Annotated in this window: 48 protein-coding genes and 2 pseudogenes (2 of these 50 cut by a window edge); 17 read left to right on the top strand and 33 right to left on the bottom strand. The window is 49.9% G+C overall.

The annotated features are described in order from the left end of the window. The 5 genes from CBR65_RS07190 to CBR65_RS07170 form a co-directional block, all read left to right on the top strand. Positions 1–1,583, top strand: the 3' portion of a protein-coding gene (locus CBR65_RS07190) for a TonB-dependent receptor (RefSeq protein WP_087466228.1). 1,552 nt of this gene lie to the left of the window's left edge; only the last 1,583 of its 3,135 coding nucleotides appear in the window; its start codon lies off the left edge, out of view; the stop codon is at positions 1,581–1,583. A 101-nt stretch (positions 1,584–1,684) separates the two neighbouring features. Beyond that, positions 1,685–2,398 (top strand): SapC family protein, encoded by a 714-nt coding sequence (locus tag CBR65_RS07185; protein ID WP_157672004.1) that lies wholly within the window; start codon positions 1,685–1,687, stop codon positions 2,396–2,398. Positions 2,399–2,626: 228 nt separating this feature from the next. Beyond that, on the top strand, positions 2,627–4,123 hold the full coding sequence (locus tag CBR65_RS07180; RefSeq protein ID WP_087466226.1) for a tryptophan halogenase family protein: 1,497 nt from the start codon (positions 2,627–2,629) through the stop codon (positions 4,121–4,123). Between the two features lie 30 nt (positions 4,124–4,153). Then, positions 4,154–5,716 carry a tryptophan halogenase family protein gene (locus CBR65_RS07175; protein ID WP_198300899.1) on the top strand — a complete coding sequence of 521 codons (1,563 nt, stop codon included), beginning with the start codon at positions 4,154–4,156 and terminating at the stop codon, positions 5,714–5,716. Positions 5,717–6,336: 620 nt separating this feature from the next. Continuing rightward, the gene (locus CBR65_RS07170) at positions 6,337–9,564 is read left to right on the top strand and encodes a TonB-dependent receptor domain-containing protein (protein WP_087466224.1); all 3,228 of its coding nucleotides are present in this window, start codon (positions 6,337–6,339) and stop codon (positions 9,562–9,564) included. A 97-nt stretch (positions 9,565–9,661) separates the two neighbouring features. Here CBR65_RS07170 and CBR65_RS07165 read toward each other — a convergent pair whose 3' ends face one another. The 3 genes from CBR65_RS07165 to CBR65_RS07155 all read right to left on the bottom strand — a co-directional run bounded on the left by CBR65_RS07165 (position 9,662) and on the right by CBR65_RS07155 (position 11,809). After that, the gene (locus CBR65_RS07165) at positions 9,662–10,423 is read right to left on the bottom strand and encodes an ABC transporter permease (protein ID WP_087466223.1); all 762 of its coding nucleotides are present in this window, start codon (positions 10,421–10,423) and stop codon (positions 9,662–9,664) included. Further along, entirely contained in the window at positions 10,420–11,343 is a 924-nt protein-coding gene (locus tag CBR65_RS07160; protein ID WP_087466222.1) for an ABC transporter ATP-binding protein, read from the bottom strand. The genes CBR65_RS07165 and CBR65_RS07160 overlap by 4 nt, the downstream gene beginning before the upstream one ends. A gap of 70 nt (positions 11,344–11,413) precedes the next feature. Further along, positions 11,414–11,809, bottom strand: a complete 396-nt coding sequence (locus CBR65_RS07155) for a hypothetical protein (RefSeq protein ID WP_087466221.1) — start codon at positions 11,807–11,809, stop codon at positions 11,414–11,416. A 77-nt stretch (positions 11,810–11,886) separates the two neighbouring features. Here CBR65_RS07155 and soxR point away from each other — a divergent pair, with 77 nt between their 5' ends. Then, the gene (gene soxR / locus CBR65_RS07150) at positions 11,887–12,348 is read left to right on the top strand and encodes a redox-sensitive transcriptional activator SoxR (protein WP_087466220.1); all 462 of its coding nucleotides are present in this window, start codon (positions 11,887–11,889) and stop codon (positions 12,346–12,348) included. A 169-nt stretch (positions 12,349–12,517) separates the two neighbouring features. On the opposite strand, the gene CBR65_RS07145 is transcribed toward soxR, so the two are convergent. The 8 genes from CBR65_RS07145 to CBR65_RS07110 all read right to left on the bottom strand — a co-directional run bounded on the left by CBR65_RS07145 (position 12,518) and on the right by CBR65_RS07110 (position 19,980). After that, on the bottom strand, positions 12,518–13,648 hold the full coding sequence (locus tag CBR65_RS07145; protein WP_232461378.1) for a lipid A deacylase LpxR family protein: 1,131 nt from the start codon (positions 13,646–13,648) through the stop codon (positions 12,518–12,520). A 223-nt stretch (positions 13,649–13,871) separates the two neighbouring features. Continuing rightward, a complete protein-coding gene (locus tag CBR65_RS07140) occupies positions 13,872–14,459 on the bottom strand; it encodes a TetR/AcrR family transcriptional regulator (RefSeq protein ID WP_087466218.1) in 588 nt (195 codons plus the stop codon). 95 nt (positions 14,460–14,554) lie between these two features. Further along, the gene (locus tag CBR65_RS07135; RefSeq protein ID WP_087466217.1) at positions 14,555–15,634 is read right to left on the bottom strand and encodes an aspartyl protease family protein; all 1,080 of its coding nucleotides are present in this window, start codon (positions 15,632–15,634) and stop codon (positions 14,555–14,557) included. Positions 15,635–15,808: 174 nt separating this feature from the next. Continuing rightward, the gene (locus CBR65_RS07130) at positions 15,809–16,249 is read right to left on the bottom strand and encodes a DUF2383 domain-containing protein (protein WP_087466216.1); all 441 of its coding nucleotides are present in this window, start codon (positions 16,247–16,249) and stop codon (positions 15,809–15,811) included. Positions 16,250–16,253: 4 nt separating this feature from the next. Continuing rightward, entirely contained in the window at positions 16,254–17,195 is a 942-nt protein-coding gene (locus CBR65_RS07125; RefSeq protein ID WP_087466215.1) for a lipid kinase, read from the bottom strand. Positions 17,196–17,235: 40 nt separating this feature from the next. Further along, positions 17,236–18,000, bottom strand: a complete 765-nt coding sequence (locus CBR65_RS07120) for a phosphatase PAP2 family protein (protein ID WP_087466214.1) — start codon at positions 17,998–18,000, stop codon at positions 17,236–17,238. Positions 18,001–18,164: 164 nt separating this feature from the next. After that, on the bottom strand, positions 18,165–19,103 hold the full coding sequence (locus tag CBR65_RS07115; protein WP_087466213.1) for a hypothetical protein: 939 nt from the start codon (positions 19,101–19,103) through the stop codon (positions 18,165–18,167). Between the two features lies 1 nt (position 19,104). Further along, positions 19,105–19,980, bottom strand: coding sequence for a PhnD/SsuA/transferrin family substrate-binding protein (locus tag CBR65_RS07110; protein WP_087466212.1), 876 nt, complete (start codon positions 19,978–19,980; stop codon positions 19,105–19,107). A gap of 274 nt (positions 19,981–20,254) precedes the next feature. Between CBR65_RS07110 and CBR65_RS22035 the strand changes: the two genes are divergently transcribed. From CBR65_RS22035 to CBR65_RS07100, 3 genes are all read left to right on the top strand, one after another. Further along, positions 20,255–20,422 (top strand): hypothetical protein, encoded by a 168-nt coding sequence (locus tag CBR65_RS22035; protein ID WP_157672003.1) that lies wholly within the window; start codon positions 20,255–20,257, stop codon positions 20,420–20,422. A gap of 195 nt (positions 20,423–20,617) precedes the next feature. After that, the gene (locus CBR65_RS07105) at positions 20,618–21,481 is read left to right on the top strand and encodes a S1/P1 nuclease (protein ID WP_087468963.1); all 864 of its coding nucleotides are present in this window, start codon (positions 20,618–20,620) and stop codon (positions 21,479–21,481) included. 116 nt (positions 21,482–21,597) lie between these two features. After that, the gene (locus tag CBR65_RS07100) at positions 21,598–24,705 is read left to right on the top strand and encodes a TonB-dependent receptor (RefSeq protein WP_232461377.1); all 3,108 of its coding nucleotides are present in this window, start codon (positions 21,598–21,600) and stop codon (positions 24,703–24,705) included. A gap of 152 nt (positions 24,706–24,857) precedes the next feature. Here CBR65_RS07100 and CBR65_RS07095 read toward each other — a convergent pair whose 3' ends face one another. Genes CBR65_RS07095 through CBR65_RS07085 form a run of 3 tightly spaced genes read right to left on the bottom strand, consistent with a single transcriptional unit; the run spans position 24,858 to position 26,639 of the window. After that, a complete protein-coding gene (locus tag CBR65_RS07095) occupies positions 24,858–25,205 on the bottom strand; it encodes a hypothetical protein (protein WP_087466210.1) in 348 nt (115 codons plus the stop codon). A 46-nt stretch (positions 25,206–25,251) separates the two neighbouring features. After that, on the bottom strand, positions 25,252–26,079 hold the full coding sequence (locus tag CBR65_RS07090) for a TIGR02587 family membrane protein (protein WP_087466209.1): 828 nt from the start codon (positions 26,077–26,079) through the stop codon (positions 25,252–25,254). Between the two features lie 47 nt (positions 26,080–26,126). Beyond that, positions 26,127–26,639, bottom strand: coding sequence for a ferritin-like domain-containing protein (locus CBR65_RS07085; protein WP_087466208.1), 513 nt, complete (start codon positions 26,637–26,639; stop codon positions 26,127–26,129). A gap of 319 nt (positions 26,640–26,958) precedes the next feature. Here CBR65_RS07085 and CBR65_RS22030 point away from each other — a divergent pair, with 319 nt between their 5' ends. Continuing rightward, entirely contained in the window at positions 26,959–27,195 is a 237-nt protein-coding gene (locus CBR65_RS22030) for a hypothetical protein (RefSeq protein ID WP_157672002.1), read from the top strand. Here CBR65_RS22030 and CBR65_RS22690 read toward each other — a convergent pair. The 4 genes and pseudogenes from CBR65_RS22690 to CBR65_RS07055 form a co-directional block, all read right to left on the bottom strand. After that, positions 27,173–27,985 (bottom strand): annotated as a pseudogene (locus CBR65_RS22690) (cytochrome c oxidase assembly protein). The gene CBR65_RS22030 and the pseudogene CBR65_RS22690 sit on opposite strands and share 23 nt — an antisense overlap. A gap of 12 nt (positions 27,986–27,997) precedes the next feature. Further along, positions 27,998–28,386: pseudogene (locus CBR65_RS22685) on the bottom strand (DUF2243 domain-containing protein). Between the two features lie 84 nt (positions 28,387–28,470). Further along, positions 28,471–29,217 (bottom strand): ferritin-like domain-containing protein, encoded by a 747-nt coding sequence (locus CBR65_RS07060; protein WP_087466204.1) that lies wholly within the window; start codon positions 29,215–29,217, stop codon positions 28,471–28,473. 42 nt (positions 29,218–29,259) lie between these two features. Further along, the gene (locus CBR65_RS07055) at positions 29,260–30,423 is read right to left on the bottom strand and encodes a hypothetical protein (RefSeq protein WP_087466203.1); all 1,164 of its coding nucleotides are present in this window, start codon (positions 30,421–30,423) and stop codon (positions 29,260–29,262) included. A 388-nt stretch (positions 30,424–30,811) separates the two neighbouring features. Between CBR65_RS07055 and CBR65_RS07050 the strand changes: the two genes are divergently transcribed. From CBR65_RS07050 to CBR65_RS07030, 5 genes are all read left to right on the top strand, one after another. Next, positions 30,812–31,315, top strand: coding sequence for a hypothetical protein (locus CBR65_RS07050; RefSeq protein ID WP_198300896.1), 504 nt, complete (start codon positions 30,812–30,814; stop codon positions 31,313–31,315). Positions 31,316–31,482: 167 nt separating this feature from the next. After that, entirely contained in the window at positions 31,483–33,303 is a 1,821-nt protein-coding gene (locus CBR65_RS07045; RefSeq protein ID WP_087466202.1) for a YbhB/YbcL family Raf kinase inhibitor-like protein, read from the top strand. Between the two features lie 42 nt (positions 33,304–33,345). Then, positions 33,346–34,287: a co-chaperone DjlA gene (gene djlA / locus CBR65_RS07040; protein ID WP_087466201.1), complete on the top strand. Its 942-nt coding sequence runs from the start codon at positions 33,346–33,348 to the stop codon at positions 34,285–34,287. Positions 34,288–34,434: 147 nt separating this feature from the next. Next, positions 34,435–34,968 (top strand): hypothetical protein, encoded by a 534-nt coding sequence (locus tag CBR65_RS07035; protein ID WP_087466200.1) that lies wholly within the window; start codon positions 34,435–34,437, stop codon positions 34,966–34,968. Positions 34,969–35,179: 211 nt separating this feature from the next. Further along, positions 35,180–35,353 carry a YqaE/Pmp3 family membrane protein gene (locus CBR65_RS07030; RefSeq protein ID WP_087466199.1) on the top strand — a complete coding sequence of 58 codons (174 nt, stop codon included), beginning with the start codon at positions 35,180–35,182 and terminating at the stop codon, positions 35,351–35,353. A 15-nt stretch (positions 35,354–35,368) separates the two neighbouring features. On the opposite strand, the gene CBR65_RS07025 is transcribed toward CBR65_RS07030, so the two are convergent. The 9 genes from CBR65_RS07025 to CBR65_RS06985 all read right to left on the bottom strand — a co-directional run bounded on the left by CBR65_RS07025 (position 35,369) and on the right by CBR65_RS06985 (position 43,362). Then, positions 35,369–35,653, bottom strand: coding sequence for a hypothetical protein (locus CBR65_RS07025; RefSeq protein WP_087466198.1), 285 nt, complete (start codon positions 35,651–35,653; stop codon positions 35,369–35,371). A gap of 112 nt (positions 35,654–35,765) precedes the next feature. Further along, positions 35,766–36,296, bottom strand: a complete 531-nt coding sequence (locus CBR65_RS07020; RefSeq protein ID WP_087466197.1) for an SRPBCC family protein — start codon at positions 36,294–36,296, stop codon at positions 35,766–35,768. Between the two features lie 23 nt (positions 36,297–36,319). After that, positions 36,320–36,685, bottom strand: a complete 366-nt coding sequence (locus CBR65_RS07015) for a helix-turn-helix transcriptional regulator (RefSeq protein ID WP_087466196.1) — start codon at positions 36,683–36,685, stop codon at positions 36,320–36,322. A 98-nt stretch (positions 36,686–36,783) separates the two neighbouring features. Continuing rightward, complete coding sequence (locus tag CBR65_RS07010) at positions 36,784–37,953, bottom strand: AAA family ATPase (RefSeq protein WP_087466195.1); 1,170 nt, start codon at positions 37,951–37,953, stop codon at positions 36,784–36,786. 70 nt (positions 37,954–38,023) lie between these two features. Then, entirely contained in the window at positions 38,024–39,757 is a 1,734-nt protein-coding gene (locus tag CBR65_RS07005; protein ID WP_232461375.1) for an alpha-amylase family glycosyl hydrolase, read from the bottom strand. Between the two features lie 9 nt (positions 39,758–39,766). Further along, complete coding sequence (locus tag CBR65_RS07000; protein ID WP_087466194.1) at positions 39,767–40,990, bottom strand: glycosyl transferase; 1,224 nt, start codon at positions 40,988–40,990, stop codon at positions 39,767–39,769. A gap of 15 nt (positions 40,991–41,005) precedes the next feature. Continuing rightward, on the bottom strand, positions 41,006–41,806 hold the full coding sequence (locus tag CBR65_RS06995) for a mannosyl-3-phosphoglycerate phosphatase (RefSeq protein WP_087466193.1): 801 nt from the start codon (positions 41,804–41,806) through the stop codon (positions 41,006–41,008). After that, a complete protein-coding gene (locus tag CBR65_RS06990) occupies positions 41,803–42,723 on the bottom strand; it encodes a phosphoribulokinase (protein ID WP_198300895.1) in 921 nt (306 codons plus the stop codon). Before CBR65_RS06990 ends, CBR65_RS06995 begins: the two co-directional genes overlap by 4 nt. Before the next feature lie 75 nt (positions 42,724–42,798). Next, entirely contained in the window at positions 42,799–43,362 is a 564-nt protein-coding gene (locus CBR65_RS06985) for an outer membrane beta-barrel protein (RefSeq protein ID WP_087466192.1), read from the bottom strand. A gap of 434 nt (positions 43,363–43,796) precedes the next feature. Between CBR65_RS06985 and CBR65_RS06980 the strand changes: the two genes are divergently transcribed. Next, a complete protein-coding gene (locus CBR65_RS06980; RefSeq protein WP_198300894.1) occupies positions 43,797–46,451 on the top strand; it encodes a TonB-dependent siderophore receptor in 2,655 nt (884 codons plus the stop codon). Positions 46,452–46,708: 257 nt separating this feature from the next. Here CBR65_RS06980 and CBR65_RS06975 read toward each other — a convergent pair whose 3' ends face one another. Next, positions 46,709–47,500 carry a TIGR01458 family HAD-type hydrolase gene (locus CBR65_RS06975; protein WP_087466190.1) on the bottom strand — a complete coding sequence of 264 codons (792 nt, stop codon included), beginning with the start codon at positions 47,498–47,500 and terminating at the stop codon, positions 46,709–46,711. Positions 47,501–47,692: 192 nt separating this feature from the next. Next, complete coding sequence (locus CBR65_RS06970; protein WP_087466189.1) at positions 47,693–48,961, bottom strand: hypothetical protein; 1,269 nt, start codon at positions 48,959–48,961, stop codon at positions 47,693–47,695. A 162-nt stretch (positions 48,962–49,123) separates the two neighbouring features. Here CBR65_RS06970 and CBR65_RS06965 point away from each other — a divergent pair, with 162 nt between their 5' ends. Beyond that, the gene (locus CBR65_RS06965; protein ID WP_087466188.1) at positions 49,124–50,092 is read left to right on the top strand and encodes a hypothetical protein; all 969 of its coding nucleotides are present in this window, start codon (positions 49,124–49,126) and stop codon (positions 50,090–50,092) included. A 3-nt stretch (positions 50,093–50,095) separates the two neighbouring features. On the opposite strand, the gene CBR65_RS06960 is transcribed toward CBR65_RS06965, so the two are convergent. The 4 genes from CBR65_RS06960 to CBR65_RS06945 all read right to left on the bottom strand — a co-directional run. Beyond that, a complete protein-coding gene (locus CBR65_RS06960) occupies positions 50,096–51,007 on the bottom strand; it encodes a Gfo/Idh/MocA family protein (RefSeq protein WP_157671999.1) in 912 nt (303 codons plus the stop codon). 44 nt (positions 51,008–51,051) lie between these two features. Beyond that, positions 51,052–54,150, bottom strand: a complete 3,099-nt coding sequence (locus CBR65_RS06955) for an efflux RND transporter permease subunit (RefSeq protein ID WP_087466186.1) — start codon at positions 54,148–54,150, stop codon at positions 51,052–51,054. Positions 54,151–54,157: 7 nt separating this feature from the next. Then, complete coding sequence (locus CBR65_RS06950) at positions 54,158–57,244, bottom strand: multidrug efflux RND transporter permease subunit (protein ID WP_087466185.1); 3,087 nt, start codon at positions 57,242–57,244, stop codon at positions 54,158–54,160. Between the two features lie 194 nt (positions 57,245–57,438). Then, positions 57,439–57,671, bottom strand: the final stretch of a protein-coding gene (locus tag CBR65_RS06945) for an MdtA/MuxA family multidrug efflux RND transporter periplasmic adaptor subunit (RefSeq protein WP_087466184.1). The gene runs 925 nt beyond the window's last position; 233 of the gene's 1,158 nt are visible here — the last part of the coding sequence; its start codon lies beyond the right edge, outside the window — the gene reads right to left on this strand; the stop codon is at positions 57,439–57,441.

Here is a 57,671-nt window from a genome sequence, read left to right as displayed (position 1 = left end):
AGAATGTGTCCAAGAGTTCATTTGACCAAACCTTGCTAGAGGGTGGTTGGGGTGTTGCCAATCCTGGTGATATTCCCGGAGACATGGTTGAAGAACTGGATTTCGGCTCTCTGTTCGATGGTTACGCTACTTCGTTGGACTCTGATGCACAAGCCTTCTTCGATGCTGCATCTGGTGGTACCGCAGAAGTTATGTTGAATGGTTATATTGGCGATGCGGATAAGTTGGGTGAATATTTATCTGAGGCCAACGGCCTTGCCTGGGCTCCAAACCCAGACGACAACGTAAACCGCACCATCAAAGAAGACATCTTCGCAATTTATAGCCAGGTTGATGTTCAAGGTGAGCTGGGTAATATGCCTGTCGATGTGTTGGCGGGCATTCGTTACGAAAGAACTGAAATTGAATCCAATAGCCAGGTTGCCAGTGCTGCAGTGGTTTGGCAGGGTGATAACGACTTCACTGTAGAAACGGGCAATGTTGCTACGGCCCCGGTTGTTGTAGGTGAGGCGGATTACAGCCATGTACTGCCAAGCCTGGATATTGCTGTTCACGTTACCGATGATGTGATTACCCGTTTCTCTTGGGGTAAATCTATTGCTCGTGCCAACTACAACGATATCACTGAAGGTATTGGAAACATCGGTGGTCCAGCCGGCGGTCCTACCATCCTGGGTGGTAATCCTGGCGGCGCGAGAAACGGTAATGTTGGTCTGAAGCCGATTGAATCGGATAACCTGGATATTTCGGTTGAGTGGTACTACAACGAGTCAAGCTACGCATCTATCGGCTTCTTCGATAAGCGCGTGCCCAACTTCATTGGTACTGCACAGATCCTGACGACCTTGGAAGAGACTCGTGATCCAACTAATGGTCCAAGAGCAGAGGCGGCGATTGCAGAATTGGAAGCGAGGAATATTCCAGTAACGCAGCAGTCGCTGTTCCAGATGGTGGCATCAATGAGCACTCCAGGAGAAGGTTGTCGAAATGCGCCAGACGTTAACCTTTGTGGCGCGGATTATGATTCTGAGCCTTACGAAGCATGGGAAAATGGCGTAGACATCGTTGCTCTGCCGAACGATCCATTGTCGGTAAACCTGGTGCAAACACCGGTTAACTCTCAGGACGCGCGTTTGTACGGTTGGGAATTTGCGGTGCAGCACTTCTTCGGTGACACTGGCTTTGGTTTGCAAGCTAACTACACTGGTGTAAATGGTTCTGTGGCATTTGATGTGGAAGCTGATCCTTCTGTTACTCAGTTTGCCCTTACCGGTTTGAGTGACTCTGCTAACTTGACGGCCATTTATGATAAAGATGGTCTGCAAGCGCGTATCGCTTATAACTGGCGTGATGGGTTCCTGGATAACCCGGCCGTTAGTGTTAACGAGCCGCAGTTCACGGAAGACTACGCGCAAGTTGATATTTCGGTAGGTTATGCAATCACTGACAACTTCACCGTAACGCTTGAGGGTATCAACGTTCTTGAGGAAGATAAGCGTCAGCACGGTCGTTCGCAAAGACAGTTGACTCGCCTTGAAATCCTAGGTGCACGTTACGCCTTGTCTGCGCGTTATACCTTCTAAGTTTGATAGCTTTTTGAAGTATGATGAATGCCGCTCCTCGGAGCGGCATTTTTTTAGTTATATTTTTCATGTTTTTGAAAAACAGTATTGAGATTTCGAGTATGGCTAGTTTCGAATTGTTGAATAACAAAACGCACCAAGATTTACGTATTGCCACAGGGTTTCCCGAGGATGTGAACTGCCATGGAACCGTGATGATATTACCTTGCGAAATACAAGAGGTGCAGCGGGAGTACCCCATCATCTTTCGGAAACACAATCAAAGCGGGCATTTTTTCCCTTGCGCATTGTTGGGCTTTGAGCAGAAAGAAAATTTATATCTTGATGAAGCAGGGCACTGGCAATCGGTTTATAAGCCGCTGTCGGTCGCGAAGGGTCCTTTTCTTATTGGCCTCGATAGGAATGAAGACCTGGAAAAGCAAGAGCCTCTGGTTTATGTTGACATTGATGACCCCAGAGTAGGGCGGGCTGAAGGTGAGAGAGTGTTTAATGATGCCGGAGAACTAACGCCTTATATGGCAAGTGTGAGTAACGCGTTACGTATTTTGCATGAAAAATCCCGGGAAATACCGCAGATGGTTGAAGCTTTTACGGCATTGGAGTTAATTGAGCCGGTTAATATCAAGCTGGATTTTAGCAATGGGGAGAAGGTGAACTTTAGCGGCGCTTATACGATTGATATTGAGAAGCTGCAAAACCTTAAGTCAGACGAATTACTCTCGCTAAACAAGGAAGGCTTTCTATCTAGCGCCTTCTATATTGCCGGTTCATTAAATAATATAAGTAAGCTGCTAACGCTTAAAAACAATCAATAATGGGGGCGGGCTTTTCGATATCCAGAAACTCTTTTAGAGAACTCTGCATTTATCTTGATAGAGAATATTTATAATTAAACTGGCCGTATTGACTTCAGAAAGCGGTACACTCGACATCATATCAAGCCGCAGATATGACTACTATTTATAATCTGTTATTACTTAGCATATTCTACCTGTCCATCATAAACTATACATTATCGCTGTGCAGGTAGCTTTGGGGGCTTCATGAGTTCTGATGTTGTTAGAAAAAAGGTTGTAATTGCTGGCGGAGGTACATCGGGTTGGCTGGCAGCTGCCGCTCTGGGTAAATTACTGGGCAAAAACCTGGACATCAGCCTAATTGAATCTGAAGAGATCGGCCGTATCGGTGTTGGTGAAGCTACCATTCCTCCGTTGAGAACCTTTCATAAACTGTTGGGTATCGACGAAAGGGAATTAATGAGTGCAATCCAGGGAACCTTCAAACTTGGTATCGAGTTTATCAATTGGGGGCGCTTGGGTGATAACTACATACATTCCTTCGGGGTCACCGGAAAAGATTGTTGGGCGTGTGATTTTCAACATTTCTGGCTCTCGGCTCAAAAAAAAGGTATAGGAGAAAGCTTTGGAGAATACTGCCTTGAGTTGATGGCCGCGAAACAAGGAAAGATGCTGGGTTCAGATGAGTCCGGTGTAAATTATGCCTACCATCTTGATGCGGGGCTCTATGCTGGATTTCTAAAAAAGCACGCTCTAAAACACGGTGTAAACTGGATCGAAGGAAAAATTACTACCGTTAACATAGATCCATCGAATGGTTATATCCAATCGCTTTTACTTGAGGATGGTCGCACCATAGACGGTGATTTGTTCATCGATTGTACCGGTTTTTCTGCTCGTTTGATTGAGGGTGCACTCAATACCAGTTATGAACCCTACGGACATTATTTGCCGTGTGATTCAGCCGTTGCCATCCAGACAGAATTAGCCGGACCTCCGCGTCCCTACACCCAGGCTATTGCACACAACTTTGGCTGGCAGTGGCGTATTCCGTTACAGCATCGTGTCGGTAACGGGATGGTGTACAGCAGTCGTCATGTTTCTGACGATGAGGCATTGGCGACATTGATGTCGAATCTGGAAAGTCCGGCGATTACTGAGCCTCGTGCCTTTAGGTACCGCACAGGAAGACGTAGTAAGGTCTGGAATAAAAACTGCGTTGCTGTAGGGCTTGCTTCCGGTTTTCTTGAGCCGGTTGAATCAACGTCCATTCATTTGGCAATGTCGGCGATATTACGCTTATTAAAATTATTTCCGCTGGATGAAATCAGGCAATCAACTGTTGATGAATATAATCGACAATCGCGCGAAGAGATGGATCGAGTGCGCAACTTTATTGTCCTCCATTATCATGCAACTGAAAGAACGGATACAGCATTTTGGCGTTATTGCAAAGATATGGAAATTCCTGAAGCCTTGGCGCACCGAATTAAATTATTTAAAGATACTGGCGCAGTTCCCTTGCTTGAAAAGGAGTTGTTTCTTGTGGATTCGTGGACACAGGTAATGTTTGGGCAACACATTATGCCTGAAAGGTATCACCCGATTGTGGACTTAATGGAAGAAAGGGAGCTTGATAGGTTCTTGAAAGGACTGAAAGCTATGGTAGATAAAAAGCTTGGACAAATGCCCTCGCATCAGGCCTTCATCGATAGTTACTGCAAAGCTCCAAAAATTTCATAACAGGTTTTCAGCGTAATTCAGGAAATTGTCGTGCAAAATAATTCGATAAAGAACATTGTAATCTTGGGTGGCGGTTCTTCTGGTTGGCTTACAGCTGGTGTTATTGCGGCTGAGCATAAGTCTTATCAGCCCGAGGGAATACAGGTGACGGTAATTGAATCTCCTGATGTCGCTCCGATTGGTGTGGGTGAGGGAACCTGGCCCAGCATGCGGATTACCCTATCCAAAATGGGCGTATCTGAGACTGATTTTTTCCGAGAGTGTGATGCTTCTTTCAAGCAGGGAATAAAATTTGCCAAGTGGGTAAATGGCAAAGATGATGACTTTTATTATCACCCGTTAGTGTTGCCTCAAGGTTTTAATGAGGCCGATCTTGTGTTGCCTTGGCAAAGTATACGTGATGAGGTGTCTTTCGCGGATGCGATCTGTTTTCAAGGGCACCTGTGTGAGCGTGGGCTTGCCCCCAAACAAATAACGACACCCGAATATGCTTCTGTTGCAAACTATTCATACCATTTCAATTCATTAAAGTTCGGTCAGTTTTTGGCTAAGCACTGTGGTGAAAGATTAGGTGTGAAGCATGTTATAGATCATGTTCTGGAAGTAAAGTCGGCAGATAACGGTGATATCGCTGCGCTAAGTACAAAACAATCCGGTGATATTGAGGGTGATTTATTCATTGATTGCTCGGGGTCTGCTGCCTTGCTATTGGGTAAGCATTACCAAATTCCATTTATATCAAAGAAGCACATATTGTTTAATGATGCGGCATTAGCGGTACAAGTGCCTTATCCATCGGAAGATAGTCCAATTGCGTCACATACTGTTGCGACCGCACAAAGTGGAGGGTGGATTTGGGATATCGGCTTGCCGACCCGTCGAGGTGTAGGTTATGTGTATTCGAGCGCGCATATTGACGAGGAGACCGTAGCTGATGAGCTGCGCCGTTACATCGAACCCTCAATTGGCCGTGAAAAAGCAGCGTCATTATCTTTTAGAAAAATCCCCTACGATCCGGGACATCGAGCCACATTTTGGCATCGAAACTGCGTCGCGGTAGGTATGGCTGCCGGTTTTCTTGAGCCATTAGAAGCGACGGCGCTGGTGTTGGTCGAAGCATCTGCAGCAATGATCAGCAATGATTTACCGGCAACAAAAGATGTTATGCAAATTGTAGCCAAACGCTTTAACCAGCGTTTTTCCTACTACTGGGATACGATCATCGATTTCGTAAAACTTCAATATGTACTCACAAAGCGGACGGATACCCAATATTGGATAGATAACGTTAAGCCTGAATCTGTACCAGTGAGGCTTCAGGAACTGTTAGAGTTATGGCGGCATCAGGTTCCCAACAAATATGATTTTCCGCTTGCAGAAGAAATGTTGCCGGCCGCCAGTTGGCAATATATTTTGTATGGGATGGGATTTGTGACGGAAAATCGATCCACGCAAAAGCGCTCCAGTGACTTTGCGATATTTCAGCGATACCGTCGGGAAGTAAAGGCATTAACTGAGCGTTATACTGCTCACCTGCCTACTAACCGGGACCTGATTAACAAGATTTGCCAGGTCGGGTTACGGCGGTTGTAACCTTCTTCATATAGCAGACTATTGGGTGTTCGGATAGTTTGTTTTTTCCTCATAACTTCTATTTTCTCCTCAGTAAGTCGTTCTTAAAAATCATATAAATGATCTATCGATGTAATCGTTTACTCGGTTGGCTTTTTTTATGGTGTATTGGGCTCAATCTATTTATACCGCTTTGCATATAACACATTGGAAGCAAAGCAATCTTTTACAAAGCGTTGACAAAGTGACTGCGTAAGTTAATACTGCGCCGCGAAGTAACCGGTTTCATATTGATGCCGGATTATAATCAATAAGATCTATTAATATCTATTTCAAGATAAATTATCAAATCAAAATACAAAGCTGGCAGGAAGCTATTTTACGCACCTTCTTATTGTTGATTTATATGACAGCGCTGTCATTGCTGTCCAAAGATGATTTTCGCCATTGGCTGAACCCGGCTAAAAGTGAACGGGGATGCCGGTAAATTACATAAATAATGAAGTTTTGCCCGAGCATACTCGGGCTTGAGAATTTGCCTTCTCCCAGAAGGTGAACTCGCTTACTCAGCTTTTTCCTGTTGCTGTTAAGCGTGCGTAATCCGGGAAAAATATTTTCTACCAATAATAAAGGAGAGCTTCATGTATAAAACAATAAGTTTTAAAAAGAAAATCATGGCCACGACCATTGCGTCGATGGCTGGATTCAGCGGCCTATCCATAGCGCAAAATAATGATGCCGGCGTGATGGAAGAAGTTCTTGTGCGTGGTATTAAGGGCTCACTTGAGCGCTCAATCGACGTAAAACGAAACTCCAGCCAACTCGTTGAAGCCATTACGGCGGACGATATCGGTAAGATGCCCGATCAAAACGTGGCGGAGTCGTTGCAGCGTTTACCAGGCATTCAGATTGATCGTAATAACGGTGAAGGTACAAAAGTCCGTATTCGCGGTCTTGATCAAAATATTACATTACTTAATGGCGGCACATTTATTTCTGGTATGGAATATTTCCAGCTGGGCGAAGCCAAGCAAGAATTCGATAGTTCGCTTGAAGGTATTCCATCTGAGTTGCTGGGTGGAGTTGAGGTGTATAAAACACCGAAAGCGTCAGTGGTAGAAGGCGGGTTGGGTGGAGTTATTAATTTAAAAACCCGCGACGCATTTGACCTTAGAGAACCATTGGTTGCCGCCAATATTAAAGGTGATTATGGCCTGGATGCGGAGGATGCTCAGCCTTCAGGTTTCCTTGTGTTGGGAAATAATTGGGATGATAAATTCGCGGCGATTTTTTCTGTAAGTGCCAGTAAAAAAACCGTTCACAACGATTCTATTCAAAGTTTTTCTCGTGAGAACACCGCTGTTAGATGTACAGAAGGTGGAACCTTTGATGCAGAAGCTATGATGTGCTCTGCTGGCCAATCCTATTTTGCACCGGGTATGTTTTATGTTACCGACAGTGAAGCGGAGCGGGAGCGCATCGGTGCATCATTAAATTTGCAGTGGAATATCACGGATGCAATGCAAGTGGGCATGGATTGGTTCCATTCAGAATTGGAGGTTAAAAATCGCCAGTATTCAGTGAAGCACCCCATGAATACCGATGGTGCTGCGGGTATTGACGAGAGTCAGCCATTCGTCATTGATAACAGCAATCCTATCGGTATTGTTAAATCTGCAACCTTTAATGTCCCTGGAGCAGAAACCAATTCTGCTGGTGAAGTCAGTGAAGGGACAGCAGATAACTTCGCCTTACGATTCAAACATGACAGTGGTGGCAAACTGCGTTTCAGCGGTGATGTAGCTTACGCAGAATCGGAACTGGAGCAGCGCGCAGGCTACAGTGATGCGCGCTTTTCTCCCTACGCAATGACTACCTGGACCGGCGAAACCGATAACGGTTGGTCTCACTCAAATGCGAACGTTGGCACGGGTACCGCCAGTCGTTCATTCAGCTTTAATAGTGGCACGCGTCCTTCCTTTGCCTTTGCCAACCCGGCCTGGTTGAACGATCCTTCGTTTCTCACTTACAAATCACATTGGGCTCTGGGCGCTGACATTGAACAGGAATCCTTCGCTGTTCGGGGTGATGTCGAGTACGACATTGAAGTCGGTCATTTGAAAAAAATTACCTTTGGTTTTCGCTATGCGGAAGATGAAGCTGATTTCCGCGAGCTACGTTATTTGAGTGATTTCAGCAGAACCGAAGGTGCAATGACGCCGAACCGTTACGACGAAAATGGTAACCTTATTGCTGCCAGCACGTTTGATCCGAGTGTAAATCCCGGGTTAGGTGGAGCGGGCATTCAGGAAGCGGTTTATCACGATCTCTGTGGCAATGGCGGAATCGTAGCTGGCCGCGAATGTGACATCGACGGTGACGGCCTGGATGACAACCAGCCTTTCGGGCCTTGGGGTTACTTCATGGATGCTGCCATCGGCTTAAAAGCTTTTGAACTCACTACATCCAGCGGCATCAATATGGCCGAAGCTCTGTACGGCCCCGCTATCCGTACTGGCGATCAGGATTCTCCTCATGATACAGCCACCAATAACCATTTTAATCGCTGGAGTGGTTCGCCGGGTGTGATTCCATGGGAAACCTATCTTATGAATCCTGATCGGTCGATAGCACTGAATAACTTCTTTCCTTCCGGTGGATATCAATCCAATGTAATGATGGAAGATGCGAACAAAATAGCCGCCGATGTTGAAGGTTGGATTGATGCCATTACCCCCAACACACCCGGACAGTGGTTCCAGGTACCCCTGGAATCGTGGAATGTAAAAGAATCCACAACCGCATTCTATGGTGAGGCTGATTTCGAAGGTGACAACGTCCCGTACACGTTGAATGTTGGTGTACGGGTTGTGCAAACCGAAGTGGAAGTATCGTCTGCTGAAACCACACCTGAATCTTCCTTGTGGTCCATCGCAACTGACAGCTGGAACAGCCAGGGTGTTTTACTCGACGATAATGTCTTTACCGTTAAGACTAAAGAATATTGGGATGTGTTACCCAGTTTGAACTTTGTGTTGGATACAACGGAAGAAACCAAACTGCGTTTCTCTGCATCACGTGTTATCGCGCGGCCTGACTTGCAAACCTTGGGTAAAGGGTTTGCGAAAAACTTCACGCGTGAAGATGATCCGGATTTCGGCACTTACTTCCGCTTTACCGGCGGTTCTTCCGGTAACCCCGGTCTTGATCCCTATCGCGCAACCCAAGCGGATGTCGCATATGAGTGGTATTTTGATGATTTAGGATTGATCTCTGCCGGTGCCTTTGTTAAAGCGGTTGATTCATTCCTTGCCGGTGAAACGCGTCTGGAATTTGGTGTTGATACCGGCCCAGATGGCGGAAATCTGGGCAGCGTAAGTCGCACGGTGAACGGGTCTGGTGGTAGTGTAAAAGGTCTCGAATTTACAGCGCAAAAAGCATTTGAAAATGGTTTCGGGGCGACCTTTAACTATACCTTTTCAGATAGTACAGCGGATGTATCCTCCACGACTCACAGCAACCTTGGTTTACCCGGTATCTCGGAACACGCGTTCAACTTGATTGGCTTTTATGAGAATGACGCAATCAGTGCACGTATTGCATACACTTGGCGCGATGAATACCTTTCTCCTTTTCGGTCAACCTTTGGGGTGCTTGGCTTGGAAAATGGTGCCTCTGAGTTCTTCGACGATTACGGGCAATGGGATGCGAACGTCACCTATGATCTCAATGAGAACTTCTCCCTCACGGCAGAAGCGATCAACATTACCGGTGAAGAGCAAACCAGTTATTTAGGGTATGCGGGTCAGACAATGACCTATACGTCGCAAGAGCCGCGGATTGTGTTCGGGGTAAATTATCGCATGTAAGTAAAGCGACACGAGCTATCGTAAAGTAAATAAAAAAGGTGCATCAACTGATGCACCTTTTTTTAGCTAATACCTGACAGGATATTTAACCTCTGACTTAAGCCTTAACCTTATACCCCGTCTTAAAAATCAGCCAAACCAGAAACAAACACAACAACATAAATAACATGATCATTCCCAGGCTGATGCCGACCTTGACATCAGCGACGCCGTAAAAGCTCCAACGAAAACCACTGATTAGATACACCACCGGGTTAAATAACGTAATCGTTTGCCACAGCGGGGGCAGCATATGAATAGAGTAAAAACTGCCGCCTAAAAATGTCAATGGAGTAACGATCATCATCGGGATCACTTGCAGCTTTTCGAACCCATCCGCCCAGACGCCGATAATAAAACCGAACAAGCTGAAGGTGACGGACGTGAGCACGAGGAAGCCTAGCATCCAGATAGGATGAATAATGGTGAAGTCGACAAACAGGCGTGCTGTGGCGAGAATGATCAAACCGAGGATGATGGATTTGGTGGCGGCGGCACCGACAAATCCGACAACAATCTCCATCGCTGAAATCGGTGCTGACAGAATCTCATACATTGTGCCGGTAAATTTCGGCATATAGATACCGAAGGATGCATTAGAGATACTTTCCGTCAATAACGACAGCATGATCAAACCCGGCACAATAAACGCGCCGTAACTGATGCCATCAATTTCTACCATGCGTGAACCAATAGCTGAACCGAACACAATAAAATATAACGATGTTGATAGCACAGGCGATGCAATACTTTGCATCAAGGTACGCCAGGTGCGCGCTAATTCAAAAATATAAATAGCTTTTATGGCATGAATGTTCATGCGTGTCCTCCCACCAAATTAACGAAGATATCCTCCAGAGAGCTCTGGCTGGTTTGTAAATCCTTGAACTCGATACCCAGTCCACTCAGTTGTCGCAAGAGTCCGGCAATGTCTGCTTCCTGTTGGCTGTCAAAGGTATAAATCAATTGATTGCCATCGGCACTTAACTCCAGTTGATAATGACTCAGTGCAGCGGGAATGTCGGTTAAAGGGTGTTGCAACTGTAAGGACAGTTGTTTTTTCCCAAGTTTTTGCATCAAGGTGTTTTTGTCTTCCACCAGAATGATTTCACCCTTGTTGATGACGCCAATGCGGTCTGCCATCTCTTCTGCTTCTTCGATGTAGTGGGTTGTCAGGATGATAGTGACGCCGTTGTCGCGTAAGCCACGTATCATTTCCCACATATCGCGGCGCAATTCCACATCGACTCCGGCTGTAGGTTCATCAAGAAATAAAATTTGTGGTTCATGGGCCAGGGCTTTGGCAATTAACACTCGTCGTTTCATTCCGCCGGAAAGTGCCATAATCTTGCTGTCTTTTTTGTCCCACAGCGACAGGTCCTTCAGCACTTTTTCCAGCCACGTATCCTTGGGTGCTTTGCCAAATAACCCGCGACTGAACTTCACTGTATCCCATACGCTTTCAAACATACTGACGGATAACTCCTGCGGCACCAGGCCAATCTTCGCGCGTGCTGCGCGATAATCGTGAACAATATCGTGACCATCTGCCAAAACTTGGCCGTTGCCCGGATTGACGATGCCGCAAATAATGCTGATCAGCGTAGTCTTGCCTGCGCCGTTCGGCCCAAGCAGAGCAAAAATCTCGCCGCGACGGATGTCGAGGTTAATGTTACTGAGTGCTTTAAAGCCGGATGAGTAGGTTTTGGTGAGATTATTTACCGAGATGATCGCTTGCACACGACCTCCTTATGTTGGTGGTATATATCGACGAGTAACTTCCAGTACTTTAACGTCCATGTCAATCGCCTTAGTACAATAGGCAGTGACGCGGCAAGGGCAAGCCGACAAGTTCCCATTCGCCATCGGACTTGGCAATCACCATCAGTGGCGAGCTTGTGGCCTCTTCAATACGCCGTCCATCTTTATCCAGTGGGGTTTGCAGAATTTTTACTATGGCGAGACTATCCCTGATGGGCACAATGCTTAACAACTCATAATGCATTCGGTTCTCGGATTGTTGCAGCATAGCAACCGGCAAGCGCGTGATAGATCGCTTTTTACTTGTCGAATCTGCCAAGGGTTTCAGATTGGGTTGTGGTGCTTGATGGCGCGTGCGAAAGATATCTTCAATAGCCTTGATCATGTTGGAGCGTTCATCATCAAACATATTATGGAGCGGCAGTGTGTCAATATGTGTCAGCATGGTTTTCCCTCGATTGCATTATGTTGGTGGGAATGCTAAAACCTCAAGTTAGCTTGAGGTCAATAGGTAAAGCAAAAATGGCAAAGATTGATCCGCAGTATTTTCGTCAGGAACTGAGTGTGGGGGAGGTGGCGAGCCGTAGCGGCGTGGCGGTTTCTGCTGTTCATTTCTATGAATCCAAGGGTTTAATTAAAAGTTGGCGCAACGCCGGCAATCAGCGACGCTATCACCGCGACGTGCTGCGGCGTGTGGCGCTTATCAAGGTTGCGCAACGAACCGGTATTCCACTAGCCTCTATTCGTGATGCTTTGCAGACACTGCCGGATGAGCGCGCGCCTACCGCCGCCGATTGGCGACGCCTGTCTGCCCAGTGGCGACAGGAGCTGAATAATCGTATTCAGCGCCTCACGCAAATGCGTGATCAGTTGAATAAATGTATCGGCTGCGGTTGTTTGTCTTTGCGTGATTGTCCTCTGCGTAATCCCTGGGATGAGCTATCAGCTGAAGGCAGCGGAGCACGCTTGTTGGACCCTGATTAATGTCACATTGCAATGAGTAGTCGAATGGGCATTATCGAATTCGACAGCAGGTAGCGAAGATAAGAAAAATGGTTGTTATGGATTGGACGATCGGTGCCGCTATCCCAGCGGCACTTTGGTCAATTTATGGTTTCGTCCAGCAAAAGACTGCGTTGATCAAAAAACTTCATCAATCAAACGTTTTCGCCAGAATAATGCCGCCCCACATCAGGTTGCGATCACCAGCGCCTTGTTTGATCTCGGAGCTGTGCCCGCGCAACACATAACTCAAGCGATAGCCTTCGGCGAAAGCGATGGTGTATCCCGCCCAGGCTTCGAACACAATCGGATTTAATTCATTGTGATCATAAGTCACCGGACTATCGCGAAATTGTCCTTGTAAAAAGGCGTTATAGGCACGCGCTTTTATCGCCATTCCCGCCCAGAAATAATGTTCGCGGATCGGTCTGGCACTGGTGTTATAGGTAGATTTTTCCCCATAGCTTGCCAGTTCCGGGTTAAATGATGACCAAGGGGTGTGATATTTACCATCGCGAAAACTCAGGCTCCAACTCGCTTCTGTCAGATAACCGACTGATGCTTGCAGCGTGCTTTTCACTTCCATATCACCGAATAGGGTGCCCAGGTATTGCTGTCGGGCTATCGCGTAACGGGCTGTTAATTCACCGCCCTCGCTGATCTGATTATCCCAACCCATGGCTTCGTTGCCATTGAGTTTGTCATGGATGGTGTTTTGAAATTCACCCACCAGATTTAAACCCAGCGCGCCTACAGTCAGTGTCGTTTTCCAGGAAACATTACTGTTCAGGTCCATTTGTTCGCGCGAATTGGACCAATAAATCAGGCTCGCATAGGGCCGATCATCGGGATTTGCAGTGGTGACCGTAATATCTTCCGGGGTGAACCCAAACAGGCCGACTTCAATGCTGTGGTTATCAATACTTTGCGCGGACTGGTTATCAACACCCAGGAGGTGATCAATAGCGCTTAACGGTTTATCCAGAGAAAGCCAGAGCTCCTGCGCCTTGCGGCCCGAGTAGGTAAAGTTGAAGCCGTAGGTGTAATCCTGGTCCCGCCCACCCAGGGCGAGAATGTCATTATCAATCGCCAGGGCCCAACTGGATTTCAGCGGCTCTTTGTATGGCAATAGCACCACCTCTTGATAAGGGCGTTTTTCTTCCTCAATCAATGTGGCAATTTGCAGTGAGTTGTAATCAACCTCTTGGGCAGACACCAGAAGTGGCAGGGAGGCTAGACCCAGGGTGAGTGTTTTGATTGTGAGTCGTAAAAATCTGTTCATCATCAATTCCTTCGGTTACTGCGCAGCTGCCGGCTCTTAGTGGTAGACCGGCAGCCACATGTAAAAATCTGAATGTTTGTTTAGATGACCGGTCGTCTGTAAAAAACCGCACAAATAAAGCCACAAAGTGAGGCGTTGAATTAGGTGTGCTGACACGCAACTGCCATAGGTGCGGCTTACAATTGACTGGTCGTCTTTAAAAGGAGGTAAAAAATTTTACCTGTCAGGGGCGGTTACCGAGGATTTCCGGTAACAACATCAAGAAAGCATTCATCGGCTCACGGCACTTGGAGGCCTTCATGCGCATCAATGTACCTTCCCAGGCATTAAATAAAAATTCCGCCAGTACTGCCGAGGAGATGGTGCTTTTGAGGCTGCCATCCAGGCGGGCTTCTTCCAGGACATCCTCGATAGCCTGCGTGTTGTTACGCAGCATTTGTCGGACTTTCAGGCGAATGACTTCGCTGGAATCTGACATTTCCTGGCACATATTGCCGATAAAACATCCGCCTTTAATACCTTCTTCACATCCGCCAATATTGCCGATAAAGAATCGATTCAGGCGCTCCAGTGGAGGAATGCTGCGGTTGCCGAGCAGATGACGATTGTGTTGAATCCGTTCCTCGGTCACTTTTTCCAGAGCTTCTACGGCGAAGTCTTCCTTGCTTTTGAAGTAGGTGTAAAAAGACCCTTTGGGTACATCGGCAGCATCAACAATATCCTTGATGCTGGTACCGTTATATCCACGGGTCGCCATGACTTGTAAGCCGGCGTCGAGGAGATGGTCTTTTTTCAGTTCACGTTTGCTCATGGGGAAAATATATGACCAGTCGTCTGGTTTGTCAAAGGGTAACTTAGGTCATGTTGTTCTAAGCTACTCCCAAAAAGGAATAGTTAGGATAGCGGCTATTTGTGACGAGCGCGTAAACGCAGGACGGCGGCGGTCTGATCAATCACAAAATCAAACCGCCCTAGGATATCTACGCCCAGCAAACCATCAAACTCGGTCATCTTGTGCATGGGGAGCAGTGCCAGAATATGATGATTAAAAGCCAACTCGTCGATGCGCAAAGTATCCACAGTGAACAGCACACTGTCGACTGTACCGCTGGCGGTATTCAGGCGGATAGGTTTGGTGGATTTAACCAGGAAAGGGTATTTTGCCGTGTACACATTTGACACGCCGCTGAGGGACGCGCCGGTATCCAGCAAAAGGCGCGCCGGATAACCCTCAATGGTGACATTGACCAGGTACTGATTACCAAAGCGGACCAAGGGGATACTCAGCTCATCGGGTAGCGATGTACCGTTCAGCTCGGCCAGAATATCCTCGGCCTGCTGCTGCATCGCCGGATCATTAACCGCCATCATGGCGTGATACTGCGCTTGATAATTGTCTTCCAGTTTTGCGTAAAGTGAAGCGAGGATTACATGAAGTTCGGCGTCGTTGGTATTGAACTCCAGCAGTTCATTGAGCTGGCTCAGCAGCCACTGTGAATTGCCGCTGAGCAGGTTCGGTTTTTGATAAAGCCGCATCAGATATTGGCGAACGTACGCCATGGCCTGTTCAAATTTTAAGGCATCCACCTCGTAGTCCAGATACCGAAACCATGCCTCCAGTGAGGCTTCATGATTATCAATTTTTTCATAGATTTGCGCCAACAAAAGCCAGGCGCGGGCGGATCTCGGTGTTTCTGCGAGGTGGCTTTGCAATAGCCGGATGGCTTCTTCAAAACGGGACAGGGCAATGAGTTGATTAGCCCGCTCCCATGAAAAGACACTCACGGTTGTGTCGGCTTCGGTCTGATGTGGCTCCGTGCCAGTAGGTGCAGGTTTGGATGGTTGGTGATGTGGCTCACGGGGAGCAGAAAGTTGAATGCTCTCGGGAGCAGGGCTGGAGGCCTTGAGGCTATGACGATACTCACTGGCCAGAAAGCCCAGTGCAAAGGCTCCAAGGGTGATACTGATGAACGTGAATCTTGCCATAATCTTGTCCGGTAACTGCCGTGCTCTCCAATGCCGTGAATGAGGCTAATGCCGTAACGTGAAGGGCAAACTATAGTGGATACACACTACAGTTGATACAGACAGCAACGCTGTTGCAGCCTGGAGATATGACAAGCTACCGGATAGAAAGTTGAATTGGATGTCGCCGGTGTATCAGGCTTCCAACGCGTCGAGCCGCTCGATGGTCGAATGGATTTGCTGTTCCATCTCCACCAACAACTGCCCATGTGCGTCATCCAATCCCGCAGCGTGACACGCTTGCACAAGTTCAAGAACGTGCCGCTCGGCCTTGATGCGTTGTTCAAGAATTTGCGTGGTGGTGTCAGAAGATAGCGCCGCTGTTACATGATGAAGAAGCATCTCTCCGGTTTCCCGATCCGGGTCAGGAACCGAGGGCAGGTCGCCCAATGCGCGTATGGCCTGCTCAATACGCTGAATAAATCCCTGGCGTTCTTGCATGATCATGCGCAGTACAGGCGTTATGTGGTCGTCATTCAGATACTCTACCGCGTCCTGACAATGGTCTACCGTTTCGCGACTGGCTACCAGCAGGTCGTTCAGCGCAACTTCTTTGTCGGTGCGTAATAAATTCATCGTGTTACTCCATCAGGGCTGGTTCACGGATTTGTTCAGAGTCCATGGATGAAATCTCAACCGGTTGAGGCCGGATGACTTCCAATGCTTCGGGGATCACTTCAAACAACGCGGGGGTAATATTGACCGGCTCGCCGTCCGCATGGATTTCGCGCAGCCGTGACGTCTTGATGTGGATGCGTCGTCCCGAGGCGGTAAAAATTTTATCGGTCAATCGTTGCTTGCCGCTGCGCAGTAAGGGAGCCAGCGTCAGCAGTTCCCATAAGGTCAATGGTGGCACGCTGTACAAACATAATTTGCCGTCATCAATGGTGGAGTGTTCATCAATCACATTGCCGCCACCGTAGTAGCGGCCATTGCCGACGGCCAGTTGGATAGAGCTGACTCGATAGGGTTTATCGTCCACCGTTATCGTTGCGCGAAATTTGCGATTCTTTTTTAGCGCCGCGAATACCGCAGCCAGATAACTGAACACGCCCCATTGCTTTTTTATCTCCGGTGTCAGTTCGTGAGTTACACGCACCCCGAGGCCGATGTTGGCCGCATTAAAAAAATAATGCCCGTTCACCACGCCCAGATTCATACGGCCGCGGTGATTCTCCACAATTAGTTGAAAGGCTTCCAGCAGATCGCCGCTCATACCTAAAGATCGCGCCAGATCATTGGCGGTACCTAAGGGCAATATGGCAAAAGGTAGCTTATGTTGAAAAAGCGCCGGTGCGGCGGAGCTGATTGTGCCATCGCCACCTCCGAGTATCACCAGGTCGATGTGATGGCGGTGGTCTTCGATCAATTGACAGGTTTCTTGCGCACTTTGCGAGCTTGTCTTGATCAGATTGATGCCTGCGGCTTCCAATAAAGCTATGCCCTCCTGCATATCGGTGTCGCCGCCGGATCGGCTGTTAGGGTTCACAATCAGTAGCGCGGTACGCGATGTATTTGTCATGTTTGATGCTCAGTCGCTAATCCAGATGCCCTTGTGTCAATCAGCTTTCGGTTTCACTTTCCACTTCATGCCGCCTTTGTAGCCATCGTGCCAATAACCAGCACGACAAGGCCCAGGCTGCACCGGCTGTCCAGCCGGCGAGTACATCCGTGGGCCAGTGTACCCCGAGGTATACCCGGCTGAGTCCTACCAGCAAGGTGGCGGTGATGGCCACCAGTAAAATGTAAGCCTTCATACGTTTGCGTCGCTGGACGCGCGCGAGCAGGGCACCCATGGTCAGGAAAGTGCTGGCTGCCAGCATCGAATGCCCACTGGGGAAGCTCGCGGTATAGACGCGCGTATGGTGCGGGACCAGGTCCGGTCGCTCACGGTCTATGGTGTTCTTCAACAACGTACTCACGCCCAATGCACCCAGTGTGGCCACTATTAATACCACGGCCATTCGACGTTTGCCGTCCAACAACAGGTAGCCCACCACTGCAATGGTCAAGAGTGTCAATATGGCATTGCCGCCCAAGGCAGTGATATCACGTCCGATTTCTTCCACCCAGCCTGGGCCGATTGGATCGCTGAGGTCCGCCGGATTGCGCATGCTCAAGAGCAATGCCTGATCGACTTCATGGGTATCGCCTTCCATGACTTCTTCTGCCAATTCCGCAAAGCCCCAAAGCGCTCCCAGGATGGCAAATAATGCCAATAGCACCGGTAATTCATGGCTGCCCAGCCATTGCAATACACCGGCAATGCGGCCCTGGGAGCCGGGTTCCGTCGTTAGAAAGGATGGTTTGTCCGGATTCTCGTTCATCAAATCCCTCGCTATGACTGCGCAAAAACATACATGTCGCGTGATCATATACAGAAATAGCAGGAAAGGTCTGTTGTTTGCCACTCGCTTTGCTTCCTCGGGTGGCTAGATGACACTTTGCTTAAAGCGGTGGGCATGATGTCTTGCGACGAGTGTTGAAGTGGCTATTTGCCAGTGATATCCCAGCGCTGTGGCTGAAGGTGCGTCAGGGCAAAGTTGTGCATACGCGAGCGCGATCCCTCGCCGGTTGCTTTGGGTGGGTAGTAAAGCGGTTTTAAGTCGGGATGTTCGCTCAGTAACTCATCCAGCGCCGCACGGATTTCGCTGAGCATTTTCTCCAGATTGGCATTGAAATCCGGCCGCTTACGAATGGTATGACCCAGCTCCACCAGTCGCAGAAAATACTTGTCCGCCAGTTCAAGCAAGGCGTCCGGCAGCTGGTGATGTTGGCACAAACGCACCTCAGGATGTTGCTGGCAGTAATTCAGCAACGCGGCATAAAAACACAAAGGTTTATTGGCCAAAGGAACTTGTTTGTTGCCTAATGTTAGAGCTTTGTTGGTGAGATCCAGGGTTAAGGTAAGCGGTATGATCTCGGCGGTGTGGTGCTCGGTTACCGGCACAGGCTTACGTTTTAGATAGGGGCGAATCAGTATCAGTAACAAACCGGCCAGGAGCAACGGGTAGCCTGATAACCCGCTGAGCCAGCCCGGCTCCTCGACATGTAAGCTCAGATTGATGGTTTGTTCCGGTGCAATTAACTGCCGAACAATTTCTTGCTTCGGGCTGGTGTGGGTATCAGCCACCACAGTTTGCAAGCTGTGAATACTGACCGGTAGTGACTGCGCGGCAATGGCTTCATTCAATTCCTGTAAATAGTGCAGTACCTGACTGGCGTTGCCCGCCATATTTAATTCGGGGTTTGGCAGGGAAAGGTGCGCAAGATCCAGCGATATACGATTTTCTACCGCGAGGATGCCTCGCTCAATATTGAACTGCCGTTGCAGTGATGCGCCCGAAGAAAAGGCTACCTGTAACACCACATAACTGAACACAAAAAACAGCCAGTGATAACGGGTAAAATGTTTGCGCAGGTAATACATATTATCGCCCCACAAATTGCTCGGGACAGCCTTCAGAAAAATGCAACTGGCCGAAATAGGTTGAAGCCTGTTGTTCGGCAATCGTGGCCAGGTTAGTTTGCAATGCACAAAACAAATCAGTGTTGCGATTATCCATCTTCAAATACCAACTGCTGCCGCTGATGTCGGATTCGCTGATCGGTTGAATATAATTTTCCGAGAAACGTTCGTGGTCATCTTCGGACCAATAACTGGAAATCATATCCACTTGTCCACTGGCTAAGAGCTGTCGCAAACCGGTGTGACTGTGGCTATAAACAATTGTCACCTGATCTTGCAAGCCGAGTGCCTGCAGCATATGCATGGGAATACTATGGCCTGAGCGGCTGGTGGGATAATCGACCAAACCGATACGTCTGCCGATTAAATATTCACGTGATATAACCGGCTTTTCATGCAGTGCAATCAGGTATGCCTGATACTGCGGATAACTGGCCAGCCGTTTGTAGCCGTAGGTTTTTTCTGCATCAAAGGCTTCCACAATATTGTCTTTTGTATTTACCACATCGCCCAGACCTTTGCCGATAAAACTGATTGCCGCTGCTTCGCCGCCCCCCCACCAGGCTTGTACCTGATGATACTGACGCTTGACGACCGCATCTGCACACAGGCGATTGGCAAGGTTGCGTGCAACATATTCCGTGTTGACATACACGGTTAATTTTTTATCAGGCGCATCGGCGCCTGCCACGCAGGTGTAATGCTCTTCAATGATCGAAGGCAGTCGATAGTCCACCGCATTTTGCGTGTCTTTACCCACGTACCACATCAACATGGCGGCGAGAAAAAACAACACAAACGGATAGGTTTTAGGGGCAAGCCATTTCAAGTCGTTCATTGGAAAGTCATCGCGTTGACAAGATCAATTACATAAAAGATCCGTGAGTGCGAACCACCAGCGTCAGGTTGAAACCGGATTGAACGGTTCCTGAACATCGTTAATTAGCAATATTTATTCCCATCCATCACTGGCGGGTAGTAAAAACGCTGATTTCACGTGGGAATTTGCCTTCTCTCACAGATCATGATCAAAAAATGATTGTTTCGCGTTGCAAATCCGGTTTTACCAAACGCTGCCTAATCGTTGTCCGCTCGGACAGGTATTAAAAATCATGGCGTTATTCATCGGTCTGCAAGGCAGATGGGTTAAACGCACCAAAGCGATTCATCTTGCGTGGCTATCAGGGCCATTGGGGGCATTCTCTGGTGCAAAAAAACAACAAAAACAGGTTCAGGTATTTTTCATTCTTTCGCCATCTTCTATTTACATTGGTGCTTAAGCAGTGCGCTAACCCAGACTTATCGCCTTAAATAAGTTTATTTGTCGACTCTAAAACATTGATGTGAAAGATTTATTAACAAGTCATTTTGAATGGCAATAACTCCTTTCTGTCTGTTTCGAATGTATTGACTATGCACGTAATCGGATTCCTCATCGCCCGATGTTGATTGTCAATTCTCATTCGGATATCACCATGATGCGCGTGCAACTGTTTACCAGCCTGCTGTTGTTGACCTTAAGTTCCCAGGCATTTTGTTGGGGTCAGAACGGCCACAGAATTGTGGGCCACATAGCCAACTCCCATTTAACTGAAACTACCCGGAAAGCCATCAAGCCGCTCTTGGCCGGTGATCTCTTGCCGGAAGTCGCCACCTGGGCCGATGAAATGCGATCGGCCCCGGACGATTTCTGGCAAAAAAAATCAGGCCGTTGGCACTACATCAACGTTGAGCAACCTGAGGCATTCGAACCTGAGCACTACCATGTTCCACAGGATAAAGATGATGTTGAGGATATTTATGGCGCGACCCTGAAAGCGATTTCGGTACTTAAATCGCGTCGTGCTCCGCTGGAAGAACAGCAGTTTTATTTTCGCTTTCTGGTGCATCTGGTTGGCGATATTCACCAGCCCCTGCATGCCGGTCACGCCCACGATCGTGGAGGCAATGACATTAATGTGTCTTTTTTTGGTGATACAACCAATCTCCATTCTTTATGGGATACCGGTTTGATTGAATCTCGCCAATTGAGTTATCGGGAATTTGCCGAGTTTATCGATACCCGCGATGCGCAATTTATCAAACGCCACCTCAATTCCTCGCCCGCAGATTGGCTCAAGGAATCCATGGTGTTGAGTAAGTCTGTGTATGCCAGCGGAACCGGTGAATTGGGTTATGCCTACATCTATCAGCAGATGCCGCACGTGGAATTGCGGTTAGTGCAGGCCGGCATACGCCTTGCCGGGCTGCTGAACAGTATCTATGACTCGCGCGCGAAAGTAGGCGTTCATGCGACGCCTGCATTGACCGTGAAAGTCGCAGAGCCAAAGCGCCCATAAAAAACACCATAAGAACACCACAACAACAGCGCCCTGTAATGATGAACAACATTAAACCAACACACATGAGTCAAGGGGAATTAATCATGCAACATTCGCCATCGAGTACGCGGAGTATGATGAAGAAGCGTGCGCTTTGTCTGGCCATTAGTGCCGGGTTATCCGGCTACGCGTTCGCACAGGACACTACCTCGTCAATCCTCGGCAAGATTACCAGTCCGACCGGTTCACCGGCGACGCAAACCAGGGTGATCATCGTTCACCAACCCTCGGGTACGGTGAGTGAAGTTGTCACCAACGAAACCGGCGCTTACAGCGTAAAAGGTTTACGTGTTGGCGGACCTTATCAGGTAACGATTGATTCCGAGGTTTATCGTGATGCGCAATTGAATAACCTGTATTTGCAAGTGGGAAAAACCTTGCGGCTTGATCAGCAACTGGAAGATCAGGTACTGGAAGAAGTGCTGGTCATGGGAGCGGTAATTAATTCCACCACCACCGGTGCCAGCTCTGTGTTCAGTGAAGATGATATTCGCAATGCACCTTCATTCAACCGCGATATTAAAGATATTGTGCGCAACAACCCTATGGCCATCGTGGATGAAGATGGCAACCTCAGCATCGCCGGTAATAACCCGCGCTATAACAGTATCACTGTGGACGGTATCGGGCAGAACGATGACTTCGGTTTGAACTACGGCGGCTATCCCAGCCAGCGCCCGCCGGTATCTTTGGATGCTGTAAGTCAGATCAGTGTGGATACCTCACCCTTTACCGCCAAGGTCGGTGGATTTTCCGGTGGCTTGATCAATGTGGTGACCAAATCCGGTACCAATGAATTACATGGCTCTTTGTTCTACGAAGGCATGGACAGCAGCTTTGCCGGCGATCCGGAAGGAGAGGGTGATGTAGAGCTGGGTGATGAAAGTACTTTCGGTTTTACCGTCGGCGGCCCGCTGATGCAGGATAAAGCCTTCTTCTTTGTCTCCTATGAAAACTTTAACAGCACGCTGGCCAAACTTTATGATGTGGATGGCAGCGGTGCAAATACCAGCAATATCTCCGCAGCAGATTATCAACGCTTTACCCAAATCCTGAACGACACCTATGGTTTCACAGATTCTGTCGCCGGTGGTGTAGAAGAGAACGATGAAAAAATTCTGGTGAAGTTCGATGTCAATCTGGCTGATGGTCATCGCATGGACTTCAGTTACCAGGTGCAGGATAACGAAGAGGATCGCAACAGTTCCGATCAAGACTATCAGTTGCGTATGGCATCCAATGCATACACGTTGAAAACGGAAACCACCACCTACGTATCCCATCTGTTTTCTGATTGGACTGATGCGTTCTCCACTGAAATTGGTTTGTCCTATAAAGATCTGACGACGCGTTCCAATACCAATTCGGGTCTGGGGCAAGTAACCGTGGATGTCGGGTCAGATGAAATTATTTTTGGACGCGATCGTTACCGCCACGCCAATATCGCCGATACATCCACATTGATATTAAATATCGACGGTAATTATTTACTTGGCGATCACGACATTAAATTTGGTTACCAGGGCGAACGCCTGCGTTTGTATAATCTCTTTGGTGACAGTACCGCTGGTGTATGGACGTTTGATTCGCTTGACGATTTTGAAAACAGATCACCTTCTTTCCTTTCTTACCGCAATGCTTACACCAACAATGCTGAGGATCTTGCCTATGGCATCGAGCGCTTCACTCACTCCCTCTATGCAGAAGACACCTGGACGGTAACGTCCGATCTTACCCTGACGTTTGGCCTGCGTTACGAACAATTGGCAACGGATGATGTACCGCCGGAAAACGCTAATTTTGTAGAAACATACGGTTACAGCAACACCGAAAATCTCGACGGGCTGGATATCCTGTTACCGCGCTTCAGTTTTAACTGGGATTTGAATGACACCATGACATTGCGTGGCGGCGTAGGGCGTTACAGTGGTGGTAAACCTAATGTATGGACAGCGAACTCTTTCACCAACGACGGTATTACTCTGGTGTCGGCCCCGACGAGTGTAACCAATGCTGTCATTGCTGATCCCGACAATGTCAATTTCACCGATGTGCCTCAGGCAGTCAGAGATGCGATGACGCCGGGTAGCGGCAGCACCAACTACATTGATCCGGATTACGAACTGGAATCCGATTGGCGCTTTCAATTGGGATGGGATCAGGAACTGACCATTCCCTGGGTTGGCGATGGTTTCCTGTGGAGTACGGAATTTAATTACAGCAAAAAAGAAAATTCTTCGTTCTGGGTTGATACCTCGCGCGTGGAAGCCGGGCGTACCGCTGATGGTGAGCGCATTATCTATGAAAGTATCTATACGGGTGATCTCGCCAGCAATTATGACTTGATGTTGACCAATGCCGATGACGACGGGCGCAGCATCATCTGGACCACCAATCTGCAAAAGGATTGGCAAAACGGTTTCAGCCTGTTTATGGCTTACACCAATCAGGATATTACTGAGGCCAACCCCGGCACCAGTTCAACGGCCTCGTCCAATTACCAATACAATGTTGCACTCAATCGCAACGAAGAATTGGTGGGCACCGGTTATTACGAAGTAGAGCATCGCTTCCTGATCAACTTCGGTTATGCCGCGAACTGGTTCGGTGATAACGAAACGCGCTTCAATTTATTTTACGAACGTCGCTCCGGACGGCCATTCAGTTGGACGCTGGGTGCGTTTAATGATTACGATTTTGGCGACCAACGTGACTTTTCCAACAGCGATGTCTACCTGCCGTACATTCCCAGTGGTGCTGACGATCCGAACATCGATTGGGCTGGCAGCGGCTTGAGTTATGCGCAGATGGCAGAGTTGGTCGATGCAGCAGGACTGAGTGGTTATGCTGGTGGTTATGCGCCCAAATACTCCTCAACACAACCCTGGATTACCGAACTGGATTTCAGTATCCAGCAGGAAATTCCTGGTTTTGCCGATGGTCACAAAGGCATGATTTACCTCACCATTGATAACCTGTTGAATCTTATCGACAGCGACAAAGGCAAGGTGCGTCGTATGGAATTCCCACAGCAAATCTTGTGGGATTACGATGTCAACCCGGTCACCGGCCAATATCAATACGATGAACGCTTTGGTGGTTCTGATACAAGCAACTGGAGCGAATATATTCCAGAAGCGTCTACCTGGCGTTTGAAAGTTGGCCTTCGCTATAGTTTTTAAAGCGCTAGCCAGCGATATTATTCAGTGAGTCTACTCCATGAGTTTGAGCGGGTTAGCCCGCTCATTTTTTTGTTGGTTATATGAGCATATAGGCCAATCAAGGTTGCTGATAACCCGATGGCTGAAATTGCAATGTTCCGGTGCGCGGATCGCTAGTAAAAAAGAATCCAACGTAATTTTTTTGAACGGGATGGTAAATAGTCCAACTGTGCACGACGTATTTCTTCACTGTCGTTTTTTATCAAGCGCCCTTCGATAGTCAGCGCCGCCATACTTTGTGAGCCCGTATTGGTTACTTCGACCTCGACCAGATAGCCGTTGTCGATCTCGCTTATTTTTACCGGATTAAAAATAACGTCAGGTGGTGATTCGGTTTCAACGATAGCGGTCCACCCTAGATAGGCGAACCCGGCCAGAAGCAATAATAAGCCGCACCCGCCCAGCACTTTTTCCCATGTGGGTGTGTTTGCTTCGCTGGTTTGTTCATTGACATTGTCCATTTTGAATCCTGCCATATAAAATTCTGACGAACTAACGCATTATCTATCATAGGATCATTCGTGAAGCGGCGGCCCCGATTCCCGCAGGAAACCCGAGAACGATGATGCCCTTAACGGCGTTATAAAAACTTTTGTCTGCCAGGCTTTCGAATACCCACAGCATAAAAAAGCTGATCAGAAAAGCGATCAGATAACCACTCGACGTTATTCGAACAAAAATTCCCCAATGAATCGGCCAGCTACTTAACTGGGTGGGCGAGCATCTGGAACTGGCAACAGCAAAAGCATGCATAACAATCAGTGTGAGCAACAGTAAAACCAATGCATGCCATGTCGTCATCTTGTAAGACAACAGAACCATCTCTTCGGTGGGCGCCAGATTAAAAGCTAAAAATAGCGCTCCGGTAGCGAGAATGGTTAAATCATCTTTGTAATTGCGGCCTTCTTTTTCTTGAGCGTCGTCTTCAGATTTGCTTCCTTCGCTCACAATATTGCGTGCGAGCAGGGCGCCGAGGCTTCCCGGTACTGCTTGGAGCAGCAAGATTGAATACGCAGACCCCGGATCCATATCCCATTGGATTACACCTAGGGCAGAAAGAACGATACCTGTAGTCAGGAAGGCAACGGCATAGGACACCAGCACATCTATTGCGTTATCCCAAAAGGTTTTGCTCCTTCGAAAACCGATCATCGTCGAAATGCGATAGAACAAGGGCAAGCTGAACAGGATAAGACAAGCCAGACGCAACGGGCTGATATAAAACCCGATCCACCACATTTCCATTGTCATCATCATCGGCAAGCTGAAGATGATGGACCCTCCAATCGCTCTGCCGAGTCCCATCCACATAGGCGTGCGTTCTTGATCCGTCATGGGTGTGAGTTACACGATAAGGTGCTGGTGTCGAGTTGTACGTTAATTTAACGCTTCGCTGTTTTGTCGTCGCCGGCTGAGCGCGCCAAAAACGCCTGGGTCAATTCAGGCAGGTTTTCTTTTAACCATTCAGCCATCGCGATTTCCTGGGGCAATATTTGTTCGCAGGCTCGTTGCGTTTCGGTATCGCCCACCGCTTTGGCTGCCGCGATAAGTACGGTGTAAGAAGCAATTTCCATATGCTCAAAGACGTACCCGCTCATGGCGCCCTTTACGACTTCATCGTTAACCATCATGCCGGAAACCGATTGCCCGAACGCGATCAGTTTGGCAGACATATCTTTAATGGTAGAAGGGCTGCTGTCTAATCGCTCGATACAGGCTCTGAGCAGCTTCTGCTGTCCGTAAGTTTCTTCGATATGTTGCTCAATACGTGCTTTTAATTTGGGATAGTGCTCCAACCGTTCCGCTTGTCCTTTCAGCATCTTTTCAGCCTGCTCTTCCATTGCGTGCGCATCGCGGAGCCAGTCGATTAAATTTTCACTTGGGGTGTTCGTCATCTTCTTTTCTCCTTTTGAAATAGTATTTAAGTAAAAGTAAGGACCTGTATTTAAAAAAATAATTGCACGATTAAATGCTTGGTCATCGGTCTTTGGCGATGATAATCAGAAGCAGGCATATATGATCTGTTGGCTGCTTAACAGAATCTGTCATTTTTATTGCGAATGAAAAGGGTTCTTCAATATAAAGGGGGCATGAAAGCTCTTCTATGGTTCTTCATGTACTGGTTGACATGAAAATACAGGCGCTGGGCGTAAAGAATTTTCTTGTATGGCGCTGGTCTGAATAACATGTATTGATGAACAGGAACCAAAATCCATGAAAAAGACAACCGCTGATACCCGTAGTTTTGCTGATGATCCTCAGCGCAATCCGAAGCGGGATGATATTCAGGATGAAGGGCCACGAGAACTCTTCCTTAATAATCCCGAGCATCCATTGAAGGTGGCAGTGAGGCAAGGTAAGCATCCGACCCCCGAAGATCCGTTGCCAACTGAGGCGCCTGAACCTTTGTATCATCCGCATTCGACACCTAAAACAAGAAAGAACGAATGACGTGAGGATGGCGTTTCCAATACCGATTTCGCTTTTTGTACCATCCATAGAACAATGCGACCGCTAACAGTAGTTCCGCCAAATCACCGCCGTAGTACATAAGCTGTGCAGCGGACTGAATGGCTTCAACGGTATAGGTTTGATTGTTATAGAGTGACACGCTGGGCCACAGATTGATGTACATCAGCTTTGCCAGGTAACCATGAGCAGCAATTCCCAAAAACAGGGCTAAGAGACGTACGTGCAATGACGCGCGGTATGGGCTGTTGTCGCGACCTGCTATTGACCAGCAATATAGATAACCCGCCACAAAAAAGTGCACATGGATAAACACATGAAGCCAGATATTTGTCAGGCTCGCCTAGTATAGCGACGTCATGTATAGCAAATACATCACGCCTATGTTGAGCAGGAGCGTGGTAAAAGGATGGCTGATCCACACTGCCATCCGACTGCGCAAACAACAACTGCAGAAGCGTGCTGTGCGAACCGGGAGGTTACGTAATAATAAGGTAATAGGTGAAGCCATCACCAAGGCTAATGGCGCAAACATACCGAGCAATAAGTGTTGTAGCATATGTCCGCGAAGATCGTGGTGTGCCCAAGTCAAGATGGGTGGACAAAAGGCTAGGGCCAACAAACCGGTTCCAATCATGAAAGAGCCAGTTCGTTTTATTTTCCATGACCGTAGTTCAGGTTGAACCACATGTGCTGCAAATATATAGAGCGCGGTTAACAAACCGAGCGCTAGCCAGATCGATAATGACAAAGACAAATTACCATTATGCATGGGCGGGATGATTTAGATCTTGAGGCAGGGGTGTCGCGCACGCCGCAGCAACAGAACGCCGACAATAATCAACGCGAAGCCCACCAAATTCCACATAATATCGTAAGGCAAAAGGGGCACTTCGTAGCGTATCTGGTGCAAACGTAAAACTTTGTGATTAATAATCCCGTCAAAAACCTGAAAGCTTCCCGAACCCAGAAATCCTCCGGCCCAAGTGTGCGTCAGGTGTAGCGCATTGTGCTGACGCAGATCCAGTATTATAAAAAACCGGCTACCAGCGCAACAATTTCTCCTGCGTGCAGCAGCCCGTCCGATAGTAAACCGATCGCCGGGGTGGCACCATCATAAAAGTGATGCCACCCCAATAGCTGATGAAAAATTATTTCATCAACGGCGGCCATCAGTCCTATACCAATGAGCACGCCACCCCAGCGGGATCGAGGAAAGTTTCGCATAATCAGCTCGCACGTTCCTGCTTCTGCTGTCTACGACAACCGCATTATGCCCTGTTCGCGCACACTCTCTTCGTACCACTGTTTCACAGTTTCAAGATGAACATTTTCCTGCTGCAAGGCATGGCGAAATTTGTCGGCCATATCACTCAAGCCCATATCTTCGGCCAGTTTTATCAGCAACTCCCACGCAGCATTATCCGTTAACTCAATGGATAACATAGCTTCCAGGCTTTGGCTAACGGATGTGCGTGGGTCCATAATGACTTTCATTAGCCCCGATGCTGCTACACCGGACGCATCGGCATCTGGCGTCTGTGCTGTCAGGTCGCCACCCAGGGTTTCCATGCATTCCACCAATAAATAAAAATGTTCGGCTTCCTGGTCATGGAATTCCTGTAGTTTTTCCAGTGGGAGCTTTAAGCCATCCATACTATTGGCTGCCATGTGTTCACATTTCAAAATAAGTTGCTCATAAATGCGTACACCACTGCGTTCAAATGCCAGGCGTTCCCCAAGTTTATTTAAAAACACTTCTGGATGATGACCAGTTAACATCTTGGTAGCAGACTTTACGACACCTTTTACCGTTCCCGGCATGGGCACAGAACCAAGAGGATCGTCATTATCCAGATAAAATTGTTCCAATAGTGTGAGGTTGGTATAGCCATCTGCGCCATCAAGTTTCAGTTTTTTACTGCCCTCGATCATTTCTTTGCTGAGAATAGGCGACATATCGATGCCAGTTTTATTGCTGCCCATTTTGGTATTCGGTTCCATAATGTATTCCTCTTCAATTTATCTAGTCAGGAAAGAGTCTGGTTATGCGATTTTTTTGCTCAGTTCGGTTCCTGGCTGCCAGCGGTATTGTTCAGCAACCATTTCAGAAGGCGAACCGGTAGAGTTGAGATGATCGCGATAATCTTTTGATTTCTGGCTTTCCTGGCTCTTATCAACGTAATCCGGACCTTTTGCACGCAGATTAATTTCTTCTGTTAGCACTTGCCGCACAAAATCCCGTTGGCTTTCATAGGAAATAGGATCGGGCAGAGCATCCGGTAATATTTCGGCGGGGTCGCGACGCTCGTATTTTTTGAATAGCTCTGTGACAACATGCAGATGGCCTAACTCGTAATCCAGAAAGCGTTCCCAGATAGCTTTAATGCGCGGGTTAGTCTCTGCCGCTACGCAGCTGTAGTAGTTGTAAACTTCATTTGCTTCATACAACAACCATTTTTCCAGCCAGGTTTCGTTCGGGTCAATGATGGAGCCGTACTGGGTTACATGTTGTTCCTCGATCGACGCGATTTCGGCATACAACGCGCGCGCAACCGGATCGCTGAACGTTGGCCCGATATTCATGTAGTAATCGCGTGTTTGATATTCACCGGAGAAAATTGTCAGCGCATTGAGTTTGGATACCGGAAAAGCGGCTTTGTGATCGTAGTGATGGCGTAAATCATCTTCTGGCGCACGGTGTTCTTCAACCGTCGGTCGGCCTGGCAGAATATCCGTGTAACTCTGGAGAATATTGTTGGCATCTTTCCCTTCCACCCGATCCATCAGCGCAGAATAGCGATACATGTGATCAAAGTCTTCGAGCAAACCGTAGCGGTAAGTTTGCGCCAGATACTCATCCGGTTCTTGTTGCGCAATCGCAGCGGTAACTTCAATCGCGACCTGCTCGTAGCCTATGGTTGTTTCCAGCGGTGAGTGATCAGAGCCGATGAGCCAGTTAATCATCGTTTGTTGATGATGCTCGACACGACGAATTTCTGCGAGCGGGAGGCGCAGGTTGCCGTTGAATTGTCCGCACATGTGTTGGAAGCGGTTTACCTGCTGTTCAATACCATTCATCAGGATGACGCGAACTCTCGTAAATGCGTCGTCGTCCAGCTTACTCAGTGGCTTGATGGCGAGCTCCCGCCAGGTAAATTTTTGTCGTTCTAACGGCGTTCCACGGTTATCAAACAATTTTATACTCATAGTGTGACCCTCAGATATAAAGAACAAGGGAATTAAATAACAGTAGGTTCTGTTGAGATCTGCTCATTGCAATGGACATACCACGTCACACATTTTATTTCTGTAGTTGAAAAGTGATTTTTTTTAATTTTGTGCGTCAGTGAAGAGTCTGGCGCCGATGTTTTTACAACGTCACTGTAAATTTTACAGACATGGATCGCCGGGCTGGTATAAAAGTAAGAACGCAGCTGGACAATCTGGTGAATACAAACGAAGCGCTGCGTTATCCAGGTAATTTTCTGGTCTATGGATGAAGCTGTTGCTGCTAATGTGAAAAGGCTATTTCCGCAGTTGGGGAAAGCATTTCCTTATTGAGCTTCCGGATGTTTCGCTAAAGGTTCATTTTCTGATGTTTGGCAGCTACCGGATCAATGATCGAAAAGACACGGCACCAAGATTAAGTTTACGCTTCGCTGATGCAACGGAACTCAATTTTTACGCTTGCTCCGTCAAATATGTGGAAGACACATTAGACAGTCAATATGACTGGCAAACCGATGTTATGTCGGATCAATGGAATCCTGCTCTTGCGCAAAAAAAATTGCGTAACCTGCCGGACACATTTGTCTGCGATGCGCTGTTGAATCAGGATATCTTTGCCGGTGTTGGCAACATTATCAAGAACGAAGTGCTTTTTCGGATTCGAGTCCATCCGCTGTCATTGGTGGGCGGGTTGCCATCAAAAAAGTTAAAGACGCTGATTGAACAAGCGCGCATCTATAGCTTTGAATTTTTGGCATGGAAAAAAGCCTATGTGCTTCGCCAGCATTGGTTGGCCCACAATAAAAGTATATGTCCTCGTTGTGATATACCATTTATCCGGGCGCATGTGGGAAAGACGCCATCGGCGTAGTTTTTACTGTGAAAAATGTCAGAAAAAATACGATGCAATAAAGTGACTTTTATATTGCATGGATACCATTCTCGTCCCGGCACATCCTTTGCAATTAATTATCACCGCACCGGTTAGCCAACAGACCGAAGTGTAGCACCCGAAACGAAAGATGCCCGAGGTGAAAGATGAATAAATTGCTCACATGGTTATTGCTCGGCTGTACCTGCATTGCTTTTTCTGCCTCGGCTCAGGCGTTCAGACCGGTTTCCGAACAATTGAGAGATCCCGAAGCGGCCGATGTTACTATCATCGGTCATGTCCTTGAGCCGAAACAGGTGTCTGTCGACAACAAGCTGCACAAGATCGCCGTGCAGCGTGGTTTTGAAATCAATGTGTTTGCTAAAGACCTTGTCAATCCACGCATGATGGCGGTGGCGGACGATGGAACAATTTATATTACGCGTCGCTCCGTTGGCGATGTACTTTTGTTGCGCGATACGAATGGCGACGGAAAATCGGACGAGCAGCGCATTGTCGCCAATCGACCCGGTATGCATGGGATTGCCATCAGCGATAATACGATGTACCTCGCGACAGTAAATGATGTGTATCGCACCACCATTCAGCCGGATGGAAATCTCGCACCTCTGGAACATATCGTCGATGACTTGCCGGACGGAGGACAGCATCCCAATAGAACGCTGGTCGTCGGCCCGGACGGGAAAGTATACGTCTCGGTTGGTTCTACGTGTAATGCATGTGATGAAACAAATCCGGAAAGCGCAACGATATTGCAAATGGAGCCGGACGGTTCAAGCCGCCGTATTTTTGCATCGGGTTTGCGCAACACTATCGGATTTGGTTTTGAACCGCAGAGCGGCGAACTCTATGGTATGGATCATGGTATTGACTGGTTGGGTGACAACGAACAATACGAGGAGCTGAATCACCTTGTTCAAGGCAAACGTTATGGCTGGCCTTATATATATGGTGCAAGTAAATTCAATCCGCAGGACGAACCACCAGGTGACATCAGTCTTGCTGAGTGGGCTGCCAAAAGCGTCGAGCCAGTAGGTTTTTATACGCCTCACGCTGCGCCGATGCAGATGATTTTCTACACGGCGGAGCAATTTCCTGATGATTACCATGGTGATGTCTTTGTGGCTATGCGTGGTTCCTGGAACCGTAAACCTCCATCAGGTTACGAAGTGGCGCGCATAAAATTTGAAGGGGGAAAGCCGGTAGGCTTCGAGGCCTTCGCGCAAGGTTTTTTGTCTCGCCAAGGCAAGCATTGGGTGCATCGTGGACGGCTCGCGGGTATTGCCCAAGCGAAGGACGGCTCGCTGTTGGTGGCTGATGACACCAACGGTGTGATCTACCGTATTACCTACACCGGCAAAACCCGTGGGCGTCACCACGTCGGTCCACCTACCAACTCCTGGAATACTGACATTCGCGTCGTCGATGCAACTTCTCCTCCACCGGACGGCGATAATACGGCGGGTCTTGCAATTGAATTATTAGGCGATGCGCAACCCCTGGGTTTGGAGTCTCCGGCTTTTCCTGATGGCGACGCCATACCAGAAAAATTTTCGGCTGACGGTCAAAATATTTCACCGCCCTTGCAATGGACAGTCGGACCCGAAGGAACGAAAAGTTATGTGGTGATCATGGAAGATCCGGATGTTGATGAAAATCCGCCGTTCGTTCACTGGCTGCTCTATAACCTGCCGGCGGATGTAACACAGCTGGAAGAAGGTGTGCCCCCGCTGCCGGAGTTGGTAAAACCGAAAGGTGCCATGGAGGGAAAAAATGATCGAGGTGCGATAGGTTATTTTGGTCCCAAACCGCCGATTGGCGACCCGGCACACCGTTACCATTTTCAGGTTTTCGCGTTAGATACGCGCCTGGACGTTAGCTTCGGGCTGTCCCGCGATGAATTGCTTGCTGCGATGGAAGGGCACGTTGTGGCCAGTGAAAGAATAGTGGGTACATTTGCTCGCTAATGGCGAGTGTGTGAGCACTTCATAAACCGACCGGAAAATTCTATGCTCCTACAGATAATTGCAGTCCTCCTCGGCGTGGTGGTAATTTATTTTATTGCCATGGCTGTGACCGGTAATAAGCTTGGTTTTTTCTTCAGCGGCCAAATGGGCAAGGGAGGCACAAGCGACAATGGTTTTAATGGCAATGGTTTTAATGAAGTAGAGCAGATATTCTTTAAAACCGTATTCAGTTTACTGGGTTATGTTGCACGAAAAGATGGGCCAGTAAACGCCAAGGAGATCAAACGCACGGAAACGTTTATGGAAAAAATGCATTTGGCCGCACCGCAAAAGCGTCAAGCTATTCAGTACTTCAAGCGTGGTGCTGCACCGGACTTTCAGTTAAACAATGCACTTCAGGAATTTCAGGGGCTTGCACGCAAGAGCAGCAGTTTAACGCAAATTTTGTTGGTCTATCTGGTCAGCATCGCGCGTGTTGACGGGCTGTTGGTGAACAAAGAAGTGGGTGCTGTGCAGGAGATAGCCAGCGCCCTGGGCTATTCCAATATTACATTTGAGCAGTTATTGAAGATGTTGTCTTCGCAGGAACGATTCGGTGATGATCAGCTGGATGATTCTGCGCAGGCGGATACACAACGCGCTTATGACGAAACCGCTACACATAAACGTTCCTCGCAAGGCTCGCCAGAGCAACCTTTCAAGGAACAGAAAGTCAGCGGCGGATGGACTCAGGGAAAAAAACGCTACAAAGGATTTGCCACTGAAAAAGAGCAATCACACTGTGCCTACGATGCGCTGGGTTTAACCCCAAGCGCCAGTGATCTGGAGGTCAGAAAAGCCTATCAAAAACTGGCCAGTCAATTTCATCCGGACAAGCTCATTGGGCAGGGGCTGCCGCCTTTTATGATCAAAGCGCTTACGGAACGCTTCAAAACTATTCAATCAGCTTATGATTGTATAAAAAAAGAAAAGGCCGCTGCCTGATTTGCGTTTCGTTGATTTCTTATTGTCCTCAGCGATGTTGGTAACGTGACACGACTAACAAAAAATAGTCTCGCCGGCGCACGATAAGAAACCTCGTATAGTGCATCTGGTCAAGATAGTAATACTATCTTTATCGGAGTAAAGACAATGAAGATCGCAACCAGTATTTCCGGTGAGCATTTCGATCACAAAGTTGCCGCCATTTTTCAGGACGAGTTCAGTGCTAAACGAGCCGTCGACATTCTGCGCAAGACAACCAGTTTGCAGAATCAACAGATTTTTGTTGTCGGTCCCAATGATCGCCACCCCGGGTGGGAACTGGAGCCTGAGGATCGTGGTATCTGGCACACACTGTTGCGCGCACATGTTTGGCTTGGTTTAGCCGGAGCGGTAGCGGGTCTGTTATTGTTTTTAATATTGTTTGCGCTGGGCATAGCGTTTGTGGTGGTTAATGCGGTAACCGCAGCTGCTGTAGCCATCGCGTTTGGTGCGATATTTGGCATGATGTTCGGCGGTCTGATGACATTGCGTCCGGATCATATGCCCTATGTGAGCGTATCCCAGTCAGCTCTGCGAAAAGGTAAATTCATTGTCGCTGTTCACGCCAGCAGCACAGACCAGCTCAAAGAGGCGAGTGATGCATTTAGCACGCTACAGGTGAAAACGGTTAGCAGTTTATAGGTTTAACAATTCTTCTTGCACAAGGATATGCAGAAATAGTTTTCATCCTCGGTCAGCGACAGCTTTGTACTTGATTCATTAATTCGGTTTACCTTTTCAACGTTCAGCAATGAAAATGATCCTCTTAAGCATGTGTGAGTTCGCACAGACGTTCTGTGCAAAGTAAATTAGCGTATCGCTTAAATCGTTAGGCTTACTAGAGGATTCTCGAATGCCACTTACAGCGACAGATCCGATCAAAATTATCCTGGCCATTATTCTCCCTCCACTGGGTGTTTTTATGGAGGTAGGTTTTAAAGGACATTTTTGGCTGAATATACTGCTCACTCTGTTGGGTTTTATTCCAGGAATTATTCATGCGTTGTATGTCATCTTTAAGCATTGATGCAGCTGCGCCGGATTACTTGTGTTTCTCGATCTTCTGCTGGCGCTTGATAAACAAAATCGCGGCCGCTGGAATATGGATAACACCAAACGAGCTGAGAAATACCAGTAGTTCCCATAAGCCGTTCAATGGGTAGCGTTGGCTGTTAACCCAGCCAAAAGCGATGCCCACAATTATTAGCAGAAAGTGCACAAACCAACGATTCCTGGCGTTGCGGGTGTGATAGGGAACACGATAATGGGTGTAGGCTGCGGCGGCCAGGGTGGTAAAGGTCAGGATGAGTAATACAGCAGTTTGCATAAGAAGCGCCTCTGCATAGGATGCCTCTTATGTGGATGTCAGACAGGTCGAAATGTTCTATCTGACATCCCGCATTTGATCAATTAACGCCAAACATTTACCGGTTCGTTAATCACAAACGTCGTTCATATTCCGCTTCCAGATGCGTATGGTTGCGCCAGAAACCCGGCGGTACTTCCTCTTTCAGGTTTGCAATTAATATATCCAGGTGTGCATGCCAGCCTGCCGCTACACTCAGTGTTTCACCGCGTGAATTTAACCGGCGGTGTGTAACCGTCAGTGCAACCTCCGCGCCTTTGGGTGAAAGCTCAAAACACACTTCTGATTCTTCGCTTGAACCTTTATTCCAAATGTAACTTAACAGGTGCGGTGGTTTACAGGCGGTAATCTCCCCCAGCAGCAATTGTTCATTTTGGCAGTGCGAATATTTAGGTGGCGGTAAATCATCGTCTTCGGTTAAATCACTGTTATTAAAACGGTGCTCAACCCGGCCACCGGTTTTCAGGTCCATAGTGCCTGCGGCCAACCAGGTACTGCGTTTGTCTGAGTCAGTCAGGTATTCCCAAACCCGCTCGATAGGGCCGGGTAAAACACGTTCGATACGCAAGGTATCGGAAGCAATAAGAGCGCCGTAACTGTTCATGATGAACCTCCGTGGTAAGTTGGTTAAGGACTGTGAGTGGTGCGCTTCTTTTTGTTCACTTTGTCTTCGGCCTTTAACACCGCTTCCAAAGCGTCCAGTTGTTGATGCCAGAACATTTCGTAATGGCGAATCCATTCCATGCCGCCGTGCATAGGGCGTGCATCCAATTGGCAAATATGCGTGCGTCCTTCAATGCGCCGTTGTACGAGGCCGGCACGTTCCAGCACCTTGATATGCTTCGACGCAGCGGCGAGTGACATGGCGAAGGGCTCGGCCAGCTCGCTCACCGTACGCGGTTGCGCCGCCAGGTTTTGCAGCATGGCGCGCCGTGTTTGATCTGCGAGTGCGTGAAATACCGCATCCAGTTGTGCTTGAGTATTGTTAACCATATGGTTTAGTTTCCTCCCGTAAAGAATAATTGTCAACCTTTTGGTTTAATATTTATTTGTGGCTTTCTGCAATGGAGTAACAGGAAGAGCCGAAACGATTAACGTCCCTTGTCTGGCCAATTCCAGGCGGGTTCGTCGAGCATGCCTTGACCAACAACGCGAGTGCGTCCCAAATGTTTTTCCAGCGCAATGGAGTTACACGTCGGCGCGCTTTCCAATGCGGCAATCAAACGACTGGCGTGCGACACGACCCACACCTGGGTGTGTTCGGCGGCGCGGATAATCAGGCGGGCGAGGGCGGGTAATAGATCCGGATGCAGGCTGGTTTCCGGTTCGTTCAACACCATCAATGCAGGCGGGCGCGGCGTGAGCAATGCGGCAACCCATAATAAATAACGCAAGGTGCCGTCGGATAATTCAGCGGCGGACAAGGGGCGAAGTAAACCTTCCTGCTGCAACTCCACCGCAAAACGATTGCCGGCCTGCATCACAATTTGTAAGCGCGCGCCGGGAAAGGCGTCATCAATAGCCTCGTTAAGGGCTTTGCCATCGCCGATTTCCTTGATGGTTTGCAATGCAGCAGCCAAATCCTGGCCGTCGTGATGCAATACCGGGGTACGCGTACCGATTTGCGGTTGCCGCGCCGGTGCATCGGCATCGGTGCGAAAGTGGTCGTAAAAACGCCAGTTGCGAATGTCTTCGCGTAAGGCAATGACCTCGGGGGTTTTTACCGGATCAGCCACCTGGGTGAATAAACTGTCAAACGTATTGGTGTGTTGTGCGATAACATCCCAGCTGCGATTTTCACGAATCTTGATGACACCACCATCACGTTCCACCAATGAACTTGCCGGACGATATTGTTCACCGACCCAGATGCTCTCCCGTTTTATTTCCGGATCAAAAGCGAAAGCAGAGCTTGAGGGGATGGGTAAGCCTAACGCAATGGCGTAGCTGAAGTTATCGCTGGAAAATCCCAGACGCAGGCGTTGAACATCCTGTCTCGGTCCACCCTGGATAGGAACCTCACCCTGGCTCATCCGGCGGGTAATTTTTTCGGGGCCGGCCCAGAATGTTGAGTCCAGGCCGCCTTCTTTAGCCAGTGCGCGCACCACGCCACCTTGGGCCGTTTCTGCCAATAAACGCAGGGCGCGATACAGATTGGATTTGCCACTGGCGTTGGCACCGGTGACGACGTTGAGATTTCCGAGCGGAATAATTAATTCATTGAGCGAACGATAATTCGCAACAGCCAGTGTGGTTATCATAATCCGTGATCTGTTCAGCCATTCGTGAGCTGCTTACGATGCGTGAACGAAGCCTTTACTGTCAAGCCTGCTAGTTGGAGATCCACACAAACTGATAGGGCGCCAACGTGAGTTGCCCGCCGAGGTTGTCATAGCGTTCGCCGCTGATTAAATCAGCCCAGCGATCGGTGCCGATCAAATTAATATCGGCAAGGTTGATCACCTGTTGCTCGTCGGTAATGTTATACAAACAAAACACACTCTGCCGGCGATCAATACTTTGTCGCCAGAACGCAAACACCTTGGTGCCCAAATGCATGGTGAACTGTGTCGTGTTGGGATGAAACGCGGTTTGCTGGCGACGAATAGCCAATATCTTCAGTAACTCATCAAAGATGAAACGATGGTGTTGCTGATGATTGGTCAGCGCGTGCTCCAACTCTTCATATTGCCAGATGTGTCGATTAATAGAGCGTGCGCGACCGGTGTGCTCCAGGCGCTGGTAATCATTTTCGGTACCGAACAAGCTGTGAATATAAATCGCCGGAATACCTTCCAGGGCAAACATAATTGCGTGAGCACAAATAAAGCGCTGCTGCTGCCAACCATCGTCGGGATTGTGCATGGTGCCTTTCAGCGCGCTGTATAACGCAATATTTAATTCGTAAGGATTATCCTTGCCGTCCTGTGCGCGGCGGTAAGTGACTTTGCCCCCGAAAGCGTTCATGGTATCTACCATGCGTTGTCGCTCTTCATCACTGACCAGACCATCCAGTGGGCGCAAACCAATGCCATCGTGAGACGCGATAAAATTTAAATAAGTCGTCCCTGCTTGTGCCGGTGGCATACTCATCAGCCAGGTTTTTAAGTGTCGACAGTCACCACTCACCAACGTATACAACAACAAGGGCGGCAGTGAAAAGTTATAAATTAAGTGGGCCTCGTTAGCGTTGCCAAAATAGGTGAGATTTTCACGGTTAGGTACATTGGTTTCTGTGATGATCACGGCATCGGGACTGTGGTGTTCAACTAATGTGCGCAATAGTTTGATAATTTCATGGGTCTGTTGCAAATGAATGCAGGGCGTACCGATTTCTTTCCACAAAAACGCTACGGCATCAAGGCGAAAAAGTGTTACCCCCCATTGCAGATAATGGCGAATGATATTAATAAACTCCTTCAGAACCGCAGGATTTTTGAAATCCAGGTCCACCTGGTCAGCACTGAAGGTACACCAGACATGGCGTGGCCCGGCAAGGGTTTCGTATTCATATAACAGCGGCGTGTTGCGGGGCCGAACCACTGCTGACAAATCGAGGCGGGGATCAGCTTCAACAAAATAATCCTGGCCTGGATCAACCCGTTTCTTGAAATTTTCAAACCAGCGCCCGCGACTGGATACATGATTGATCACCAGATCCGCCATGAGTTTGTAATCCGTCGCAATGCTGCTGATATCATCCCATTCGCCCAGCGATGGGTTTACGGTGAGGTAATCAATCACCGAAAAACCGTCGTCAGAGCTGTAGGGAAAAAACGGCAATATATGCACACTGCTGATGGTGTGTTGTAAATGCTGATCAAGAAATTGTTTCAAGGTAATCAGTGGCCGCTCGCCGGGCTTGACGATGGAGTCGCCATAGGTAATCAACACCGTATCAGCTTCATCCCAATTGTTGCGGTGTGCCTGTGGGCTGCGACACTGCTCATCAATACCCATCAAAGCAATCAGTTCCCGCGCCAGGGATTCATGATCAAGATCAGGATAAATAAACGTCAGATGCTCTTTCACCCGGCGGATTAAATCGGTCATCGCAGTGGTCATAGTGGGTTCCTAGGCAGAAAATTCCCGGTGATCGTCTTCTACGGCTTGTTTGAGTTGAGTGAGAATATCCGGTATCGCGCTGATGACCCGATTCCAGCTGGGTATAAAGGGGCGATCCATAGGGTTCTCCAGAAAAAACTCTCCGGCGCGCATGACATTTTGTGCAAATAATTCTACGGTGGCCTCTTCAATATGGCGGTCATAACCCAGGCCATTGATCAGCGCATCGTTATGGTAGGTGTCCACAAAATCCAACGCGATCCGATAATAGGTTGCTTTGATGGTGCGAATTTTTTCAGTGGAAAACACTTCACCATTGGTCGCCAGTTTGCGAAACAATGCCTTGGCAATGTCGGTGCTCATCTTGGATAAACCTTTGTTTGCATCGTCGGCGGAAACCTCCTGGTGTTTGTGGTCATAGATATCGGCAATATCGACCTGACACAAACGATTGGTCGCATAGTTGCGATGCATCTCCGACAGCACGCCGATCTCCAGGCCCCAATCACTGGGGATGCGTAAATCGTTGATCACATCGGTGCGCAGGGAAAACTCCCCCGCGAGCGGATAACGAAAACTGTCGAGGTATTCCAGATACTCGCTGTAACCACAGAGTTTTTTCAAGGTGCGCAGCAAGGGTGTTACAAATAAACGACTGACACGACCGCCCATTTTGTTGGTCGCCACCCGTGCATAAAACCCTTTACAGAATTCGTAGTTAAACGCAGGGTTCGCCACGGGATAAATCAAGCGCGCCAACATTTCGCGGTTATAGGTCACTATGTCGCAATCATGCAGTGCAACGGACATGCCGCGTCCGGATGCCAACACATAGCCGAAGCAATACCACACATTGCGGCCCTTACCCATCTGATTGGGCGAGAGCCCCAGTGACTGTAATTGTTTATCAATGGCCATCAACCGTGGACCGTCATTCCACAAAACCCGATGATACTGCGGCAAGGTGCTGAAATATTTCAGTGCGTGTTGATACTCTTCACGGTCTGCACGATCCAGGCCAATAACGATTTCATTCAGATAAGGCACCTTGGTTAATTCATTGATGATATTGCCCAGCGCATCACCGGATAATTCCGAATAGAGTGAGGGTAAAACCAGGGACATGGGTCGTGCAGTTTTGAATTGATTTAATTCAGCTTCCATCGCATCCACCGGTCTTTTGGCGATGTTGTGAAGTGTAGTGATCATACCGGTTTGATGAAAATCGCCCATGTTGCGCCTCGTTGGTTATGAATTGTTATTGGAATAAAGTGCGTGTAAATCGGTGTGTAAGATACGTTCCATCGCTTCCTGCCAGCCAGCAGGACCGGGTTGTGAGGTGCGAATAACCCACCTGGGTTGATTGACCTCAAGCTGTGCCGATCGATCCGATTGAATCACGACCGCGATGTCAGCGGCTTGTAACATCGCCTCGTCATTCGGGCTGTCGCCAAGGGCAATGGTCATTGTCGGAGCCTGGGATTGGTAACGTTGCACCAGCCATGTCATTGCACTGGCTTTGCTGAATTTTCCCATGATGCTGAGAAAGCGACCACCCTGAACACCTTGTAAGCCATGCTCATCTAATTGCTGGAGAAAGCGGTGTAATCTTTCAGAAGAGTCCTGCCATAACAACGGTTCGGTGTATTCGCGGGCACCCGCCAGGCGGGCCTTTTCAAGGGGCAAATCGGTTAAGGTGGCAATTTGTTCAGCGGTGCAATCCATAAACGCGGTAAAGCGATAGTCACAGGTTCGACGCAGCTCCTGCAAAACCGCGTCGATAGATGCGCGCGGTGGAGAGAACGCCTGACACTGCCAACGGTTATTTTCTTGCCAATGTACAGCGGCGCCATTCTCGCAGATAAACGGAAATTCCAGTTGCAGCTCTTCGCGCAGGTTGAGTAACTCGGTGCGGGTTTTACTGGAGACGAGAATCAAAGGATAACCGCGTCGACGGATTTCGGTGAGAGCGGGCAGGGCCGGCGCAAAACTGTAACTGTGGTGATCCAGCAATGTGCCATCCAGATCGGTAAAAATCAGTAGTCTCATAAGCGCATTCCGGTTGTTAAGCTGCCTGTGGCTTTCTCAATATGGTGATTGTCATTGAGATGAAAGACCAGATCAGCGCGACCAGGCATTTCCTCCAGAATATAGCGGGTTAACCTTTCATAATGCTGAATAAACCGTTTGACCTGCGCTTGTGTCATCAGTCCCTGTCCTGTGCCATGGGATTTCGCTATCAGTTTTTGCTCCTGTAACCAGCGCCATTCTTCAACGGCTTCCATGGAGGGAGCTTTGAGCATAATTAAAAAATCAAACTGATCAAACAAAGGTTGGTAATGTTCAGCCAGCTGCAGATTCACGTAACGACGCCATTGGCCTTCACAATCTTCTGTGGCTTCCAGGTCATTGACGGGCGTTGCAAGTTGACTTGCGGGCTGCGCAACAGCGCCCACACACCAACCTTCAAGGATAATGATATCTACCGGCACAGCTTGTTGTGACCATTCTTCCACAGGCTTGCGATCATCCCGTGCTTTATCAAAGCGCGGTAGCGCAACCGCCCGCGAGGTTTGCGCATGCAATAAATCGTTGATGAGTGATACCCCGAGTTGAACGTCGTGAGTGCCGGGAACCCCGCGGGTTTTTAACAGGGGGTGAACGGATAAGCCGAGTTGGTTGCGTTGCGCGCGCGTGAGATAGAGATCGTCAATGGATAGGTTGGCACAGCGCCAGTGCGCACCGCGCTCCAGCATGCACTGCAAGAGTGCGGCAAGTGTGGATTTGCCCGTGCCTTGTGCACCATTAATGCCGATGATCAGCGGTCTTGCGAGCGCTTGCTTTTTTGTTAATAGATAGCGAGCGAGCGGAAAATAAGACGTCTTGCACACATTCAAAAAGTCCGCCGGTAATTGTTGCTCCACCATCAATTGCTGGACCGCCGGCACGACATCATCCCATCGCATAATCTGCCCTCATGATGAATGAATACAAGCAATATTGAGAGATAAGCAAGTTGGAGACCAGAAAGCGGTCGCTTATTAAAATTGAAAGGTGACGCCGCCGCGAAACGATTTGGTCCGCCCGAAGATAAAGTTGGATTGAGTATAGCTGGTGTGAACTACCACCAGATCGGTGATCGGAAATTCCAGCATTAACTCGGCAAATGAATCACTGCCGGTAAATTCATCTTTGGCTTCGGGGCCGGGATTCAGGAAGCGACCTTCTTTGGTGTCCATTTCCCAGCGGCTGATACCGGCGAGGGGAGTGATACGAAAATGATCATGCAGCGGGATCACATAGCCGATAAAAGCGCGACCTTCATACAAACGATAATCATCAGTTGCACTGAATAAATTATCGCCATAGGTGAACGACAAATTACCGCCAATCAGGATATTGGATTCAAACTGATAACCGACAGAGACACCAGTAATGGTGCCGTCCACACGCGTGCCTTCGCCATCAATGGCATAGGCGGGCTTTAAGTCGATCTTGCTACGTCCCAATGTTGGTGTGACGACTACATCGGCGCAAGCACTGGTTGCAGCCAGGGTTAACAGCAGGGTTGACAGGATGTGAGCGAGTTTGGATGCAGGATGCACTGAGTAGTCCTTTCATTGTTATTAAATAGGGTTACTTACTGAATATGTGGAATAGGCTGACATGATACTGATGTTTGCAAAGGAGAAAAAGTCTTCTGTTGCATTGAAATGGGGCGGAGAGTGCAAGTTAATGCGACAAAACAAAAATTAACATTCGACGAATTTTTACAAAAGCACCATAGAGATTAAAAAGCTGACCAAAAATATGCTTGATTCTTACGTTTGTTTGACTCAGGTCACGGCTTTTATCAATTATTTTTTAAAACACGCGTTTTTTATAACAATGAACAACTAACGCTTCGCTTTAAAGATGGAAAAAATATTATCGCTCTGTCATGGATGAATTTATGGTAGCGAGCGATGTAGCTGATTATCGTAAAAATGATGATCGGATGCTGCAGCTGACAAACCTCATGGATTATTGGAGCGCATGCATGTCAAATCACACAGCTTTTTGTTCGCAGTTGGATCAATACACTCGTCATTCTCACCATCCAGTAACAAAAAAACTTTCCACATCGTTATTCGCTGCCATCCTATTGCCATTACCTCTGGCTATCAGCAGTGTCGTTGCACAGGCACAAAATGCGCCGGGCGATCAGCCCCAAGCGGTAGAAGAGCTACTCATTGTCGGCACCAGAACCCGGGGACGTACCGCCGAAGATTTACCTGTGCCCGTGGATGTGCTCGGCACAGAAGCGCTGGAAAAAACCGGCCAAACGGAAGTGGGGCGCATGTTACAAAGCCTGGCGCCATCATTTAATTTTTCGTCCTCGACCATCAGCGACGGTACCGATGCACTGCGGCCCGCGACCCTGCGCGGTTTAGGGCCGGATCAAACGCTGGTACTTATTAATGGCAAGCGGCGCCATCAAGCGTCGTTAATTCATATCAACACCTCTGTAGGACGCGGCACGGCAGGGGTGGATATGAATGCAATTCCTGCAGCATCGATAAAGCGCATTGAGGTTCTGCGTGACGGTGCAGCGGCGCAATACGGTTCGGATGCCATAGCCGGTGTGATTAACATTGTGCTCAGGGATGCTGACGAAGGCGGTAACGTCAGCGCCTACTACGGTGAGTATTCCGAAGGTGATGGTGAAACCATCAATCTGGATGTCAATAAAGGCTTTAACCTGGGCGATACGGGTTATATCAACATGACGTTGAATTTCCGTGATCGTGGCAGAACCAACCGTGCAGGCATGCCGGGAGACTGTGTTTTTGGTGGTTGTGTAGACAGCGATGATAACGGCATTGTCGAGGCTGATGATCCGCGTGAAGTTGATTTTAATCGCGATGTTTATCGCATTGGCGACGCCGACTCTGATCAATTAGCCTTGATACTCAATGGTGCTGTTGATGTTGGCGGGGGCGAGGCTTATGGATTTATTACTTACTCCGAACGCGAAGCGACGTCCGGCGCTTTATACCGCAACCCCAGCTCAGGTTACTCAGCAGCGCTGGATGATGGTGACAATGTTATTCCCATGGGTTTCTTGCCGCACATCAATTCACAAATCGATGATTTTTCAGCGAGTGTTGGTTACCGCATTGAGTTCGCCAACGGTTGGGATATGGATGTGTCCTACACCAACGGGCGTAACGAAATTGATTACGACACCAGCAATTCAATCAACTATTCTTACGTGAATTATCTGAATTTCGAAGAAGGTTTATCCGATGACGATATTCGCAGTAGCATCCCCCGTTCTGCGTATGCTTACGGTCTGGAACTGGGTCTACAAACCTTCAATATTGATTTCGATAACACCTTTGGCGATCTTTCCATTGCGACGGGTTTTGAATATCGAATTGATGACTACCAGATTAATCCCGGTGAGGAATACGCGTATCTGGACTACGACACTGATCTGGAAAATGGTGGGGTCGCCTTGTACCCGCAGGATGCCGGTGGCGGTATTCAAGGTTTTCCCGGCATTGCTCCGGGGTCAGCAGTCGATGAAGATCGCAATGTAATATCGGCATTTGTCGACGCCGATTATCAATTAACCGACAGCGTATTGGTAACTGCCGCCGTTCGCTTTGATGATTACGAGGATTTCGGCAACACCACCAACTTCAAACTGGGTGCAAATTGGGCGGTGAACGACATCCTGCGTTTGCGCGCTGCTGCGAGTACCGGCTTCCGTGCGCCTTCCATGCAGCAATTGTATTTCAACAACATCGGTACGCAGTTTGTCACCAACCCCGCTGACCCGGGTGGCCCACAAATCCTGGTGGAAGTCGGTACTTTCCGCAATGACAGCGAACTGGCCCAAGCCATTGGTATTCCGCAGTTGAAAGAAGAAGAATCAACCAACTACAGCGCGGGTTTTGTATTAACGCCGGTTGATCGATTAACTATTACTCTGGATTACTACGCGATAGATATCGACGATCGTATTGTAATCAGTAATCGTTTAAGCGGCGCCGATGATCCCAGCGGTACCCTGGGGAATGCACTGGACGCTGTGGGCGCCGGTGCCGGACAATTTTTCCTGAATGGCGCCAACACAGAAACGCGCGGTGTTGATCTGGTGATTAACTATGCCGGCATCGATTTTCTTGGTGGCAACCTGGATTTAACTTTGGCCGGAAACAAAACCGAAACGGATGTGGTCGATCTGTTTACCTCTCAAGCGGGATCACTCGCGCAACTTGATGCTGATGTAGTGTTCAGTTCGCAAGATATTTCCATCATCGAAGAATGGCAGCCGGAAGATCGCATCAGCCTGAGCGGTTATTATCAACTGGACAACTGGCGCGTTAACCTGGCGCTGAACCGTTACGGCGAATACACCGTCGAAGATGGTGGCCGCCAAACCTACGGTGCGAAAGTGCTAACCGATCTCAACGTGGAATACGGTTTTGATAATGGACTGACATTGAGCCTGGGTGGCAATAACATCTTCGATGAATACCCCGATAAAAATACTATCGGTAATACACGCGGCGGTGTGCTGGAGGATTCACCGGGCGGCAATGTCATCGTCGATAGCCCCGGCATCTTCACCTACTCCCGCCGTTCCGCACCTTTTGGTTTTAATGGTGCTTATTGGTATGCGAAGGTGGGGTATAGTTTTTAGTAAATAAATTCTGATGAAGTGTTGAGAAAGGATTCTCTACAATTAAAATTTTACGAAAATAGTAAAAAATGAACTGTAAATCGCGGGTAAGCTGACGGTTGCACGATGCAAGTTTGGCGTTAGGGCTTGTGTTTCGAAACCCTCAAGTCACGGATGACTTGAGGGAGCTACAGGGATGTATTCATGCGTTTTCGAAACACAAGCCCTAATGACAAACGTATAGCGAAGTGCCGCCGTATTCATTTGTTTTATCCTGCTTAATATTTCAACCACCTAGGCAACTCAGCAACCGTGTCCAACACCCCATCCGGTTTAATATCCGATTTATCCAGATAATTCTGGCGAAACTTGCCGGTTTTTACCAACACCCCTTTAATTCCCATCGCCTGCGCGCCACCGACATCGCTGTCGAGGTCGTCGCCCACCAATATCGCCTTGTCAGCACTCACACCAACAGAGTCCAGCACTCGCTGAAAAAATGCAGCGGTGGGTTTGCCCATGATTTGCGCGGTTTGATTGGTGACGTATTCAAGGCCAGCGACGAAGAAGCCAATGTCGGCTTTCAGACCGTCGGCTGTTTGCCAGAAACGATTTTTGTGCAGGGAAATTAATTGCGCACCGCTGTGCATGGCGTTGAAGAGGCGATTGATTAATGCGAGGTTCCACTGGTCGCCAATATCACCCAGCACGATAAAATCCGGTTGTTGTTCGTCAATAATAAATTGATCAAAGTCGGGCTTGATAGCGTCTGCCACGACTGGCCAGAGTCGTATTTTCTCGCCGCGCTTTTCTTGCATGGCGTGCAACTCCATGCGTGCGGCAGCCGGTGCGCTGATTAATTCATTGTCGTCCAGCACAAAATCCATCTCGCGCAACTGTGTGAGCAGCTCGGCGTGTGAACGGGTGGTGGTGTTGGTGAGGAAGCGCAGGGCATAATCTTGTTCGCGCAGCGTGGAAAGAGCGGCGGGGGCGTCGGGAATGACTTCATTGCCGACATACAGGGTGCCATCGAGATCGAGTAGAATCAGTTGAATGGAATTTGATGGCATAACAAACTCCTTGCAAGTGGACGTGCGATTTACCGAGTACACCGGCATTTGGATACCACTGTAAACTTATGCCTTCTCTGCCAATTGTGCAAATGGATTTACCGCATACACTTCCTTGTGACTATTATCTTTGTGTGCATGTATCTTTAGATGCACACAAATAGCGCATTCATTTTTTCAAGTACGCCAAAACTAATCTGCCTTAGGTACCTTCAACAACGGCGATTGCAAAGCCTTGACGTTAGAGCCAATTAAATCTTCAGTAGCTTCGCGCAGGTCGTCCAGGGATACTTTGCGGATAGGAATTAACGCGCGCGTGACATCATCAATGTTATATTTATCTTTACTGCGCGTGCGAATTTCCCGGTCGAGTTCATCGAGTAACACCACTGCCCGTGCGGTGATCGCGCCGTAGGAACGTTTGGCTCGCAGGTTTTCAATCTCGGCGCCTTTTTTACGCAGCTTGGACATGATTTTGTTGCGTCTTTCTTTCGGCATGCCGTTGGCGCGATACAGCAATTCAATGGAATAAAATTCCGCCAGCCCTTCTGCAATCCAGTCGTCGCTGTAGTGCTTTTCCTTGACGGCACTGATGCGCGTGACCATATGCACCAATTCGTGAATAAGCGGGCTGGTGCCATCTTCACCGACCATCGGTCGATCAGAATGTAAAAACAGTGAATTGGCTGCGGACAAGCCGCCGCGCCAGAGCGGATCATCGCCACCGACAATCAATAATTTTTTGGGTGATTCACCGAAAGCATCTTCCAATTCCGGCCACACAAAACCGAGAAAGGTAAGGGCGTCCATCCGGCGCAGGTTGGAACCTTTAGGCGCACTGACGGCAATATTGGTGTTACCGATCTGACTGCGACGGGTGCCGAGGTCGCCGGCGATCATCCAACCGGTGGGACGGTCAAAGCGACGCTCGGGGTTATCGATGCGAAACGTATCACCGCGTTTGCGTGGCCAACCGGTTTCAATGCTCCAGTCTTTGGGCAGTTTGAATTCCAGCGTGGCTTTGGCGGTGGCGCCGGGCGCTTCATAGGTATGGATGGCCGGAATAATATCGTCGCCGCGAAAGATCGCCCAGTCTTCCGTCATCATCGCGTCGAACTCACCCGGATCGCGCTCGTGGGTAATTTTGATGTACAGAGAGAGACGTGCATCTTCCTTCGGCAGTTTCCAGATGGCTCTGCCATCCTTGATCATAAACTCGCCGTTTGCGCTGATGTTGGTATACACATCGCGCTTAACGTCGAACTCGATGTGCCGCAACAAATCGCCACGATCGACTTCCATGATCACAAACGCCCGATCTTTTTCCGGCTGCAGTTCCACGGTGTAGTCGAGTTGATAATAGGGCGTTTCGTCCGCCTGGACCGACAGCGACCACAGGCTGAACACGAGGGAATAAAACAGGGTGTAAAGAACGGTGATGCGACGATCAATCAACGGCATAAGCGACTCTTGGGGGTATTTTTTGGGTGGATAAGGTTAGAGACAAGGACAGCAAGTGGTAGTTCGCGACATCTTAGCAGAGTGCCCTGAGCCTGTTCAGGGCGCATCAAAAATTTATTGGTCTATCCTTTCTAGTGGATTGTTAACAACAGGGAAAAACAGATGACAACAGTATTTGATAAACAACAGGCCGGTGTTCAAATGACCCTGGCAGGGTTGGCCTATGTCGATGAAGGCCTGGCGATCAATAAATTAAAACAGGCGCTGATCCAGGAGTTGATGAAGACGCATTACGCGACCCAAGGCTTGTGGTCGTTGGTATGGGGGCCAGTAGTGCACGGCTGGGGCGATAACCTGGTATTTGTGGCCCAGCACGTGCAGACAGCAGAGTACTCGATTGTGCTGCGCGGCACGATCGAGCAGCGCGGCAGTATTTGGGAGGACGTACCTACCGAACAACAAAACTTTCCCTTTTTCCCTGCGTTAACGGCAGAGGAAAAAGCCCAGGGACTGCCCGTACCCAAGGGTAAGGTATCGTCACATTTTCTTGAGGCGCAGCAAGCCTTGTTGAACGGGCGTGATCCGGATACCGGTGAAACACTTGGGCAATTTTTCAGCCGGGTCGGCAAGCAAACTGAGATCACCATTTATGTTACAGGCCACAGTCAGGGTGCCGGGTTAGTGACGGTGTTTGTACCCTGGGTCTTGAGTCAATCCCAAAGCTGGAGCGGCAAAGTGAATTGCATGGGATACGGTTTTGCGCCGCCCACCGCTGGCGATCCGGATTTTGCCAACTGGCTCAGCCAATATGCCACCAGTTTTCAGGTGATCAATCCGCTCGATGTGGTTCCTTTCGGCTATGCGGGTTTAAAAGATATTGTGAAAGATAAGGTGCCCGAAGCGGTGCCGGATGTATATCGCTTGGCGATTGATGCGGCGATTGGTATTGCGGAATTGGCCGGTCATTGGCAGCAACCGCAAGTGATCATTAAATTGCCGCAGGTACAGTTGCCGGAATCTATCGGTTATCTGGATCAGGTGGGTGCGCAGCACAATCACAACAGTTATCTGTATTTACTGGATGCGCCACAAACCGATAGCGATCCGTCGATCTTGCCTAAATACCGTTAATGACTAATTGTTGCTGAGCATCATCTCGGCTTTATTTACGACGCGCTCACAGAGTGCGTGGGTGGCGAGGATGTCATCGTGCGCACTTAACTGGCCACTGTGTACCTGCGCCACCCAGGCATTGATCATAGTGACAAATCCGCGTTTGTAGAGTGTGTTCTCCCAATCGCCAAAGCCCAGGGAACGGGCCTGGTTATCCTCGTAATGTACGCCGGTGGTCAGGCTGTCGATTTGCCATTTTTGTTGTGTCGCAAAAAATTCCACACGCTCTTCGGTTACGCCACTGACACGATTCATGCTGGCGGTCAGCAAGGTTTTATCGCGCTGCCATTGCACCTGAATGGCGCCGAGGGCGTTGGTTTTTCCGTGGGTAGTGATGTGCAGGTTTTGCAGGATGCCCGGTGCGAGAAAACGCAGGCTGTCCAGTACATGAATAAAATCATCGTAAATAAAAATGCGCGGTCTATTGGGTAGATTAACGCGGTTTTTTTGCCAGTGGATATGAAGCGGGTTGGCGACGTCCGCCAGGGGTGCAATCAACGGCGCGAAGCGACGATTGAAGCCGACAGTTAACGGAATATTTTTTTGTGTGGCGAGGTTCAGCAACGCTTCACATTCATGCAATTGGTAACTGAGCGGTTTATCAATAAACGTAGGGATACCGGCGTTCAATAATTGCGTGGCAATGTGTGCGTGGCTTTCGGTGTTGCTATGAATCATTGCCGCATCCGGCTTGGCGGCGAGCAGGCTTTCCAAGGTATTAAAGCAATCGGCCACGCGATATTGCTGCGCGAGAGCCGCAAGCGTTTGCGTATTGCGCGTGCATAACAGCGGGGTAATCTCCGGATGATTTGCCACCACCGGCAGATAGGCTTTGCGGGCAATATCGCCCAGACCGATCATTGCAATACGCATAAAAAATTCACCCAAAATATTATTGGCGTAACCGTATGATCCGATTACGGGTTGCGGGCAACCAATATCGACTTGCGGCGCAGGCCCCATTGGCGCAGGCGTTCCATGTAAAGATAGACCACCGGCGTGGTGTAGAGCGTCAGGAGCTGGCTGACCGCGAGCCCACCGATAATGGTGATCCCCAGCGGACGACGCAATTCAGACCCTTCGTGGAAACCCAACACCAGAGGGATGGCGCCCAGCAGGCCGGCGAGGTTGGTCATTAAAATCGGGCGCAGGCGCAGCAACGCTGCCTGGTAAATGGATTCACGGGAAGACAGTCCATCGCGGCGCTCGGCTTCCAGCGCAAAATCAATCATCAGGATCGCGTTCTTCATCACGATGCCGATCAGCAGGAACAAACCCAGCAAGGCAATCAAGCTGAAGGGCGTGTCACTCAGCCGCAACGCCAGCAGCGCGCCCACACCGGCTGAGGGCAGGGTAGAAAGAATCGTCAAGGGATGAATCGTGCTCTCATACAGAATACCCAACACCAGATACACCGCCAGCAATACGCCAAGGATCAGCCATGCCTGGTTCTGATCGGTACCCGGTGTGCTTGGCCCCCAGCCAGCCTGTTTGCTGCCCGGCGGACCCACATGGACTTCGGAAGGCACCATCAGCTCTGCCAGCAAATTATCAATGGCTGCCCGGGCCTGTTCAGCGGTGACGCCTTCCGCCAGATCGTACCCAATACTCACGGAGGCAAATTGCCTGGTATGACGCACCCGGTCGTTGGCCAGGCCATAACCAAAAGTCGCAAAGGTCGAGAGTGGGACGCGGCTGCCATCGCGGGTAATAACCTGGATTTGCTCCAGCGCCGCCGGCGTGGAGGTGTACTCCGGCTCCAGCTCCATCACCACCCGATACTGGTTGAACTCGTCGTACATGGTGGAGACTTGCCGCTGCGAGAAAGAATTGTTGAGCAGCGAGGCCACCATGGCCATATCCACACCCAGGCGTTGCGCCGCCTCGCGGTCGATATCAATCACCACCTGCTGGGCGCCTTCGCCGCGCTCGCCGTCGATGCTGGTTAGCTCTGGCAGTTTCTCCATGGCTTGTGTGACCTTAACGCCCCATTTTTGGAGGGGTTCAACCTCGCTCGACAGCATGAGAAGTTCTTGCTCACTGCGACTGAAGGGCGAGTTCAAACGAATATCCTGATCCACGCCGATCATCAGGATGCCACCGGGAATCTGGGGCATACGTCGCCGTATGCGGTCCACCACCTCTTCAGCGGGCACGCCGCGTTCGGCCATGGGTTTGAGGCTGACGCGCATCCACGCATTGCTCACGCCCATGCCGCCGCCACTGGCGCCGAAGACGTCTTCAACCGCGGGGTCGGACAACAGCAACTGCCGGAATTCCTCGATCTTGGGCTGCATGATCTGGAAGGAGAAGCCGTCGTCGCCGCGAATCCAGCCGGTGATCTGGCCGGTGTCCTGTTCCGGCAGCATAGTTTTGGGAATCGCAACGTACAGGTAGATATTCACGCCGATCACCGCAGTCAACAGCAGAATCACCAGCAGGCTATGGCGCAAGGCCCAGTTCAAACTGGTGGCATAACCGTGTTTGATGTCATCGAATATGGTGGGTTTTTTCTCCTGTCCCGGCACCAGCGGTGCGTCCGATTTGAGCAGGTGGGCACATAAACTCGGTGTCAGGCTGAGGGAGACGGCGAGGGAAATCAGCATGGCGGCGGCTAGAGTGATTGAGAATTCGCGGAAGAGTTTTTCCACTACGCCGCCCATAAACAGGATGGACACAAACACCACCACCAGGGTGACGTTCATCGCCAGCAGGGTGAACCCCACCTCGTGTGCGCCACGAATGGCAGCGCGATAAGGCGACAATCCGCGCTCGATATGACGCTTGATGTTCTCCAGCACCACGATCGCATCATCCACCACCAATCCCGCAGCGACGATCAATGCCATCAGCGACAGGTTATTGAGCGAGAAGCCGTAGAGGTACATCACCGCAAAAGCCCCGATCAGCGAAACCGGAATCGCCAGGCTGGGAATCAATGCACTGCGGGCGCTGCCGAGGAATGCCCAGACCACGCCCACCACCAGCAACACCGCGATCAGCAGCGTAATTTGGGCTTCTTTCAAGGTGGCGCGAATGCCGGGAGAGCGATCCATCACCACTTTTAATTCGGTATCGGTGGGCATCAGCGCGCGCAAAGCTGGCACTTGCTCATTGATGGCGTCGATGGTTTCCATGATGTTCGCGCCGGTCTGGCGGCTGACCGTGAGGGTCACAGCGGAGCGCTGGTTGTGAAAGCCGCTGGCGTAACGGTTTTCCACCGAATCGGTCACCTCTGCCACATCCTGTAAACGCACCGGCGCGCCTTCCTGGTAGCGGATGATCAGCGGTTTGTAGTCGGCGGCACTGCGCAGGGTGTCGCTGGTGCGGATCTGCCAGCGGCTCTCGTTTTCTTCCAACAACCCGAGCGGCTGCACCACGTTGGCGTTGGCGATGGCATTGCGTACTTCGTCCAGGGCGATGCCGTAATGGGCGAGGGAGCCGGGGTTGAGCTGGATGCGTACCGCCGGCAGGGAGGCGCCGTCGATGCCCACCTGACCCACGCCGCGAATCTGCGACAGTTTTTGTGCAAGGATGGTAGAGGCTGCGTCATAGAGTGCGCTGGGGGACAGGTTCGGCGAGCTTAACGCCAGCGCCATAATCGGCGCCTGGGATGGGCTGATCTTGCGGTAGGTTGGCATGCCCGGCATCCCCGCCGGCAGTTGGCCACGCGCCGCATTAAGCGCGGCCTGTACGTCGCGGGCGGCGGAATCCAGATCCCGGTCGAGATCGAACTCCAGCCAGATTTGTGTCGCGCCCTGGCTGGAGTTGGAATTCAGGCCGGTCACGCCGGGGATACTGCCCAGTGCACGCTCAAGGGGCGTGGCAACGGTGGCGGCCATGCTTTCCGGGCTGGCGCCGGGTAAAGAGGCGTAAATCTGGATCGACGGAAAATCCACCTGCGGCAGCGGGGCCACTGGCAGCATCCGCCAGGCCAGCAGTCCGACCAATACAATCGCGACGGCCAGCAAACTACTGGCAACGGGGCGGCGGATAAACGGGCGTGCGAGGCTCATAATCCGTTCACTCCCGCAACGGTAATGTCGCTTGTTCCGCCTCGGCCGGGCGGTTCTTCAACCAGCGGTCAAAGAACAAATACACCACCGGCGTGGTGAACAAGGTCAGCACTTGACTCACCAGCAAACCACCCACCATCACCAAGCCCAGCGGCTGGCGCAGTTCGGCGCCGGAGCCGGAGGCGAGCATCAAAGGGATCGCACCGAACAGCGCGGCGAGGGTGGTCATCAGGATCGGGCGGAAACGCATCATGGCGGCGCGGTGGATGGCCGCGCGGGGGCTCAGACCGTCTTTGCGTTGAGCTTCCAGCGCGAAGTCCACCATCATGATGCCGTTCTTCTTCACCAGGCCAATCAGCAACACCACGCCGATTACCGCAATCAAATCCAGCGGCCGTCCAGTCAACAGTAATGCCAACAGCGCTCCCACAGTGGCCGAGGGCAAAGTCGACAGAATCGTAACCGGGTGGATAAAACTCTCGTACAGCACGCCCAGTACGATGTACATGGTGACCACAGCTGCGAGGATCAGCCACAAAGTGTTGCTGAGCGAGGCGCGGAAGGCCTCCGCCGCGCCTTGAAAGCGCAGTTCCAGTGCAGCCGGCATCGCCAGTTCCTGTTGTGCGGCTTCGATGGCGTCAATGGCTTCACCCAAGGATGCACCGGTGGCTAAATTGAAAGACACGGTGGTCGAGGGGAATTGCCCCTGGTGGTTAATCAACAGGGCGGTGGGCCGCTGGGTTACCTTGGAAAGGGTGGACAACAACACCGGCTGGCCCGCGCTGTTGGACACATAGGTCGTTTCCAGTGCTTTTAAACCTTGCGCGTAATCCGGGTTAACTTCCAATACCACGCGATATTGATTGGCCTGGGTAAACAGCGTGGCGATTTGCCGCTGCCCATAGGCACTTTGCAGCGCGGCGGCGATATCGCTGACCCGCACGCCCAAGCGGGCGGCAGCATCGCGGTCGATATCCACATAAGCCTGAAGTCCCTGGGTTTGCAGGTCGCTGGCCACATCGGCCAATGCGGGTTCCTGGCGCAGGCGCTCAATCACCCGTGGCACCCAGTCATCCAGCAATTGGCTGTCCGGCGTGGTGAGGGTGAACTGGTATTGGGTGCGGCTGATGCGGTCTTCGATACTGAGTTCCTGCACCGGCTGGAACCAGGCGGTAATGCCGGTTACGCCTTTAATGTTTTCCCGCAGGCGGTCGATGATCTCGCCGGCAGTCGCGTCGCGCTCACCGTGGGACTTGAGGTTGATCAGCAGACGCCCGCTGTTGAGCGTGATATTGCTGCCGTCCACGCCGATAAATGAGGACAGACTCGCGACATCCGGGTCTTCCAACACCCGCTCCACCAACAATTGTTGTCGCTCGGCCATGGCATCAAAGGAAATATCCTGCGGGGCTTCGGTGACCACCTGAATCACGCCGCTGTCCTGCACCGGAAAGAACCCTTTGGGCACCAGCAGGTACAAACCCGCCGTCAGGACCACCGTGCCGATCATCACCAGCATGGCCGCTGGTTGATGTTCCAACACCCGATCCAGCCAGACACCGTAACGGGCAATCAGGCGGTCCATAAAACCGGGATCAGCCGCATCGTGGGCGGGGGCATCGCGCAGCATGCGTGCGCACATCATCGGCGTCAGCGTGAGCGATACCACCAGCGAAATCCCGATGGCCACCGCCAAGGTGATGGCGAATTCCTGGAATAGACGGCCAACGACGTCGCCCATAAACAGCAGCGGAATCAATACAGCGATCAGCGAAATTGTCAGTGAGATCAGGGTAAAGCCGATCTCCGCCGCGCCTTTTAACGCCGCCTGTAACGGCGACTCACCTTCCTCCCGATGGCGGGCTACGTTTTCCAGCATCACGATGGCGTCGTCCACCACAAAACCGGTGGCGATAGTCAGGGCCATGAGGGACAGGTTGTTGATGGAGAAGCCCATCATGTACATCACGCCGAAGGTGCCTACCAGCGACAGGGGCACGGCGACGCTGGGAATGATGGTGGCGGGAATCGTGCGCAGGAAGACGAAGGTCACCAGCACCACCAGGCAGATCGCGAAGATCAGTTCTTTTTGCACATCACGAATAGACGCGCGAATGCTGTTGGTGCGGTCGGTCAATACTGTGACTTCCACAGCGGCGGGCAGCGTGGACGTCAATTGCGGCATCAACGACTGCACACTGTCGGCCACGTCAATCACGTTGGCGCCGGGCTGGCGCTGAATGTTGATCAGTACGGCGGGTTGGGTATCAGCCCAGGCGGCGAGGAATCGATCTTCCGCACCGTTAACGACTTTGGCCACGTCTTTCAGGCGCACCGGTGCCCCGGCGTTCCAGTTGATCAGCAGGTTTTCGTATTCCTCAACGGATTTGATCTGGTCATTGGCGTCGAGCATGGTGGAGCGGTAGGGGCCGTCGAAGCTGCCCTTGGGTTGGTTGGCGTTGGCGGTGACGATAGCGGAGCGGACTTCTTCAAGGCTCATACCGAGCGACGCCAGCGCCGTCGGATTAACCTTGACGCGAATGGCCGGGCGTTGCCCGCCTGCCAGGCTCACCATCCCCACGCCGGGTAACTGCGCCAGCTTCTGCGCCATGCGCGTGTCGATCAGGTCGTAAACTTCGGGCAACGGCAGGCTTTTAGAGGTAACCGCCAAGGTCATGATAGGTGCGTCGGCGGGGTTCACCTTGCGATAGATTGGCGGCGTCGGCAGGTCGCCGGGCAATAAGCTGCTGGCGGTGTTGATCGCGGCCTGCACTTCCTGTTCCGCCACGCCCAGGTCAACTTCCAGCGAAAATTGCAGGGTAATAATCGAAGCCCCGGTGGAACTGGTGGAGGACATTTGTTTCAGGCCGGGAATCTGCCCCAGTCGACGCTCAAGCGGTGCGGTGATGGTCCGTGCCATCACGTCCGGGCTGGCGCCGGGATTAAAGGTAAAGACCTGGATGATCGGGTAATCCACCTGCGGCAAAGCCGCCACCGGCAGCAACCGCCACGCCAGAATGCCAGACATCAGCAGCGCCAACATCAGTAATGACGTTGCCACCGGGCGCAGGATAAAAGGGCGGGACACACTCATTGAAACAGTCTCATCAACAGTCGCTCATCGGTAAACCAAAACAAATTTATTGATCTGTCGTCGGTGCCGTTCGTCAATATTGGTTTGCTCGGCGATCCTGATGTCGGATTACGCTGGCGCTAATCCGACCTACGGTATTCCAGCTCGGTCGACGTAGGTCGGCTTAGCACAGCGTAAGCCGACAACCCCCCGACCTAATTCGTCACCTTAACCTCACGGCCCTCATTAAGCCGATCAATCCCCTCCAGCACCACCGCTTCACCTTCCTGCAAACCTTCTTCAATCGCCACCCGCACACCCTCGGTAGGGCCGAGTTTAATCGGGCGGATTTTGGCTTTGCCGTCTTCAATGGTGTAAACGTAAGTCCCCTGGGAGCCGAACTGCACGGCATCCACCGGGATGGTGATGGCCTTTTCCAGAGTCCGCA

It is taken from the genome of Cellvibrio sp. PSBB006, assembly GCF_002162135.1.
Lineage (GTDB): Bacteria > Pseudomonadota > Gammaproteobacteria > Pseudomonadales > Cellvibrionaceae > Cellvibrio.
This window is presented reverse-complemented; position numbering and strand designations above follow the sequence as displayed.

Bases quoted from the DNA above. Each gene is read 5' to 3' on its own strand.
- CBR65_RS07060 (WP_087466204.1), bottom strand. From the start codon at position 29,217: ATGGAACCGAATACCAAAATGGGCAGCAATAAAACTGGCATCGATATG.
- CBR65_RS06995 (WP_087466193.1), bottom strand. From the start codon at position 41,806: ATGAGACTACTGATTTTTACCGATCTGGATGGCACATTGCTGGATCAC.
- CBR65_RS07085 (WP_087466208.1), bottom strand. From the start codon at position 26,639: ATGACGAACACCCCAAGTGAAAATTTAATCGACTGGCTCCGCGATGCG.
- djlA (WP_087466201.1), top strand. From the start codon at position 33,346: ATGCTCCTACAGATAATTGCAGTCCTCCTCGGCGTGGTGGTAATTTAT.
- CBR65_RS07025 (WP_087466198.1), bottom strand. From the start codon at position 35,653: ATGCAAACTGCTGTATTACTCATCCTGACCTTTACCACCCTGGCCGCC.
- CBR65_RS07090 (WP_087466209.1), bottom strand. From the start codon at position 26,079: ATGACGGATCAAGAACGCACGCCTATGTGGATGGGACTCGGCAGAGCG.
- soxR (WP_087466220.1), top strand. From the start codon at position 11,887: ATGGCAAAGATTGATCCGCAGTATTTTCGTCAGGAACTGAGTGTGGGG.
- CBR65_RS22035 (WP_157672003.1), top strand. From the start codon at position 20,255: ATGGCGTTATTCATCGGTCTGCAAGGCAGATGGGTTAAACGCACCAAA.
- CBR65_RS07020 (WP_087466197.1), bottom strand. From the start codon at position 36,296: ATGAACAGTTACGGCGCTCTTATTGCTTCCGATACCTTGCGTATCGAA.
- CBR65_RS07135 (WP_087466217.1), bottom strand. From the start codon at position 15,634: ATGGCAAGATTCACGTTCATCAGTATCACCCTTGGAGCCTTTGCACTG.
- CBR65_RS07180 (WP_087466226.1), top strand. From the start codon at position 2,627: ATGAGTTCTGATGTTGTTAGAAAAAAGGTTGTAATTGCTGGCGGAGGT.
- CBR65_RS07005 (WP_232461375.1), bottom strand. From the start codon at position 39,757: ATGACCACTGCGATGACCGATTTAATCCGCCGGGTGAAAGAGCATCTG.
- CBR65_RS07110 (WP_087466212.1), bottom strand. From the start codon at position 19,980: ATGAACGACTTGAAATGGCTTGCCCCTAAAACCTATCCGTTTGTGTTG.
- CBR65_RS07115 (WP_087466213.1), bottom strand. From the start codon at position 19,103: ATGTATTACCTGCGCAAACATTTTACCCGTTATCACTGGCTGTTTTTT.
- CBR65_RS07140 (WP_087466218.1), bottom strand. From the start codon at position 14,459: ATGAGCAAACGTGAACTGAAAAAAGACCATCTCCTCGACGCCGGCTTA.
- CBR65_RS07130 (WP_087466216.1), bottom strand. From the start codon at position 16,249: ATGAATTTATTACGCACCGACAAAGAAGTTGCGCTGAACGACCTGCTG.
- CBR65_RS07000 (WP_087466194.1), bottom strand. From the start codon at position 40,990: ATGGGCGATTTTCATCAAACCGGTATGATCACTACACTTCACAACATC.
- CBR65_RS07155 (WP_087466221.1), bottom strand. From the start codon at position 11,809: ATGCTGACACATATTGACACACTGCCGCTCCATAATATGTTTGATGAT.
- CBR65_RS06980 (WP_198300894.1), top strand. From the start codon at position 43,797: ATGTCAAATCACACAGCTTTTTGTTCGCAGTTGGATCAATACACTCGT.
- CBR65_RS07030 (WP_087466199.1), top strand. From the start codon at position 35,180: ATGCCACTTACAGCGACAGATCCGATCAAAATTATCCTGGCCATTATT.
- CBR65_RS07170 (WP_087466224.1), top strand. From the start codon at position 6,337: ATGTATAAAACAATAAGTTTTAAAAAGAAAATCATGGCCACGACCATT.
- CBR65_RS06960 (WP_157671999.1), bottom strand. From the start codon at position 51,007: ATGCGTATTGCAATGATCGGTCTGGGCGATATTGCCCGCAAAGCCTAT.
- CBR65_RS06955 (WP_087466186.1), bottom strand. From the start codon at position 54,150: ATGAGCCTCGCACGCCCGTTTATCCGCCGCCCCGTTGCCAGTAGTTTG.
- CBR65_RS06970 (WP_087466189.1), bottom strand. From the start codon at position 48,961: ATGCCGTTGATTGATCGTCGCATCACCGTTCTTTACACCCTGTTTTAT.
- CBR65_RS07100 (WP_232461377.1), top strand. From the start codon at position 21,598: ATGATGAAGAAGCGTGCGCTTTGTCTGGCCATTAGTGCCGGGTTATCC.
- CBR65_RS06990 (WP_198300895.1), bottom strand. From the start codon at position 42,723: ATGCGATGGGATGATGTCGTGCCGGCGGTCCAGCAATTGATGGTGGAG.
- CBR65_RS07095 (WP_087466210.1), bottom strand. From the start codon at position 25,205: ATGGACAATGTCAATGAACAAACCAGCGAAGCAAACACACCCACATGG.
- CBR65_RS07125 (WP_087466215.1), bottom strand. From the start codon at position 17,195: ATGACAAATACATCGCGTACCGCGCTACTGATTGTGAACCCTAACAGC.
- CBR65_RS07045 (WP_087466202.1), top strand. From the start codon at position 31,483: ATGAATAAATTGCTCACATGGTTATTGCTCGGCTGTACCTGCATTGCT.
- CBR65_RS07120 (WP_087466214.1), bottom strand. From the start codon at position 18,000: ATGAACGAGAATCCGGACAAACCATCCTTTCTAACGACGGAACCCGGC.
- CBR65_RS06950 (WP_087466185.1), bottom strand. From the start codon at position 57,244: ATGAGTGTGTCCCGCCCTTTTATCCTGCGCCCGGTGGCAACGTCATTA.
- CBR65_RS06975 (WP_087466190.1), bottom strand. From the start codon at position 47,500: ATGCCATCAAATTCCATTCAACTGATTCTACTCGATCTCGATGGCACC.
- CBR65_RS07035 (WP_087466200.1), top strand. From the start codon at position 34,435: ATGAAGATCGCAACCAGTATTTCCGGTGAGCATTTCGATCACAAAGTT.
- CBR65_RS22030 (WP_157672002.1), top strand. From the start codon at position 26,959: ATGAAAAAGACAACCGCTGATACCCGTAGTTTTGCTGATGATCCTCAG.
- CBR65_RS07105 (WP_087468963.1), top strand. From the start codon at position 20,618: ATGATGCGCGTGCAACTGTTTACCAGCCTGCTGTTGTTGACCTTAAGT.
- CBR65_RS07165 (WP_087466223.1), bottom strand. From the start codon at position 10,423: ATGAACATTCATGCCATAAAAGCTATTTATATTTTTGAATTAGCGCGC.
- CBR65_RS07050 (WP_198300896.1), top strand. From the start codon at position 30,812: ATGTTTGGCAGCTACCGGATCAATGATCGAAAAGACACGGCACCAAGA.
- CBR65_RS07185 (WP_157672004.1), top strand. From the start codon at position 1,685: ATGGCTAGTTTCGAATTGTTGAATAACAAAACGCACCAAGATTTACGT.
- CBR65_RS07010 (WP_087466195.1), bottom strand. From the start codon at position 37,953: ATGATAACCACACTGGCTGTTGCGAATTATCGTTCGCTCAATGAATTA.
- CBR65_RS07015 (WP_087466196.1), bottom strand. From the start codon at position 36,685: ATGGTTAACAATACTCAAGCACAACTGGATGCGGTATTTCACGCACTC.
- CBR65_RS07055 (WP_087466203.1), bottom strand. From the start codon at position 30,423: ATGAGTATAAAATTGTTTGATAACCGTGGAACGCCGTTAGAACGACAA.
- CBR65_RS06965 (WP_087466188.1), top strand. From the start codon at position 49,124: ATGACAACAGTATTTGATAAACAACAGGCCGGTGTTCAAATGACCCTG.
- CBR65_RS07145 (WP_232461378.1), bottom strand. From the start codon at position 13,648: ATGAACAGATTTTTACGACTCACAATCAAAACACTCACCCTGGGTCTA.